General features: G+C 35.3%; 47 protein-coding genes, 1 pseudogene and 1 riboswitch (1 of these 49 running past the window's edge). Of the genes and pseudogenes, 10 read left to right on the forward strand and 38 right to left on the reverse strand.

Annotation, left to right across the window (positions count from 1 at the left end; genetic code table 11):
- The 7 genes from ACTXGU_RS19525 to ACTXGU_RS19555 form a co-directional block, all read right to left on the reverse strand.
- The coding region (locus ACTXGU_RS19525) for an alpha-amylase family glycosyl hydrolase (RefSeq protein ID WP_443483199.1) at positions 1-601 on the reverse strand (601 nt) is incomplete at its 3' end.
- Between the two features lie 26 nt (positions 602-627).
- A complete protein-coding gene (locus ACTXGU_RS19530; protein ID WP_443483200.1) occupies positions 628-1,665 on the reverse strand; it encodes a LacI family DNA-binding transcriptional regulator in 1,038 nt (345 codons plus the stop codon).
- Positions 1,666-1,850: 185 nt separating this feature from the next.
- Entirely contained in the window at positions 1,851-2,684 is an 834-nt protein-coding gene (locus tag ACTXGU_RS19535) for a sugar ABC transporter permease (protein ID WP_443483201.1), read from the reverse strand.
- Positions 2,684-4,045, reverse strand: a complete 1,362-nt coding sequence (locus tag ACTXGU_RS19540) for an ABC transporter permease subunit (protein WP_443483202.1) — start codon at positions 4,043-4,045, stop codon at positions 2,684-2,686. Before ACTXGU_RS19540 ends, ACTXGU_RS19535 begins: the two co-directional genes overlap by 1 nt.
- Positions 4,046-4,128: 83 nt before the next feature.
- The gene (locus ACTXGU_RS19545; protein WP_443483203.1) at positions 4,129-5,397 is read right to left on the reverse strand and encodes a sugar ABC transporter substrate-binding protein; all 1,269 of its coding nucleotides are present in this window, start codon (positions 5,395-5,397) and stop codon (positions 4,129-4,131) included.
- Positions 5,398-5,766: 369 nt separating this feature from the next.
- On the reverse strand, positions 5,767-6,867 hold the full coding sequence (locus tag ACTXGU_RS19550; RefSeq protein ID WP_443483204.1) for an ABC transporter ATP-binding protein: 1,101 nt from the start codon (positions 6,865-6,867) through the stop codon (positions 5,767-5,769).
- A gap of 666 nt (positions 6,868-7,533) precedes the next feature.
- Positions 7,534-7,634: riboswitch (purine riboswitch) on the reverse strand.
- A gap of 212 nt (positions 7,635-7,846) precedes the next feature.
- Positions 7,847-8,668, reverse strand: coding sequence for a TetR/AcrR family transcriptional regulator (locus ACTXGU_RS19555; protein WP_443483205.1), 822 nt, complete (start codon positions 8,666-8,668; stop codon positions 7,847-7,849).
- Between the two features lie 100 nt (positions 8,669-8,768).
- Here ACTXGU_RS19555 and ACTXGU_RS19560 point away from each other — a divergent pair, with 100 nt between their 5' ends.
- On the forward strand, positions 8,769-11,852 hold the full coding sequence (locus ACTXGU_RS19560; protein WP_443483206.1) for an efflux RND transporter permease subunit: 3,084 nt from the start codon (positions 8,769-8,771) through the stop codon (positions 11,850-11,852).
- A gap of 238 nt (positions 11,853-12,090) precedes the next feature.
- Here the strand turns inward: ACTXGU_RS19560 and ACTXGU_RS19565 are convergent, their stop codons facing one another.
- Together ACTXGU_RS19565 and ACTXGU_RS19570 are read right to left on the reverse strand one after the other, a co-directional pair.
- Complete coding sequence (locus tag ACTXGU_RS19565) at positions 12,091-12,759, reverse strand: GntR family transcriptional regulator (RefSeq protein ID WP_443483207.1); 669 nt, start codon at positions 12,757-12,759, stop codon at positions 12,091-12,093.
- A 245-nt stretch (positions 12,760-13,004) separates the two neighbouring features.
- Entirely contained in the window at positions 13,005-14,429 is a 1,425-nt protein-coding gene (locus ACTXGU_RS19570) for an NCS1 family transporter (RefSeq protein ID WP_443483208.1), read from the reverse strand.
- Between the two features lie 738 nt (positions 14,430-15,167).
- Here ACTXGU_RS19570 and ACTXGU_RS19575 point away from each other — a divergent pair.
- On the forward strand, positions 15,168-16,127 hold the full coding sequence (locus ACTXGU_RS19575; protein ID WP_443483209.1) for an L-lactate dehydrogenase: 960 nt from the start codon (positions 15,168-15,170) through the stop codon (positions 16,125-16,127).
- An 88-nt stretch (positions 16,128-16,215) separates the two neighbouring features.
- On the opposite strand, the gene ACTXGU_RS19580 is transcribed toward ACTXGU_RS19575, so the two are convergent.
- From ACTXGU_RS19580 to ACTXGU_RS19590, 3 genes are all read right to left on the reverse strand, one after another.
- The gene (locus tag ACTXGU_RS19580; RefSeq protein ID WP_443483210.1) at positions 16,216-17,610 is read right to left on the reverse strand and encodes an NCS1 family transporter; all 1,395 of its coding nucleotides are present in this window, start codon (positions 17,608-17,610) and stop codon (positions 16,216-16,218) included.
- Between the two features lie 336 nt (positions 17,611-17,946).
- A complete protein-coding gene (gene allB / locus ACTXGU_RS19585; protein ID WP_443483211.1) occupies positions 17,947-19,323 on the reverse strand; it encodes an allantoinase AllB in 1,377 nt (458 codons plus the stop codon).
- 678 nt (positions 19,324-20,001) lie between these two features.
- Entirely contained in the window at positions 20,002-20,892 is an 891-nt protein-coding gene (locus tag ACTXGU_RS19590) for a LysR family transcriptional regulator (RefSeq protein WP_443483212.1), read from the reverse strand.
- 113 nt (positions 20,893-21,005) lie between these two features.
- Here ACTXGU_RS19590 and ACTXGU_RS19595 point away from each other — a divergent pair, with 113 nt between their 5' ends.
- On the forward strand, positions 21,006-21,881 hold the full coding sequence (locus ACTXGU_RS19595; protein WP_443483213.1) for a sulfite exporter TauE/SafE family protein: 876 nt from the start codon (positions 21,006-21,008) through the stop codon (positions 21,879-21,881).
- Between the two features lie 256 nt (positions 21,882-22,137).
- On the opposite strand, the gene ACTXGU_RS19600 is transcribed toward ACTXGU_RS19595, so the two are convergent.
- The 6 genes from ACTXGU_RS19600 to ACTXGU_RS19625 form a co-directional block, all read right to left on the reverse strand.
- Positions 22,138-22,476 carry a YmaF family protein gene (locus ACTXGU_RS19600; RefSeq protein WP_443483214.1) on the reverse strand — a complete coding sequence of 113 codons (339 nt, stop codon included), beginning with the start codon at positions 22,474-22,476 and terminating at the stop codon, positions 22,138-22,140.
- 280 nt (positions 22,477-22,756) lie between these two features.
- The gene (locus tag ACTXGU_RS19605) at positions 22,757-23,758 is read right to left on the reverse strand and encodes a D-cysteine desulfhydrase (protein ID WP_443483215.1); all 1,002 of its coding nucleotides are present in this window, start codon (positions 23,756-23,758) and stop codon (positions 22,757-22,759) included.
- A gap of 102 nt (positions 23,759-23,860) precedes the next feature.
- Positions 23,861-24,850, reverse strand: coding sequence for an anti sigma factor C-terminal domain-containing protein (locus tag ACTXGU_RS19610; protein ID WP_443483216.1), 990 nt, complete (start codon positions 24,848-24,850; stop codon positions 23,861-23,863).
- A complete protein-coding gene (locus tag ACTXGU_RS19615; protein WP_443483217.1) occupies positions 24,843-25,343 on the reverse strand; it encodes an RNA polymerase sigma factor in 501 nt (166 codons plus the stop codon). Before ACTXGU_RS19615 ends, ACTXGU_RS19610 begins: the two co-directional genes overlap by 8 nt.
- A 187-nt stretch (positions 25,344-25,530) precedes the next feature.
- Positions 25,531-25,656, reverse strand: coding sequence for a hypothetical protein (locus ACTXGU_RS19620; RefSeq protein ID WP_443483218.1), 126 nt, complete (start codon positions 25,654-25,656; stop codon positions 25,531-25,533).
- Positions 25,643-26,053, reverse strand: a complete 411-nt coding sequence (locus ACTXGU_RS19625) for a VOC family protein (RefSeq protein ID WP_443483219.1) — start codon at positions 26,051-26,053, stop codon at positions 25,643-25,645. The genes ACTXGU_RS19620 and ACTXGU_RS19625 overlap by 14 nt, the downstream gene beginning before the upstream one ends.
- A gap of 148 nt (positions 26,054-26,201) precedes the next feature.
- Here ACTXGU_RS19625 and ACTXGU_RS19630 point away from each other — a divergent pair, with 148 nt between their 5' ends.
- Positions 26,202-26,696: a L,D-transpeptidase family protein gene (locus ACTXGU_RS19630; RefSeq protein WP_443483243.1), complete on the forward strand. Its 495-nt coding sequence runs from the start codon at positions 26,202-26,204 to the stop codon at positions 26,694-26,696.
- 119 nt (positions 26,697-26,815) lie between these two features.
- Here the strand turns inward: ACTXGU_RS19630 and ACTXGU_RS19635 are convergent, their stop codons facing one another.
- The 11 genes from ACTXGU_RS19635 to ACTXGU_RS19685 all read right to left on the reverse strand — a co-directional run bounded on the left by ACTXGU_RS19635 (position 26,816) and on the right by ACTXGU_RS19685 (position 43,896).
- Positions 26,816-27,466 carry a hypothetical protein gene (locus tag ACTXGU_RS19635; RefSeq protein WP_443483220.1) on the reverse strand — a complete coding sequence of 217 codons (651 nt, stop codon included), beginning with the start codon at positions 27,464-27,466 and terminating at the stop codon, positions 26,816-26,818.
- A gap of 116 nt (positions 27,467-27,582) precedes the next feature.
- Complete coding sequence (locus ACTXGU_RS19640) at positions 27,583-28,587, reverse strand: LacI family DNA-binding transcriptional regulator (RefSeq protein WP_443483221.1); 1,005 nt, start codon at positions 28,585-28,587, stop codon at positions 27,583-27,585.
- 122 nt (positions 28,588-28,709) lie between these two features.
- Positions 28,710-29,396 carry a YesL family protein gene (locus ACTXGU_RS19645; RefSeq protein ID WP_443483222.1) on the reverse strand — a complete coding sequence of 229 codons (687 nt, stop codon included), beginning with the start codon at positions 29,394-29,396 and terminating at the stop codon, positions 28,710-28,712.
- A gap of 33 nt (positions 29,397-29,429) precedes the next feature.
- A complete protein-coding gene (locus ACTXGU_RS19650) occupies positions 29,430-30,308 on the reverse strand; it encodes a carbohydrate ABC transporter permease (RefSeq protein ID WP_443483223.1) in 879 nt (292 codons plus the stop codon).
- Positions 30,309-30,325: 17 nt separating this feature from the next.
- A complete protein-coding gene (locus tag ACTXGU_RS19655) occupies positions 30,326-31,237 on the reverse strand; it encodes an ABC transporter permease (protein ID WP_443483244.1) in 912 nt (303 codons plus the stop codon).
- A gap of 614 nt (positions 31,238-31,851) precedes the next feature.
- The gene (locus ACTXGU_RS19660) at positions 31,852-33,504 is read right to left on the reverse strand and encodes an extracellular solute-binding protein (protein ID WP_443483224.1); all 1,653 of its coding nucleotides are present in this window, start codon (positions 33,502-33,504) and stop codon (positions 31,852-31,854) included.
- 272 nt (positions 33,505-33,776) lie between these two features.
- Positions 33,777-35,402, reverse strand: coding sequence for a glycoside hydrolase family 13 protein (locus tag ACTXGU_RS19665; protein WP_443483225.1), 1,626 nt, complete (start codon positions 35,400-35,402; stop codon positions 33,777-33,779).
- Positions 35,403-35,929: 527 nt separating this feature from the next.
- Entirely contained in the window at positions 35,930-36,652 is a 723-nt protein-coding gene (locus ACTXGU_RS19670; RefSeq protein ID WP_443483226.1) for an amino acid ABC transporter ATP-binding protein, read from the reverse strand.
- Entirely contained in the window at positions 36,649-37,305 is a 657-nt protein-coding gene (locus ACTXGU_RS19675) for an amino acid ABC transporter permease (RefSeq protein WP_443483227.1), read from the reverse strand. The genes ACTXGU_RS19670 and ACTXGU_RS19675 overlap by 4 nt, the downstream gene beginning before the upstream one ends.
- Positions 37,306-37,409: 104 nt before the next feature.
- The gene (locus ACTXGU_RS19680; RefSeq protein WP_443483245.1) at positions 37,410-38,219 is read right to left on the reverse strand and encodes a transporter substrate-binding domain-containing protein; all 810 of its coding nucleotides are present in this window, start codon (positions 38,217-38,219) and stop codon (positions 37,410-37,412) included.
- Positions 38,220-38,742: 523 nt separating this feature from the next.
- Complete coding sequence (locus ACTXGU_RS19685) at positions 38,743-43,896, reverse strand: AAA family ATPase (protein ID WP_443483228.1); 5,154 nt, start codon at positions 43,894-43,896, stop codon at positions 38,743-38,745.
- A 240-nt stretch (positions 43,897-44,136) separates the two neighbouring features.
- Between ACTXGU_RS19685 and ACTXGU_RS19690 the strand changes: the two genes are divergently transcribed.
- The gene (locus ACTXGU_RS19690; RefSeq protein ID WP_443483229.1) at positions 44,137-44,313 is read left to right on the forward strand and encodes an anti-repressor SinI family protein; all 177 of its coding nucleotides are present in this window, start codon (positions 44,137-44,139) and stop codon (positions 44,311-44,313) included.
- Here the strand turns inward: ACTXGU_RS19690 and ACTXGU_RS19695 are convergent.
- Complete coding sequence (locus ACTXGU_RS19695; RefSeq protein ID WP_443483230.1) at positions 44,291-45,016, reverse strand: response regulator; 726 nt, start codon at positions 45,014-45,016, stop codon at positions 44,291-44,293. The two genes, ACTXGU_RS19690 and ACTXGU_RS19695, sit on opposite strands and share 23 nt — an antisense overlap.
- A gap of 829 nt (positions 45,017-45,845) precedes the next feature.
- Here ACTXGU_RS19695 and ACTXGU_RS19700 point away from each other — a divergent pair.
- Positions 45,846-46,670 carry a hypothetical protein gene (locus ACTXGU_RS19700; RefSeq protein ID WP_443483231.1) on the forward strand — a complete coding sequence of 275 codons (825 nt, stop codon included), beginning with the start codon at positions 45,846-45,848 and terminating at the stop codon, positions 46,668-46,670.
- Positions 46,671-46,952: 282 nt separating this feature from the next.
- Here ACTXGU_RS19700 and ACTXGU_RS19705 read toward each other — a convergent pair whose 3' ends face one another.
- A complete protein-coding gene (locus ACTXGU_RS19705; protein ID WP_443483246.1) occupies positions 46,953-47,597 on the reverse strand; it encodes a spore coat protein in 645 nt (214 codons plus the stop codon).
- 170 nt (positions 47,598-47,767) lie between these two features.
- On the reverse strand, positions 47,768-48,187 hold the full coding sequence (locus tag ACTXGU_RS19710; RefSeq protein WP_443483232.1) for a disulfide oxidoreductase: 420 nt from the start codon (positions 48,185-48,187) through the stop codon (positions 47,768-47,770).
- Positions 48,188-48,479: 292 nt separating this feature from the next.
- On the opposite strand from ACTXGU_RS19710, the gene ACTXGU_RS19715 reads away from it, so the two are divergent.
- Both ACTXGU_RS19715 and ACTXGU_RS19720 read left to right on the forward strand, forming a co-directional pair.
- Complete coding sequence (locus ACTXGU_RS19715) at positions 48,480-49,250, forward strand: hypothetical protein (RefSeq protein ID WP_443483233.1); 771 nt, start codon at positions 48,480-48,482, stop codon at positions 49,248-49,250.
- Between the two features lie 339 nt (positions 49,251-49,589).
- Entirely contained in the window at positions 49,590-50,708 is a 1,119-nt protein-coding gene (locus ACTXGU_RS19720; RefSeq protein ID WP_443483234.1) for a S8 family peptidase, read from the forward strand.
- Positions 50,709-50,788: 80 nt separating this feature from the next.
- Here the strand turns inward: ACTXGU_RS19720 and ACTXGU_RS19725 are convergent.
- Positions 50,789-50,971 (reverse strand): annotated as a pseudogene (locus tag ACTXGU_RS19725) (IS4 family transposase); the annotation flags it as partial.
- A gap of 133 nt (positions 50,972-51,104) precedes the next feature.
- On the opposite strand from ACTXGU_RS19725, the gene ACTXGU_RS19730 reads away from it, so the two are divergent.
- Entirely contained in the window at positions 51,105-51,317 is a 213-nt protein-coding gene (locus tag ACTXGU_RS19730; RefSeq protein WP_443483235.1) for a hypothetical protein, read from the forward strand.
- A gap of 352 nt (positions 51,318-51,669) precedes the next feature.
- Here the strand turns inward: ACTXGU_RS19730 and ACTXGU_RS19735 are convergent, their stop codons facing one another.
- From ACTXGU_RS19735 to ACTXGU_RS19745, 3 genes are all read right to left on the reverse strand, one after another.
- Complete coding sequence (locus ACTXGU_RS19735; RefSeq protein WP_443483236.1) at positions 51,670-52,584, reverse strand: nucleoside hydrolase; 915 nt, start codon at positions 52,582-52,584, stop codon at positions 51,670-51,672.
- A gap of 105 nt (positions 52,585-52,689) precedes the next feature.
- Positions 52,690-53,619, reverse strand: a complete 930-nt coding sequence (rbsK, locus tag ACTXGU_RS19740) for a ribokinase (RefSeq protein ID WP_443483247.1) — start codon at positions 53,617-53,619, stop codon at positions 52,690-52,692.
- Positions 53,620-53,638: 19 nt separating this feature from the next.
- Complete coding sequence (locus ACTXGU_RS19745; protein ID WP_443483237.1) at positions 53,639-54,616, reverse strand: LacI family DNA-binding transcriptional regulator; 978 nt, start codon at positions 54,614-54,616, stop codon at positions 53,639-53,641.
- 549 nt (positions 54,617-55,165) lie between these two features.
- On the opposite strand from ACTXGU_RS19745, the gene ACTXGU_RS19750 reads away from it, so the two are divergent.
- The gene (locus ACTXGU_RS19750) at positions 55,166-56,011 is read left to right on the forward strand and encodes a dimethylarginine dimethylaminohydrolase family protein (RefSeq protein WP_443483238.1); all 846 of its coding nucleotides are present in this window, start codon (positions 55,166-55,168) and stop codon (positions 56,009-56,011) included.
- 64 nt (positions 56,012-56,075) lie between these two features.
- Here ACTXGU_RS19750 and ACTXGU_RS19755 read toward each other — a convergent pair whose 3' ends face one another.
- On the reverse strand, positions 56,076-57,041 hold the full coding sequence (locus tag ACTXGU_RS19755; RefSeq protein ID WP_443483239.1) for an NAD-dependent epimerase/dehydratase family protein: 966 nt from the start codon (positions 57,039-57,041) through the stop codon (positions 56,076-56,078).
- Positions 57,038-57,671, reverse strand: the 3' portion of a protein-coding gene (locus ACTXGU_RS19760; protein ID WP_443483240.1) for a phosphotransferase. 320 nt of this gene lie beyond the right edge of the window; only the last 634 of its 954 coding nucleotides appear in the window; its start codon lies beyond the right edge, outside the window; its stop codon occupies positions 57,038-57,040. The genes ACTXGU_RS19755 and ACTXGU_RS19760 overlap by 4 nt, the downstream gene beginning before the upstream one ends.

Here is a 57,671-nt window from a genome sequence, read left to right on the forward strand (position 1 = left end):
TGACATCCATTCGGAATCCATCTATTCCTTTATCAAGCCACCATTTCATCATCGTATATACTTCATTGCGAACATCTGGGTTTTCCCAATTTAAATCAGGCTGCTTTTTTGAGAAAAGGTGAAGAAAATACTCTCCTGAATTTTCATCATATTCCCAAGCAGATCCGCTGAAGAAAGACTGCCAATTATTCGGTTCTTTCCCATCTTTTCCAGGTCTCCAAATATAGTAGTCTCTTTTTGGATTTGTCTTAGATGAACGGGATTCAATAAACCAGTTATGTTCATCCGAGCTGTGGTTAACAACTAAATCCATGATTAGCTTCATCCCACGGTCATGGACATTTTGCAATAACATATCCCAGTCTTCCATCGTTCCGAATTCATCCATAATATCTTGATAATCACTAATATCATAGCCATTATCATCATTGGGAGATTTATAGACAGGAGACAGCCAAATAACGTCAATTCCCAATTCCTTTAGATAATCCAATTTAGAAATAATCCCTTGTAAATCACCGATTCCGTCCCCATTGCTATCCATGAAGCTTCTCGGATAGATTTGATAAACTACACTTTCTTTCCACCATTGCTTATTCATAGCTGCTTCCCTCTTTTCTAATACATTTACAAACTATCAATTAATTTTGCACAACTCTCCCTTTCAATAATTTTATGTGGCACTATTTTCGCTTCATTTACCATATTTTCTTTATCTTTTAATAAGTTTAATAACATTTGCACTGATTGCATGCCCATATCAAATATTGGCTGATGGACGGTCGTGATGGATGGTCGGTAAACTTCGGCAATAGGAACATCATCAAAACCTATAATAGATAAATCCTGTGGTATACGGAAGCCCATCTCTTCTGCTGCTCGAATGGCTCCAATCGCCACCATATCACTTACACAGCAAAGTGCAGTCGGTCTATCCTTCAAACTGAACAGCTTTTTTGCTCTTTCATACCCTGATTGAACGTCGTAGTCGCCTTCCCAAAACCAGTCCGGATTATATTCAATACCTGCATCTGATAATGCTTTCTTGTAGCCTTCATAGCGGATGATTCCTGAATCATAATAATTTAAATCTCCACTGAACATAGCAATTTCACGGTGTCCAAGCCCAATTAAATACTGCACCGCATCATAAAATGCTTGAAACTCATCTATATTAATAGAAGAAAATTTCTCCTCGTCCTGATCGTAATGACTTGCAAATACTACAGGAATAGAATTCACTTCAAAAAACTCCTTGTATTTTTGCTTTTTATTTGGAGAAGAACTTAAAATGATTACTCCATCAACATACTTTTCCTTCATAAGCTGTAAGTAATGCAATTCCGTTTCTAAATTCCCTTGTGTATCGCAAAGAAGCGTTGAGTAATTTGCTTTAAAACATTCATTATTTACCCCTCTTACAAAGTTTGAGAAAAAAGCGTTGGAAATATCGGGGATCAGTACACCGATTAATAAGCTTTCTTTCATTATCAAACTGCGTGCGACTGAATTAGGTTTAAACCCAAGCTCTTCAACTGTCTGTAATACTTTTTCACGTACTGCTGCACTTACCGGTTTACTACGATTTAATACACGAGACACGGTGGCAATTGACACATTAGCTTTTTGCGCCACATCTTTGATTGTAATAGTTATTCCCTTCATCCCCCAATCTCGTATACTATTAACATTTTTTTCTAATGCAATAGATGGAATATTTTAATATTTTATATTAAATGTACCAAAAATCGCTATTATTTAGGAAATGTTTTATTTAAAAAAATTATATTCTTGCATTTATTCCCATATATTATGGATATTTGTATAACCAATCGGTCCGGTTTTAACACTTATCCTTTATCTGCTCCAGCCGTAACCCCTTCGATTAAATATCGCTGCATAAATATAAACAATAACGTAACAGGCAAGGCGATCATGACACATCCAGCTGCAAATACAGTAAACTGACTCGCTACATTCTTCCCGATTAAATCAAACAGTCCGACTGCTAATGTCTTTTGCTCTGGTGAACGAAGAACAAGCTTCGCAAAAATGAAATCAGTAAAGGCACCATTAAAGGTCATTAACGATGTATAGACGATTAATGGTTTGGACAATGGCAAAATGATTTTGGAAAAAATCAACATATGTCCTGCTCCATCGATTCGTGCGGCCTCGATGATTCCATTTGGCAATGTATCAAAAAAGTTTTTCGCAAATAATACATTTATTAATGGTGCACCAGCAACATAAAAGATAATGATTGCTGTATGGGTATTAAGCAAATCCAATTGTGTAAGTAGGATATATACAGCGATCATACTCATATAACCTGGGAATAAACCTAAAATTAGTATGCTGCTGAATAAATGTTTCTTTCCTGTGAAACGAAATGTGGAGAATATATATCCACAAATAAGGGTAGAAATCGTTCCACAAACCATGCTGATAATCGCAATTTTCAATGTATTCATATACCACTCGGCAAATGGCATATTAGTAAATAGATGTTTATAATGCTCCAACGTAAATGTTTGTGGAATTAATGTTTCACTATATAAGGATGTACCAGGACGAAAGGAAGCCAAGATCACCCAAAATGCTGGATAGAGACAAATAATCGCAATGATGATTAAGGCAAGATAGCTTAAAGTCAAACGTATCCGTTTTTTTGTTTTCCCCATTAATGTGAATCCTCCTCTTTAAAAGCTTTTGTCCGACGAAGATTAAAGATGGCAAATATAGAAAGACCAATAAAGATGAATGTACCGATTACGGATGCAAAATTATATTGGCCAACATCCATGGATAAACTAAAGAGCCAAGTGATTAATATATCTGTGTGCCCAGCAAACATATAATCTGCATTTGTCGGCTTACCATTTGTCATTAAGTAAATAACATTGAAATTGTTAATATTAGCGACAAACTGCATAAGAAGAATTGGCGCCATAGTAATCATAACGGATGGATACGTAATTAAACGAAGCTTTTGAAAAGCAGTCGCACCATCTATATCGGCTGCTTCATACATATCCTTGGAAATCGTTGTAAGTATCCCTATAATCATAAGCATCGTAATAGGAAAACCTAACCAAAAATTCACTAAAAGGATCGTTACTTTTGCCCACATTGGATCAGACAGCCAAGGAATTGAAGAAAGTCCCATCAGCTTTAAGTATTGATTAATTGGACCAAACTGCCCGTTGAACATATTTCGTAAAATTAAAGCAGATACGAACATTGGGATAGAAAAAGGCAAAATAAACAGTGTACGCCACAATTTTTTATATTTAATTTCCTTTTGCTGCACAAGCAGAGCTACAGCAAATCCACCGATAAAACAAGTTAATGTTGCTAAAATAGCCCATGTAAACGTCCATAATGTTACTCCATAAAGGGTGGAGCTCCATGCTTTAATCTTAAAAATATTAAAAAATGTTTTAAAGCCATGCCAATCGATTAAATGAGCAGGAGGCATCGTTTCTCTTGTATAATTCGTAAATCCAATTAAGATCATGAATATAATCGGCAGTACGGTAAAAAAGAATATCCCCAACATTGGAATCGATAAGATAATCTGCGGAAATTTATATTCTGATATATATTTAATCGTCTGACGGAAATTATTGATTTTTACTCCGTGTTCTCTAAGACTGCCAATATGATATGCATCTTTAATATTCATTACATAAATGCATACGATAACAATCAGCATAAAAATAGTAATGAGCCCTTCCACCATCAAAAAGATGGAGTGGTCTCCTATCACATTTTGATAGATTTTGCCTACTTTTTTTAATTGCGTCGCCTGTTCCCCCAGCGTAGTCAAGCCCCAAAGTGCATGCGGAAGGCGAAAAATGATTGTATATAAGCTAAAAAGGTGAATGGCAAAAAGAAGAATTCCCTTTATATACTGCTTATTGTAAATTTGGCCTAATCCCATAGCAATGATCGATAAGATTACTGCTTTTTTTCGACGCGGAGAAACGTCAGCTTGTTCATAACCCTTAATGTTTTTCTCCTGAATCATTTTTTCTTGCATCTCCCTTCCATCACACAAAATTGTGACCATCCAGCAAACTTATGCCAGATGGTCCTTTTCTAAATGAACCCTTGTCTCTGTGATTACTTGCTGCCAGCTTCAATACTTTCTTTCATCTTGCTTTGTGCTTGGTCTAAGGTCTTTTTAATATCTGAACCATTCCAAATTCTCTCTAAAGCTGGCTCGACATTTACCCAATAATATTCCATTTCAGGAAGGTTTGGCATCGGTGTTGTATACTGTGATTGTTTAATAAATCCTTGCATTAATTTATTATCTTTAAATTCAGGCAAGTTGCTATCAACACCTTTAAATACTGGAATATTTCCTAATTCCTGTGCACTTTTTATTTGATTTTCTTTTGATGCCATAAAGTGGGCAAAAAGTTTAGATGCATTTGGATACTTCGTATATGCTGAAACATAAATGCCGCTGATTCCAGAGTATGCTAATGGTCGTTTGCCGCCTGGCATTTCTGGAAGAGGTACTACGTCCATATCAAATGATACATCTTTATAAGAAGCTGCATTAAATGTTCCATCAATATTTAATGCTACTTTTCCATCATGGAATAAGCTTGTTTTTACGTCACGTGTAATTTCTGTATTTTTAATTGGAAGAATTTGCTTAAGAGATTTAAAGAATTCCATCCCTTTCACTGAACCCTCGCTGTTAATTCCTAAATCATTTTTATCCGTTCCATTTTTTCCAAAAACATAACCGCCATATCCAGCCATAAAGGAATTCACATCATACAGACTGTTTGTTTCCATCATAAATCCATATTTATTATTCGGAATATCATTGTACTTTTTCGCAATATCCATTACTTCGTCCCAAGTATCAAGCTTCGCATCTCCTACAATATCTCTGTTTACATACATTGCATATGTGTACATATATTGTGGGTAGCCATATAAAATATTATTGTATGTTACAGCATCAATCGCTGATGGAATCGTATTTGCTTTTGTTTCTTCTTCAAAATAGTCATTCGGCAGAATAAGTCCAGATTTTGCTGCATCTCCTACACGGTCATGGCCGAATGCCAGTACATCTGCTCCTAATCCTGCAGGTCCATCTGTTTTTAATCGAGGTAGTGTTTCAGTATAAAACACATCTTCCAGCTCAACTTCTACTTTATATTGCTTTTCAAATTCAGCGATTGCATCTTCTGTGAACTTATTTTTTACAGTCCATAATTTTAGCTTTGCTCCTTCTTCTGGTACTAATTCACCAGAATCTCCTCCAGCATTTGCCTGCTCATCTGTTGATTTTTTTTCTGATTTTCCACTACACGCAGACAGCAGTAACATCATCATTGCAATAAATAAAATCAGCCCTTTTTTCATCTCTAAGTCCCCTCTGCTTTCTTATGAATTATATATATAAAGCACTAATGTATTTACATAAAGCACCTTGCGATTCTCTTAGTAGAGATTAACGCTAAAGTAAATACTCAATGCTACCTCGCTACTTCCATTTTCAAAAGGCTATTTTCGTATAGATTGTTGCTTTTAAACTCGCAGCCTGAATACACTTCGCTTTCCGTGGGCAAGCGCCGAGCCTCCTCGTCGCATACGCTTCTGTGGGGTCTCGTCTTTCTCGCATTCCCACAGGAGTCTACGTGTACTCAGGCTGCTAAGAAATGCTTTTCCAAATGTTTTATGTAAAAACAACAAACTTTGAGAAAACAGCCTTTCAAAAAGATATAATGAAGATTATCGTATTGCCAGCTCTGTCTCTTTATCAAAGAAATGAACTTTGTTTGTATCCATATATAAAGTCAATTGTTGTCCATTTGTGTATTGCTTATTCCCTTTTACCCTTGCTGTCATCTGAATACCATTAACTTGAACATACAAATACATTTCTGACCCCATATTTTCCAGAACTTCCAGCGCTGCTTGCAATGGAGCTAAATTATTTTCATTATTAGCATCATAAAAGTCTTCAGGTCTAATCCCAAGGATGACCTCTTTATTTACATATCCTTTTGTGCGAAGAGCTTTATCGTTATTTTTTGAAACCTTAAACTTTACTCCTGATGCTGTAAAATAAAGATTGCCATCTTCTTCTTTCATTTTTCCATCTATAAAATTCATGGCAGGAGACCCAATAAAGCCTGCAACATACTTATTAACTGGGTAGTTATAAATCTCCGTTGGCGTTGCTGCTTGTTGAATTTCCCCATTATACATAACGACAATTCGGTCTCCCATTGTCATTGCTTCTGTTTGATCATGTGTCACATAAACAAATGTTGTTTCCAAACGCTTATGCAATTTGCTTATTTCTGCCCGCATTTGTACACGGAGCTTGGCATCTAGATTTGATAAAGGCTCGTCCATTAAAAAGACTTGAGGATTCCGAACAATCGCTCGTCCTAACGCAACACGCTGTCTTTGCCCACCTGAAAGAGCTTTGGGCTTTCTTTTCAAGAGATGCTCCAAGTCTAAAATCTTCGCTGCTTCAATGACTTGCTTTTCAATCTCTTTCTTTGGAACTTTTCTCAGTTTTAAGCTAAATGCCATATTGTCAAACACAGTCATATGTGGATATAAAGCATAATTTTGAAATACCATTGCAATATCCCGGTCTTTTGGAGCAACATCATTCACCAGTTTATCGCCAATATAGAATTCACCTTCTGTTATGTCTTCCAATCCAGCAATCATTCGAAGCGTTGTAGACTTGCCACAACCAGAAGGACCGACAAGCACCAAAAACTCTTTATCCTTCACCTCTAAGTGAAAATCTTTGACTGTATAAGCGTCACTTTTATATTTTTTCTTTACATGCTCAAACCGCAAACCTGCCATTTCTTAAACCCCTTTCTTCCAATTCAACTACTTTAAGGTGCAAACCTAAATTTATTTGATGATTTTATTATTCTAAGGAAAAGGTTTTCCTAATCTGATAAAAACACTTAGGAAAACCTTTTCCTAATAAACTAAAAAACTTATCTTTTTTCAAAAACGGTGTCCTCTGCAAAATAATAGAATGATGGTTTTAATATTATCTTTCTTTTTACTTGGAAAAGGTTTTCCTAAAGTCTCTTAAAAAATGATAGGAAAAGGTTTTCCTAATCAGCAAAAATTCCCCATTCATTCTTACACTCGTATATGTATTCTCTCCTTTACCACTTTTATTTCGCCTTTGAAAACGATCATCTTTCGTTTTCTACCTAACTAACATGGTTATAGAAAAAACTAACATCATTGCTTTCCTAAAAACCCCTAAGCAAATTCTATCATCAGATGTTAAGAAAGATAACATCGATTAAGTTAATTCATATTATATAGTGGGAATTTTCTAAAAACAATAGAAAAATCAAAAAAATTAGTATTTTTTTATTATCCGAAATTTGGTATTCCAATGATTCTTCCATAGAAAAAGCTCTGGTCAGATGCTTCTTCCACGCAGAGAGAAAGCATCCAACCAGAGCTTGATTATTCTAGCAAAAATAGAAACTGCTTTTTTCAGCTGGTTTTATTACTTCCCCTCATAGTCCGGCAATTAAGGTTGCCGGGTAGAAACTTATGGGCCATATTCCCATGATTATATGAGGGCTATAAAATTGTTCGTTTATTCATCTATTGCTTTAAAACAATATCATCATACAAGCATTTATATTCATTGTCAATAATAAAATCGAATAATAAAACTCTATGTACATTTATTGTTCGTGATTTAACCTTAATTTTACCAATGTGGCAATATAGCTTCGCTGCCTTATTGGAAAAAGGCTAATATTTCCTGCCCCTCTCCAACAATTCACAGATGATATGCCCTAACCATTTACATCTTAAAATAACTGCGAAGTAAATAACTGATCCATCTGCAATCAGGATGATTTCGAATATTTTCTAACAGTCCTTTTACAATAGCAGGACTAAAAGTAGATTCAAGCATCTGCTGTTTCAACAGAATTAAGGATTCCTTTTCAATCGATTCTTCCATCTCTGCTATTTTATTCTCCATATTTTCAAGGATTTGTTCCTTCGTTGCTTCTTCATTTATCGGCTGCTTTATTTTTTGGTAAAGCTCTTCTGAGAAAAAAGAGACGGCAGCATGTTTTGCCAGTAAATTTGTTTTTTCCACAAGCGATCGTGACAATAAATCTAAATCAAATGGCGCATTGGAAAATAAAAACAAATGGGAGTAAATATTCATAAAGCCTTTAATAGCGTAGATCATATCATATTTTGTTTTTAAATCGCTTCCATATAAACGTTCAATCATAGAAAGAATCGTTTTCTCGATTAAGCTGTCATAATAATGCATTTTTAAGATAAATTCTTGATTAAACGAATTCTCTTTAATAAAAATTTTTGTGAAATCAGAATACTTATAAAAAATCGAAAAAACCGCATAGTAAAATTCAAATAAAAGCGCCTCTTTTTTTTCGTTCCTGACTACATAGTCAATATCGGCGGTTATCTGCATCATAAAATGATCAATCAATGCTAAAATCAATTCGTCCTTTGACTTGAATGATAAGTAAAAAGCACCTTTTGAAATATTGCATTGCTCTGTTATTTGCTGAACAGAGGTAGCTTCAAATCCTTGTTTTGCAAAAAGCTCCAGCGCTTTTTCCATAATTAATTGTTTTTTCATCATTTTATTTTTCCACTCCTAAGGTCATATTGTTGACAAATGACTATGTAGTCACTATTATGAATAAATGAGTTAGACAAGTCAATTAAAGGATGGTGTAGCAGTGAAAGGTATAACAAATTTTGTCTTGAAAAACAAACTGGCAGTATGGCTTTTGACCATTATCATTACTGTCTCTGGCATTTATTCAGGTACCCGTATGAATATGGAGACGATGCCTGATATTTCGATTCCTTACTTAATGGTAATGGACGTATATCCTGGCGCAACTCCTGAAAAAGTAATGGAAGATGTATCCATGCCTTTAGAGAAAGCAGTGGAAAACCTTGAAAATGTCAAAGCTGTCTATTCAAATTCTTATTCTAACATGGCAAACATTCAAGTGGAATACGAATATGGGATCGATATGGACGAAGCAAAACGTGAATTAAAATCTGCATTAGATGCAGTTAAATTGCCTGAAGGAGCACAAGAGCCGACTACTTCCGCAATCAGCATGAACATGATGCCAGTTGTTGCCTTAAGTGTAAGCAGCTCCAAAGAGGATATTGTTGACTTAACCTCAACAGTGGAGGATATTATCCTTCCAAAAATCGAAAAGATCGATGGTGTAGCCTCTGCTACTATTTCAGGCCAGCATGTGGAAGAAGTGGACCTGACTTATAATAAAGAAAAAATGGCTGCACTTGATTTAACAGAAGATAAAGTGAAGCAAATGATCCAAGCAAGTGACCAAGCAGTTTCATTAGGACTTTATGAATTTAAAGAAGGTGAACAAGCTGTAGCAGTAGACGGCAAGTTCATGACAGCTAATGAATTAAAAAATATGCTCATACCTGTAACTCCGTCAGAAAAAAATCCATCCCCTTTTGTGAAGCTCAGCGATATTGCTTCCATCAAAGTGGTTGGTAAAGTAGAATCGGTTTCTCGTACAAATGGTAAAGATGCCATTGCGATTCAAATTGTCAAAGGTCAACAAGCAAACACTGTTGACGTTGTAAATAAGGTAAAAAAACTAGTTAAAGATGAAAAAGCAAATATCGATGGCATTGACATCGATGTAACAGTTGACCAGGGCAAACCAATTGAAGACTCTATTTCAACGATGATTGAAAAAGCGGTATTTGGTGGTTTAATTGCTGTATTAATCATTCTGCTATTCCTGCGTGATTTTAAATCAACGATCATTTCCATTATCTCTATTCCAGTGTCAATTTTTATGGCGTTGCTTTTATTAAACTGGATGGATATTACGCTGAATATTATGACGCTTGGTGCAATTACCGTTGCCATCGGCCGTGTCATCGATGACTCCATCGTCGTAGTAGAAAATATTTATCGTCGTCTTCATTTAAAAGAAGAGAAATTAACAGGACGGGCTCTTGTTCGTGAAGCGACAATTGAAATGTTTAAACCAATCTTGTCATCAACATTAGTAACGGTTGCCGTATTCGCTCCACTTATGTTCGTTGGTGGCATGGTCGGCGAGATGTTTACGCCGTTCGCATTAACGATGACATTTGCACTTGGCGCTTCGTTAATTGTAGCGATTACGATTGTACCTGCTTTATCTCACTTTTTATTTAAGAAAAAGCTATACAGTGAAAAGACAGAAAGCCGCCACAAAGAAACAGGCAAATTATCTATATGGTACAAAGGGGTTCTTGCAAAAGCGCTTAACCATAAAATCATTACTTCTATCATTGCCGTTGTTTTATTAGTAGGAAGTTTAGCCTTGACTCCATTAATCGGCTTTAGCTTTATGGGCAGTGAAGAAGAAAAAGTCATGTACTTAACCTACACCCCGGAAGCAGGCGAGCTAAAAGAAGACACGTTAAAAAATGTTCAAGCAGTAGAAGAGAAAATGCTGCAGCGTAATGATATTGATATCGTTCAATTATCTGTAAATGATGAAGCCGATCAAATGTCCGCAATGATGGGCGGCGGCGCTGGCGGTGCATTAATGTACCTAATATTTGATCCTGATATGGATAATTTCTCTAAAGTTCGTGATGATATTGTAGAATACGTGACCAATCTTAATCAATCTGGTGAATGGAAGAGCCAAAACTTCGCTTCTACGTCAGGATCTACAAATGAAGTCAGCTATTCTTTCTACAGTGAAAATTTAGACAACCTTAATAAAACGGTTAAAATGGCAGAAGAGATTTTACAAAAAAATGACGGCTTAAAAGACGTTACCTCAAGTGCAGAAGATGCATATGTAGAGTATACATTCAAAGTAGCACAAGATGAATTGCTGCAATATGGGTTGACAGCAGGCCAAATTGCTATGATGCTGAGCCCAACAAAAACAAAAGATGTTTTAACAACGGTTGAAAAAGATGGAAACTCTTTAGATGTAATCGTACAGCAAGACGAAGCTGCACAGCCAAAATCAATCGATGATCTTTTAAAAACAAAAGTACCGACAGCACAAGGTACAACAATGCCGCTGTCTGAGCTTGTAACAGTAAAAAAAGGGACAACATTAAATACACTTGCACGCAGCAAAGGCGAATACTTCGCATCAGTTTCTGGAACAATCATTGGTGATGATATTTCGAAAACAACAGCTGAAGTAAAAAAAGAAATAGATAACTTAGATCTTCCTAAAGGTGTTACACAAGACGTTGGTGGTGTATCTGCCGATATGGCGGAAACATTTACACAGCTTGGAGCAGCAATGCTTGCAGCAATCGCAATCGTGTACTTTATCCTAGTTGTGACATTCCGTGAAGGTGTTGCACCATTTGCGATCCTATTCTCGCTTCCTTTTGCGGTAATTGGTTCATTTGTTGGTTTATTAATCGGCGGAGAAACCATTTCAGTTTCTGTAATGATGGGGCTGTTAATGTTAATCGGTATCGTTGTAACAAATGCCATTGTCCTCGTGGACCGTATTATTCATATGGAACGTGATGGCATGACGATGCGTGATGCGGTGCTTGAAGCTGGAGCAACACGCCTGCGTCCAATTCTTATGACTGCCATTGCCACAATCGGTGCCTTAATTCCATTAGCACTCGGATCAGGCGGCGGCGGTTTAATCTCAAAGGGTCTTGGGATTACAGTAATCGGCGGTTTAACAAGCTCGACTTTATTAACGTTAATTGTTGTACCAATCGTTTACGAAGTATTATCTAAGATTTTTAAGAAAAACCGTAAAGTAGTAGAAGAAAACTAGAAAAGCGGAGGTGCCTTGGTCAGCCCCGAAGAAGAATGTTCTCTTAACTCAAAAAGTGCTCTTTCCTTTTAGAGTCAAGAGGTTATCTTTCATAAGGGCTGGCCGCTTGCGCTAGACAGTTAACTAACTTAAAACTTACAAATTCTATAGCAAAAACAGCCCTGCAAGATGAAATACTTCTTGCAGGGCTGTTTTTGCTATAGCGCCTAGTAAATAGGCACCTAAAACATATTCCTTTTTATTTTTGAAAGATGTCAGATAAAGAAGTGGAAATTTGATGTCTTTCGTTGAAATGAAGATTTTTTTCTATTTCTATTAAATGTTCAATCATTAATTTTTCAGCAAGGTCTTCATCCTGCTCCTTAATTGCATGGAAGAGATGGAGATGATGGAGGCAAGTGTCTTTTTCTGCTTGTCCTCTTCCATATATGGAAATAATGACATGAGTTAAGGAAATTAAGTCTTCTAAGTATTGATAAAAATAAGAATTTCCTGCCATTTCAGCTATTTTCAAATGGAAATCTCCCGACAATTGGATCGAATCAATATAGTCTATATGCTCATACATAGTTCGTTCCTCTTCCACCATCTTCTCGAGTTCATTCAGCTGCTCGTCTGTATATAAACGGCATGCTTTTCGAACCGCCTGCGCTTCTAGTACTCGTCTCATTTCAAAAACTTCTTTTGCTTCTTCAATAGATGATGATGTAACAAATGCCCCTTTGTTTTCAATTATTTTTACTAATCGTTCATAGGACAATCTTCGAAGAACGTTGCGGACCGGGGTTCGACTTACTCCAAATGACTCTGCTAGTTCTTTTTCAACCAACTGCATATTTGGCCGAAGCTTTTGAAGGATGATCGCCTGTTTTATTTTTTCGTAAATTTCTACTTCTTTTGAGTTCATCCGGATGTTCCTTCCATCTTTTATCACACCATATAAAAATTCATGATGGTGGTTTTTATATAAATATTAGAATGCATACAACTTTTATATGTAATAATTTACAACATCATTATCTAATTTCCAATCATTTTGGTGATTTTTTTATTTATTATATCACTGATATCATTCAAAGGAGAGAAATCTCATGTTGACTTCCATAAAAAAAAGAATGCCCACATCAATGGACATCCCCTCTTATATTACTACTAACCTATTTTTCTACTTGCAACATCATTATTTTCAAAAATCGTACCTTTTTTAAACTTCGAATCTTTAAATGCAAATTTCATTAGAAGAAGGTAAGCAATTCCTGCTACGACAACGCCGATTATCCACGCTAGTTCTACTACGATAAAGGCTGCAGCTGCACCGATAAGCATCGCTAGTATTGCGGCTGGATTATATCCGGCAAACGGACCGTCTTCTTTGTACAAATCTGCTACATTTACTTTTTGTTTTCTTAACAGGTAATATTCGATTAATAAAATCGAAACAATTGGACCTAAAAATGCTGAATATATTAAGACGAACATACTAAGTCCCTTTGCAGAAGAGTCTTGTACAAGCAACCATGGAAATGATACTAGTCCAAGCAGTCCAGTTACAGTTACAGCTGGTTTGTATTTTAGTTTAGTAATCAATGTGATGACATAAGTTGGCGGAATAATATTGGCAACCATGTTTACAGCAACTGCACCCATTACAATAAATGCTGATACAAAGAATGTAATATAAGAGTTGTCTACTATGATTGCAAATGCTTTTACAGGATTGGAAATACCTGTTGCAGAAGCAAGCATTGCACCAATTGCTAGAACAAATCCATATGCGATTAAGATAGGGAAGAAGTATAAAGCACCGCGTTTTTTGTCGCTAAGACCAGATTTCAGTTCTCGTGAATAATCTGCTGCGCTTAAAAAGATTCCTGCATAATTCCCCAAAAACACCATAATGAATGCAAAGAACGGCAAGCCCCATGATCCTTTTGCATGAACCCATTTTTCTACAATAACTTCGCTGTGGGATTTTAAAAGAACGCCAAATACATACACCAGTGCTAGCATAATTACAATAGACGCAAGGGATTCTACCCATTTAATAGCATGGAAACCGTACAGTGAAAGTACAATTTGAATCACTTGAAGCACGACAAAACAAATAGCAACACTATCAAAGGCACCGCCTGTTACGATTTTAGCAATTTCATTTAATGCCGTTCCACCAATCCAGCTTTGAAAACCATACCAAATGATAGCTGGAATTCCCCGTAAAAGTGAGGAAATGACGGAACCTTTCAGCCCGAAAGACATTCTAAGCTGCACAACATAAGGTATTCCTGTTTTGTATCCAAGTCTGTCGTTTAAAGCAAAAAATCCGGAAATGATGCCAATTGCGATGATAGCTGCAAGAAATGTTTGATAAATGTTCAGCGTTGCTACTCCCGCTGCAATCAAACTAGCTCCAAGCGTCATATTTCCTAAATTAATGCCGTCTCCGATCCACATAAACATATACGATAGCGATCCTACCGTCCGAACCTTTTCAGATTTCGGCAATAGCGATTCATCAACATTTGTACCATGTTGAATATTCGTCTCCTTTGTCACATTACTTCCTAAATTTGCAGCCATAATCCCCACTCCTTTTTTATGTTTAAAGTAATTATTTATGTTCCTGTTGCCCCTACTCTTACACTTACTTCTTTTATAAAAATAAGTACCTGACGGATTGAATATCTGTAATTAAATTCTAAATATTCAGTTATTGTAGGATTCATGATGGTATACAATTTTTATAAGTTTGCATTTCTATATGAATACTAGATTGTATACAACATTTATATGTTATAATTTACAACATCATTTTCTAAATTTCAACAATTTTTTGATAATTTCTTTGTTTTTTTACATCAAGATGGTAGATTTTATTACATCTATTGCATAACTCTGGATTTTTCTGTTTTTTCGTTGTATAGCATCACTCTAATACGTCTAACGAAGCATTTGTAAGTTTGAACATCGCAGCCTATTACTCTATAGAAAAATGGTTACCCTTCTTAGATTTTCTGTTGATCATAAAGTTAGATCGAGTAATTTACTCAATATGTTTTCTGTCTTTTTTCGATCATTAATCTAAACAATATTTGTTACAAACATGTGAACATAACTTTATATAAAAACGCTTTATTTGTTCAATTCACAAATTAGACACATATTTGTGATGTTTTTCACAATTTATCCACTATAATAAAAGTATCAAAAGCAGATGGATTACAGAAACAACGAAATAGAGCTTTTGATTAAATATCTAATCAGATGAACTTAGCTTATTCTAATAAATTAATTTTAATAATAAAGGAGAGAGATACGATGAAAAAACAAAATATTAACCGTGTAGTATTAATTGGTACTGGAGCAGTTGGATGCAGTTATGCTTATTCTTTCATTAACCAAGGAGTAGCAGAAGAATTGGTTTTAATTGATGTAAATGAAAAAAGAGCAGAAGGCGAAGCAATGGATCTTAACCACGGCATGCCATTCGCTCCAAAACCAGTAAAAGTTTGGAATGGTAAATATGAAGATTGCGGACTTGCTGACTTAGTTGTAATCACTGCAGGTTTGCCGCAAAAACCAGGTGAAACTCGTTTAGATTTAGTTGCTAAAAATACTGCCATTTTTAAAGACATTGTGAAAAGTGTTATGGACAGCGGATTTGATGGCATTTTCTTAATCGCAACAAACCCAGTTGATATTTTAACGTATGTGACATGGAAAGAATCTGGCTTACCGAAAGAAAGAGTAATCGGTTCTGGAACAACTTTAGACAGTGCTAGATTCCGGTATATGCTTGGCGAATACTTTAATGTGGATACTAGAAACGTACATGCCGCTATTATTGGCGAACATGGCGACACAGAATTGCCAGTGTGGAGCAAAACAACTATTGGCTTAGAAAGTGTAGAGTCTTTAGTAAGCAGAAATCCACAATACAATTTTGAAGATTTAGATGAAATCTTTGTAAATGTTCGTGATGCTGCATACCATATTATTGAAAGAAAAGGTGCAACCTATTATGGCATTGGTATGTCTCTAGTTCGCATTACAAAAGCAATCTTAAATAATGAAAATGCTATTTTACCTGTATCTGCTTACCTTGATGGACAATATGGTCATAATGATGTGTATATCGGTGTTCCAGCTGTTATCAACCGTGATGGTATTCGTGAAGTAGTTGAGCTTCATTTAAATAAAGAAGAACAAACACAATTTGAGCATTCTGTTAAAGTGTTGAAAGAAACAATGTCTCCTGTACTTTTTGTACAAAATTAAGAAACTTGGCAGTCGATAAATAATATAGTACGAAAACAAACCGGCATGTTGGCATGCCGGTTTTGTTTATTCTATATTCAACTGAATCTTACTCAAATATCGTACCTTTTTTGAATTTTGAACCTTTAAATGCATATTTCATTAGAAGAAGGTAGGCAATTCCTGCTACGACAACGCCGATTATCCATGCTAGTTCTACTACTACAAAGGCAGCAGCTGCACCGACCAGCATCGCTAGTATTGCCGCTGGATTATATCCAGCAAATGGACCGTCTTCTTTGTATAAGTCTGCAACATTTACTTTTTGTTTTCTTAATATATAATACTCGATTAATAAAATCGAAACAATCGGACCTAAGAATGCAGAATAAATTAAAATGAACATACCAAGTCCCTTTGCAGAAGAGTCTTGTACAAGCACCCATGGGAAGGATACTAATCCAAGCAGTCCAGTTACAGTTACAGCTGGTTTGTATTTTAGTTTAGTAATCAATGTGATGACATAAGTCGGCGGAATAATATTGGCAACCATGTTTACAGCAACTGCACCCATCACAATAAATGCTGATACAAAGAATGTAATATAAGAGTTGTCTACTACGATTGCAAATGCTTTTACAGGATTGGAAATGCCTGTTGCAGAAGCAAGCATTGCACCAATTGCTAAAACAAATCCATATGCGATTAATATAGGGAAAAAGTATAAAGCACCGCGTTTTTTGTCGCTAAGACCAGATTTCAACTCTCTTGAATAATCTGCTGCGCTTAAAAAGATTCCTGCATAATTTCCCATAAACACCATGATGAATGCAAAGAACGGCAAGCCCCATGAGCCTTTTGCATGAACCCATTTTTCCACAATAACTTCGCTGTGGGATTTTAAAAGAACACCAAATACATAAACAAGTGCTAGCATAATAACGATTGATGCAAGTGATTCTACCCATTTAATGGCATGGAATCCGTATAACGAAAGCACAATTTGAATCACTTGAAATACAACAAAGCAAATAACAACATTATCGAAAGAGCCGCCTGTAATAATCTTAGCAATTTCATTTAAGGCAGTACCACCAATCCAGCTTTGAAAACCATACCATATTATAGCGGGAATACCACGTAAAAGGGAAGAAATAACAGAACCTTTTATCCCGAAAGACATTCTAAGCTGCACAACATATGGTATACCTGTTTTATATCCAAGTCTGTCGTTTAAGGCAAAAAATGTAGAAATAATAGCAATTGCGATAATAGCTGCAAGAAATGTCTGATAGATGTTCAGCGTTGCTACTCCCGCTGCAATCAAACTAGCTCCAAGCGTCATATTTCCTAAATTAATACCGTCGCCAATCCACATAAACATATACGATAGCGATCCTACCGTTCTTTCCTTTTGTGATTTCGGCTGTAGCGATTCATCCACACTTGCAGCATGTTCAACCTGAGTGTCTTCTGCAACATAATTTTGTAAATTTGTAGACATTGTACTCAACTCCTTATTATTTTAAACATAATGGTTTATGTTACAAGGCCTCTTTATCATTAGTCTGACTTTGTCCCAAGCATTCGGATTCAGTCTACTAATGTAAAGTCCCCGTATATCCAATCAATTATTACTTTTTGTTAAATTCGGAATATTAAGTCTATATTTTCCAGAACATAGCTTACTGTAAAAATATTGTTATTTCGCCAATAATTTCGGTATTTAAAAAACTTAAAACTCTTTTAACTTAGGGGAAATTCGAATCAGCATTAATTTACAGCCAAATCGAATTCCCCAGGTAATGCTTTATCTTTTACTACCTATAGAAATAAGGATTTATTCAGCTTTTTTATTGTAGGTTACGAGTTGTCCCACTGGCTCACCTACAATGCCTTCATTCACATCAAAAACAAGATTTCCGCGGACAAATGTTTTCGTAACGCGGCAATTAATTTTTCTGCCGATGTACGGGCTGTGTTGATGGCGATAATATAGATCCTCTTTTTTTACAACATACGACTGGTTTGGATCTACTAAAATAATATCTGCATCCTTTGCGACCGCAATTTCCCCCTTATTTGGCATATGAAATCGCTGCGCAGGGTTGTAGCTAATCATGCGGACAAAATCAGTTACAGGAAAATTTCTCTTAAGAATCGCTTCATCAAACATCAAGTCGACGTTGTTTTGGCAGCCTGTAATTCCACCCCAAACTTCAAAAATATTATTTGTTTCACTATATTTCATTTCCGGTGGACATGGCGAATGATCCGATGTCAACATATCAATTTTGCCTTCGATTAATTTCTTCCACAGCTTTTCTTGGGCTGCTTCATCACGCAATGGAGGAGAACATTTGGCAACTGGACCAATCTCCTCAAATTGAGCAGTTGTAATCGTGAAATAATGAGGGCAAGATTCAACCGTGACATCTAATCCATTATTTCTTGCTTTTGTAATTTCCTCGACTGCTTCCTCTGAACTGATATGAACAAAATGCAGTTTACAGCCAGTTTCTTCCGCGAAAAATAATGCTCGTTTAACGGCTTCCACTTCTGTAAATACCGGGCGTGTCGCGACATAATCTGTTGCGGTTATTTTACCTTTTTTCACCATTTCCTCTGCCATCCGATCCGTAATCAATGCATTTTCAGCATGGATGGACAACATATGACCAAGTTCAGCTAATTTCTTCATTCCGGTATATAATGTATAATCATCAACATTTGTAAAGTCTTCTGGAATATCAGAACCGCATGTTGACATGAAACATTTATAAGCAACTACCCCTTCATCGGAAAGTTCTTCTAATTGTTCTAAATTACTAGGAACAAGTCCGCCGTATAAGGCATAGTCAACATAGTTTTTTCCTTTTGCTGCATCTAGCTTTAATTGAAGTGATTTGCGGTCAACTGTTGCTGGCAATGCGTTTAATGGCATGTCAACATAGCTTGTCGTACCTCCAGCAGCCAACGCTTTTGTTCCAGTCACAAACCCTTCCCATACCGTCCGGCCTGGTTCACAAATATGGACATGGGTGTCAATCATGCCAGGCATAACATATTGCCCTTTTGCATCCACTATTTTGTCAGCCTCACCATCAATTGTTTCCGCAATTGCAGAGATTTTTCCGTTTTTTACGGCAATGTCTACATTTTTCACTTCGTCCCTGAAGACTACTTGTCCACCTTTAATAATCAGATCATATTCCACGCAAATTTCCTCCTACTGTATATCATGTTTAGCTACAACTTTGGTATACCAACTATTTTTCCATTATTGGAACGGTAATTGTTTCATTCTATTATCTGAAAACTTCTGACAAATTAGCGGGAATCTGAAGTTTCTCATTGAAATAAAGGTAATCTTCTATTCTATTATTTGTTCAATCGCTAAATTTCCCGCTAAATCCTCATTGTTTTTCTTTTTTCCGGAAAATTTTTATATAGAATACATAATTGTATACAATTATTTCCGAGCTGTACTTTTTATTGAATACTAGATTGCATACAATTTCTTATACGTTATAATTTACAACACATTTTTTAAATTTTCAATTACTTTCCGAAAAAATGTTTTATTTTTTGACATATATGTGGCACGTTTTCTTACACACCTAATATATTCTGTATTTTCTTTTGTTCTTTTAGCGTGACAGTTCTTTTAAATAGTAATTATTTGACATTGAAATCGCTTTCTTTTATACTGTAAACAGGTTGGATGGCATAAGTGGTCATCATGGTATTCAGCGTAGGATGGAGCTGGTACTAAAATTGCTGCAAGTTAATACTTCTTAGAAAAGATAAAAAAGACAATCCATGCAGGTTGTCTTTTTATCTTTCTTAAGAAAAATATACATTTATGTTGAATTAAAAAATTTCAAATAAGTTATTAGAAAGAACAACCTTTTATTAAACTAAGAAAATAATTGATGGCAAGGGATCGTTCTTTATCTCTTTTACGCATACAAAGATAAACAGGGCGTTTTATTTTAATACCTTTAACCTTAACTCTACCTACTTCTTTTCGTTCTATATGTTCTTTTACAGCAAGTGAAGGTGCTAGCATTATACCGTACCCAGAGATAATAGCGCGAATGGATTCATTTAAACCATGAAATTGCAGCCCTATATGTGGGGCTGGAACCCCATGAATCTTGCATAAAGAAAAAAGGATATCTCTTGTGGAACTTCCTTCTTCCCTTAATAAAAATGGTTCCTTGATCAAATCAGATAATAATACCTCTTTCCCATCATATTTATGACCTCTAGGGACAATAAACCAATAATCTATGTCTATTATTTGATATAGGTTTAAATCTGTATTTCTCCACTCTTCTTTTACTACAATAGCGATGTCGGTTTTATAGTGAATTAATTTTTTCATTACTTGATTTGAATTCCCACTATATAATTCTACATTTACTAAAGGGTATTCTTTTTTAAACTTTGCCAGCCATGAAGGCAGTAAAAAATTAGCTGGTAAATAAGTTGAAGCTATTCGTAGTTTTTCAAATTCTCCTTTTTTTAAATGTTCTAATTTATTTTCAATCTCTTTTTCCATATCAAATAAACTCTCTGCTTGTTTAAATAAAAAGTCACCTGCATCGGTTAACTTTATCCCTCTTCCATCTGTTTCAATCAACTTTAAATCAATTTCATTTTCTAATTTTCGTATTTGAATAGTCACAGCAGGCTGGCTAATTAAAAGAGCCTCTGCGGCTTTAGTAACACTCTTTAGGGAGGCTACAGTGGTAAATATACGTAAGGAGTGAAGGTTCATTTATACAAACTCCTATCATTAGTTTTATTTATGAATATATTTAAAACATATATTAGATTTATCAATTTTTATTATATACCCTATAGATAAAAATTGGTAAAGGAGATAAATCAATGAAAGCCTCTATCATTAAAAAGAAAGTCAAAAAGAACAAAAAACAGAAAATATATATAATCTTCTTTCTTACCGTTATGTTATCAATAGGAGCTGGAACAGGAGTTTATGTAGTAAAAGCAGAAAATTCCCATCATTTTATTTTAGTTTCTATTGGGCTAGGAGCCTCACTTTTAGGAACATTAGCAGGAGGAGCGGGTTTGATTACAGTACCAAGCATGATGTTGGCTGGTATTCCAATTCAAACAAGTATTGCTACGAACAAATTTTCTTCTGGCATAGCTGCATTTTCAAGTGTATTTTATCTTATCCGTCATAAACAGCTTACTATAAAATCTATCATCAACAATTTATTAATAGCATTTTTGGGAGGTATTGGTGGGGCTTTATTAACATCACATATTCATGAAGAAACAATGAATATTACTGCCCTCATTTTACTTTGTTTTGCATTGATTGTTACGATTAAAAATAAGAAAAGGAAAGAAAATATACATGTTCCCAAAAAACATTCGAGTAACAAGATAAAGCTATATATTCCTTTTTTTGTCGCCGCTTATGACGGAGGGTTTGGTCCAGGTTCTTCTACATTTAGTATTTTGTATTATATGAAAAACAATCATAACTATATGAAAGCTGTCCAAATGACGAGGGTTCTAATCTTAGGAAGTTGTGCAGGAGGATTTATTATTTTTTATCAAAGTGGATTTATTCATTGGTCCTATTCGATTGCTATGGCTATCGGTTCTATTATTGGCTCTCAAATAGGTCTTATACTTTTACCTAAGGTGCATAAAAAAATTGCAAACACTTTATTGCTTACGATTATCTGCCTTTTAATCGTACAAATGATTTACAAATTATTTTGTCATTAACTAACTGTTAAAAAACACTAGAAAAATCTTTTTATAGCCTTCAATAACGATACAATTTACACGTAAATTATTTTTAAATTATTCATTAAAAAATAACTTGGGGCTTCCGAGAAATCCCTAAAAAGTAAAAACAGCTAAAGAAAAACGATCCATTTTCTTTAGCTGTTTTTTCGTTTGCAGTTTTTTCATTAAAGTAACGAGTGGGGTACCTGTTACCTATTAGAGTGTGTCCTAATGCTACAAACCCTTTGTTTTTCTATCTATTTCCTGGAGCTGGCTGATCCACCCCTTTTATACGATGTCGATGTCCATCATCTTCTGTTGTGTAGAAATCATAATAGTGGACATGCATTCCATTTCCTACAGGAATCGCTGGTCCAGAATAAGCCTTATAATAATGGTTATGCCCATCTTCAAATACAACATACCCCTCCGTTAAATGGATATGGTTGTTATCCTCAGTCTGTATAGGAGGCGAAGTAACATCTAAACATTGATGAACGTGACCATCCACAACCGAAGTGTAATCAACTGAACCATGATTATGGTGCGGTACAAATCCTTTTACAAAATCATTTTTTCTTATTGTAGCCATATAATCACCCCTATAAAGTTATCCAGTAATTTATGGGAGACGAACATCTTATTCCCCTAATTCATAACGAAGCTGCAGATGATTTTGCCTATTCTCCCTTAAAAAATCTCTTTATTACCAATGATATTTATAGGAAAATGAGAATATGTATTATTTCAAAAAAATTTTCCAAGATTTATGTGCTATAAAAAATTGCTTAAAAATAATAAATCCTAAAGGGTAGTAACTGTGTTTACTGACTACTTTGATTTATCGATACAGTCACCTACTACTTTATATATTATTCTATATTCTCATTAAAAATAGATGTGTAAGCATATAGAGCAGGCGCCCCACCGGAATGAATAAATACGATATTATCTTCTTTTTTAAAAGTACCTTTTCGAATCAAATCAATAAGCCCTGCCATTGCTTTCCCCGTATATACAGGATCTAGTAAAATACCTTCCGTACTTGCTGTCAGCCGAACGGCCTCCATCATTTCTTTTGTTGGGATGGCATATCCATCGCCTACATACTCATCAAAGCATTGGATATCTTTACGAGATAAATTATCAATATGTAAGTGATTTCCTATTTCAGAAAGCAAATTATATACTTTATTCTCTTGTTCTTCTTTATCGCGACTTACATTCATTCCAATAACCGGAACATTACTATTTAAACCTTGAAATCCTGCTACTAATCCAGCATGCATTCCTCCACTCCCACTTGTGCATACTACATAGTCCATTTGTATTTGCTGTTCAAATGCTTGAGCAAGAAGCTCCTGAGCACAAGCTGCATATCCAGTTGCTCCAATTGGATTTGAACCTCCAACTGGAATTAAATAAGGGGTATGTCCTTTTTCAACAAGCTCTTTTTCCACCTTTTTCATCTCTTGCATGAGATCTGTGCCTTCAGGAACAAATTTCATGTCTGCAGCACCAAGAAGATGATATAGAAAATAATTTCCTGTTGGCATATCACTCGCTTTATTCTCCCCTTCTTCAAGTACAAGCACACATTTCATTTTTTCTTTTACAGCAGCAGCTAGAGTTAAGCGACAATGGTTCGATTGAACAGCTCCACAAGTAACTAGAACATCTGCACCATGCATTTGAGCATCTGCTATTAAGTACTCTAGTTTTCTAGTTTTATTTCCTCCGGCAGTTAGACCTAGTAAATCATCACGTTTCATATAAATAGTTGGTCCCCCAAGTACTTCTGACAGTGACTCCAATTTTTCCAAAGGTGTATAAGAGTTTGTATATTTTTTGCGTGGTAAGTGGGATAAATTCATTTACTTTATTCGCTCCTTATTCATCCTATATTTTCATTCCAACTATTTTGAAAAATAGTAAATTAGAATCCTAAAAGGTTTCCTATTCATTTAGAAATTACATTAATACTTATCAATCGTTGCTCCAAGAACAGAAGCACGAATGAAATCTAATTTTTGAAATCGTTGGAGTTCCTTTTTAGTACCAGTTACTACTGCTCCATTGTATTTTAATTCTTTGCTATTTGATTTTGTAGCCTCTTTAATTCCTTTAAGAGCCTCTCTAACCTCACCTTTGTGCTGATTTGTTTCGTCTAGTTCATATAATTTATTAATAAAAATCTGATTTATCTCCTCAGAGTAAGGAGTTTCAGACTGAACATCTATTCCAAAGGCTCCTCCTCCGCCTTTTGTTTTTAAACTATCATGATCCAATTCCTTTTCCATTCTTTCCATTTGAGCTGAAGTTGTTGTATCAGCCCATAGCCAATTAACATTTTTATATCCAAGTCGGCTGCCTAATTCATCTATGGTCATTGGTTCTTTAAATGATAATGCAATCTCGATTATTACATGTTCATGTAATGAATCTACGATATCTATTTCGTCTGGTAAAAAATCGTACGATAATTTAGGATAATAAAAATCTATTTTGCGTTCATTATTAAAGTCATTATAACGAACTTCCCGTTTATCCTTATCATTTAGTGCATACATTTCCATCATTCCGCTTCCTCTTTCAATCAGTTTTTTTCTGCCAAATAAAGGTATTTCCTCTGTTTTTTTATCCCAAAGTATGGAGCGGTCACCCATATTTTTACGGTATGTTGTCTCTGCAGTTACACTAAATATATCATGGTTATACCATGTATTTCCGTAAGAAATATTAGCTCCATGAATACTGTCATAAAGAGATTCATTATTGTCCAGTTTTTTATTTAGAATATACTGGCTGCCATTAAAGACAATAAACAATAAGATAATCGTGGTAATAGATGCAATAAGTATGTATTTAATCATTTGTTTTCTTTTTGCCTTTTTTATAGCCACCTGTAATGATGGTTTGCTTAAAAAATCAATTTCTTTCTCTGTTTTGGAATTTTTATCATCCATGACTTTCCTCCTTATATACTTTTGCCAATTGTTTTCTCGCCCTATATAAATTCGTTTTTACTGAGCCAATACTCATATTTAATAATGCTGAAATGGAATCATAAGATAAACCAGAATAATACTTTAATAACAAGAGCTCTTGATATTTTGGTTTTAATTTAAAAATTGCCTGTTTAAGTCCCATGTTCCGTTCCTTATCAAGAAATATGGTTTCAGGAAGCTTATTGAAATCGATTTTTACTGTTTCCATGTTTTCATTTAGATCATACCTTTGTTGTTTTCGATATTGGTCATAGTGAGAATTTAAGGCAACACGGAATAGCCAACTGCGTACCTTGGACGTTTTTATTGAATCATAATGCTGTAGATATTTAACCGCTGCATCTTGAACAGCATCTTCTGCATCTGTCTGAGATATACCTATTTTACATAAGTATCGATATACGATATTAAGCTCTGAATTTAGTTGATTATTTTTATTTATGTCATCCATCTTCATCCTCCTGCTTACTAGACGTTTATCAAAAAGAAAAGTTTACATTCGAATACCATAAACATCGAAAAAATTTTTTATACTTACTCTAATAAAAAGAACGTTCCTGTATCGTACAGAAACGCACCTGTTCATTGAAAAGATTCATTAACATTCACTTTTGAAAAATATAAGGTGATTAAGATTTTTATAAGCTCTCTATTTCACCTGAATGGTAAGGCATTACATTATTAGCAGTACCAACATCCTCCCATTTTATTTCTGCAATTTCGTTCTTTTCTCCATCTATAACTTTTGCTTTATATTTTTCCATCTAAATTCGCGAAAATACTTAGAAGGTTGCCATCTGGATCTTTAATAATGGCATAGCGTTGACCCCAAAATGCATCCCATGGTTCACAATAAATTTCATACCCTTGCTCTTTTAATTCCTGACATTTTTTATCCACACTTTTCACTTCATCCATAATAAAAGCCAGCTCCACTTTTGGAATTACAGTTCCAATTGGTTCTTGAACATCTGCTAAAGACACTTGATAAACCTCTGTCAGCATATCCAGCAAATTTAAAGAAATACGCACTCCATCATTTTTTAACTCTGCATAAGGTTCATCAGGACCTCCTGCTAAAATGTCAAAACCTAATGCCTGGTAAAACATCAAAGACCTTGCCATATTTTTTACCTTAAGACCTACCATATCTAATCTCATAATGTTCGTGCTCCTCTTTTTAGATTCAATATATCCTTTGGAATTTTCTTAGGAAGCTATCACTTTAAAAGCGAATTCCTATAGGAATCAATTTTTATCATCTACATAGAATGTAGTGTGAACCTTATAACCTATGGAGGTGTTTAGACTGATTCATACCGTTAAACCAGGTGAAACACTGACTCAGATTTCAAAAGACTATCGTACACCACTGTCGGCAATCATTCGTGCTAACCCTGTTATAAATCCAAATGTTATTTATCCTGGTCAATCCATTGTAATACCGGGTTTTCCTCTAACTGAAACCATTCCATATCAGATTGATGTATCTGTTAATAATCGTTGGCTGAAACTGCTAAAAGACGGTGTATTGCAAAAACAATATCCGATTGCTGTTGGAAGAATATTATTCGGGACACCAGTTGGAAAGTTTATCATTATCAATAAAGCTCCAAATCCTGGAGGTCCATTCGGTACCATGTGGATGAGTTTATCTAAAGAACACTATGGTATTCATGGAACGAATGATCCTAGTTCGATTGGCAAAGCCGTATCAAAAGGCTGTATTCGAATGTTTAATAAAGATGTAGAGGAATTATCAAGGATTGTTCCAATAGGAACAGCAGTGTCCATTCATCCGTAATTTTTTAAGTGTGTAGGGAAAAAACAATAAAATTTGAGAAAACAGCCAAGATAAACAACGAAGAAATCGAGCGTTTGTCGACAGCCTGAGACACTCCCCTTATTTGGAAAGTGCCTAACCTAAGCTTTATTACGATCATTTCCAATCATCAAATGACCTTTCTCCTTTTTTTCTACATAAGGGATCCCCTGCTCTTCAAGCAATAATATAATTTTTTCAAGATGAATACGGTCTTCAACGACGATCATATTTGATGGAGAAAACTTCTTTTTCACATTAATAGTCAATTTATAGGCATTATTCAAGCGAGAATGTAAACCATAAAGCTCATGCCATCTGATAATTTGTTCTGTTTCGTACGACTTTATTTCATTTGTCAAATAGTACTTTCCATTTATTATTAGTCCATCTTTTAAAATGAATAGATTTCCACGATGCCTAATCGAGATTATAATGTAAAACCACCAGTAGGCAGCACTTAAATACATTGACTCTAACCAGTCTGTTGCAAGTAAAATGATTAATATGCCGGATAAAAATACTAGTGCTGCAACAGTCCCCCATTTAACAAACTGGTAGGATCTCGTACTTTTTGAGAGGCATTCCATCTCTTTCCATTCATTTGGGATTAGAATACTGCAAAATTCGTCTTCTTGTTGAGGATAAATAGCATCTGTTGAAATTTCCACTGCTTTTTTTATATTTAATCGATACTTAAGTAGATAATAGACGCTGCTAATGAAAATCAGAATAAAAAAGATATTTAGCATTTTCCAACCCCTTCCTTTTCCCCTGCCATTCTAATAGGGAAATAGGCAGCTATGATTCGTTAAGTTAAATGAATATACGATCATACGATGGAAAAAGTTTCATTATTGCTAAATAACTAATTTATTTTTTTTACAGATTTTCGTACTACTAATCGGTAAGGTATAATTTCAGATGGAATTTCTTTCTTACTTTGAATTGCTTCTATCACTATTTTACATCCTTCATTCCCCATCTCCCAAAAGGGCTGCCCAATAGAAGTTAATGGTGGAATAGACATTTCTGCAACTCTCGTATTATCATAGCCAATAATAGATAAATCATCAGGAACCTTTATACCATAATCATATGCTACAGAAATAATTCCTAATGCCACATCATCACTAACACAAAAAACGGCAGATAAATCTGCTTTTTCTTGCAGATAAGATTCCATTGCTTCTTTGCCTGAGTAGAAACTAAAATCTCCATGTTTTACTAATTTTGCATCAAAAGATAAACTATTGTCTTCTAATGCTTTTTTATAACCTTCTATCCTAGGTATCCCGGCTACCCTGTCCTTAGGGTTTACACCCGCTAACCCGATTATTTCATGTCCATTTTCAATTAGGTATTGAGTTGCAGAATACGCTGCGTCAAAGTCATTCACTTTAATATAAGGAACATCTTTATCTGGTGTATCAGTAGATAATAATATAAGGGGAATATTCAGTGATTTCACCAACTTTATTTGGTCCTTGCTTAACTCGACTGTAACAATCACTAATCCATCAACTTTTCTTTCTGCCATTAATTTGACACACTCTACTAACCTATCTCCATTAACACCAGAATGCGAAATGATCACACTATAACCGTTCTTATAGGCAACACTCTCTATTCCACTTACAATATCTCCATAGAAAATCGTTGCAACATTCGGCATAATAACCCCAATGATATTGCTGGAGTTTTTAACAAGACTCCGTGCATTTTCATTTCTTCTATACCCTAGTTCGTTTGCTACGTTCATTATTTTTTTTTTCGTTTCTTCGTTGTAGCCCCCAACCCCATTAAGAACTCTTGAAACTGTTGCTGTCGATACTTTCGCTATACGTGCAATATCCTTTATCGTTACATTCATGTTCTCAGCCCTTTTACGTAAACGTTTAATAAATATATATATCACCTTACTTTTTTAAAGTCAATGAGAAGCTAGCCTGCGTATTGACGCACCCCGATATGGATTACTGATTTGCATAAAGTTTATAATCTGATTTCTTGTTTTTTTATTTCAAGACCCATACTCTTTTGATAAAAATAAGTCACAATTAGTACTGACAATCCTGGTAAAATAAAGATTAATAATGGCGGTAATACCACCCACAAAATGTAAGCTGCAACCAGGACATTCAAAATCATGAGAATAGTATTCAAAGGATGCATAAGCAATAGAAATATCGTATTGTACAGGTACGCCTTCAATGGCAGCTCCTGATCTACTAGAAAACTGTAAACGTACAAAAAGAAAAATGGTGTCAAGATGACCAACACGTAAAAGACGATTGCCAATGGTGAAGACAGCGCGGCATAATACCTTAGTGCCAGGTAAAAGACAATCAAAACTATGGCATTTAGACAGCCTAAGACCATACTTTTTACATACTCTCTTTTATAATAATTCCAGAATGCTTTAAAAAATGGAAACGAATCATCACCCTTTACATATCTTCTTGCAATTGCCAAGGCAGCTACCGTCGCTGGTATTGCCACAAACGGCAATAAGACAATACCGATGATGACTATCGTGTGTACGCTTGCTACATCTGGAGCAGCCAAAAGATTTACTCCTAAAAATACATACGGTGCATTAAATAGCCACCAAATACCCGTCAGTTTTAGAATTATATAGAGCCTCTTGATCATATTATTACTGAGATGGGACCTGTTCATTTTGCACCTCCCTATAAAACAAATAAACTTGTGTTATTCTTTGACAGACCCAATGACTAACCCGCTTACAAAATATTTTTGCAGCAGCGGATAAATTAACAGCACCGGAATAATAGAGACCACAATCTTAGCCGCATTCAGAGTTTTGTTTGAAACCGATGCTAAAGCCTTTAATTGTGACGGATCCGTAACTTTAGTAACGTCAACGGTTAATTGTTGAATATAAGTTTGCAGTGGATAGTTAGCAGAACTGTTCATATAAAGCAAACCACTGAAGTAATCATTCCAATGCCCCACCATGGAAAAAAGTCCAATCGTTGCTAATGCAGGCAGTGAAATTGGCAAGTAGATCTTGAACAAAATTTTTAATTTTGACGCACCGTCCATAATGGCAGCTTCTTCCAACGTATTTGGAATACTCTTGAAAAAGTTCATTAACAAGATAACGTTAAAGATCGGCACCGCTCCTGGTAAAATAAGCGACCAAATGGTATCAATCAAACCTAAGCTCTTAACAACGATGAAAATTGGAATCATCCCACCTGAGAAAAGCATCGCAAAAATCATAAGATTCATATAAATATTGCGTGCACCAAATTCCCTTTTACTTTTCGACAGTGGATAGGCCATCAGAACCGATAACAGCAAATTCAACGCGGTCCCTAACACAACTCTTTCCACAGAAATCATAAATGAACGCCAAAACTGTGTATCTTCTAGCAACAGCTGATACGCACTAAAATTAAAATGAACTGGCAATAAACCAACAAGATTCGCTTGAGCCGCAGATTTGTCGCTAAATGAGATAGACACCATATTAAGCAGCGGTAAAAAACACAGCGCCGTCAACAGCAATAACACAGCCCAAATACATATATCTGCTGATCGACTTCCAAACGTTTTTGATCTCATCCACTTTCACTCCCCTTTTAAAAGATCCGCATGTTTACTAGTTTCATAGATAATCTGTTAGCTGCTATAAGCAGCGTAAAGGATACTACAGATTTCAATAGGCCAATTGCTGTCGCAAAACTATATTGTTGTCCCAACAGACCGACGCGGTACACATAAGTATCAATAACATCCCCAGTTTCATACACAATCGGGTTATATAAGGCAAAGATTTGGTCAAAACCAGCATTCAGAATGTTCCCTAGATTAAGTGCTGAAATCAGCATAATGGTCGGCAAAATTCCAGGTATGGTAATATGCAGCAATTGTTTAAAGCGATTAGCCCCGTCAATCGAAGATGCCTCATAAAGACCAGGGTCAATCCCTGTCAATGCGGCCAAATACACGATTGCACCATATCCAAAACCTTTCCAAACGTCTGATACAACCATAATTTCTCTAAACCAATCATTGCTCGCTAAGAACAAAACTGGTTTAAATCCTAGTGCTTGTAAGAAATCATTCACTGGTCCATGATAGTCAAATACGTTAATTACTACCGCTGCCACGACTGCCCAAGATAAGAAGTTTGGCAAATAGACAATGGTTTGAATGGATTTTTTAGCCCATTTCAATCTAATTTCGTTTAACAATAATGCAAAGATAATAGGTACTAAAGTTCCGAGAATAATTTTACCAACTGCAATAATCACTGTATTCCTTAGAATCTTCATGCTATCCGGAATTTGCAGCATGTATTTAAAGTTGTCCAAACCAACCCAGTTAGACCCTAAAATACCTTTAGCAGGTACATAGTCTTGGAATGCCATGATAATCCCAAACATCGGCACAAAACTGAAAATAATCAAAAAAATCATGCCCGGTGCCATCATTAAATGATACTCCAGCTGACCTTTACGTTTTTTCTTTTTTTTCCTTCCCGGTGTCATCTTTAGAGGATATTGCAACTGGTCTACATGTTTATTTTTTATTTCCATTTCCCACGGTACCCTCTTTCAACAAAATATTTTATAGAAAGGCTCTTTTCGTATAGACTGTTGTTATTTAACCCGCGGACGAGTGCCGAGCCTCCTCGTCGCTTTTGCTGAGGCCACTGAAAAAGTGAATGCTTTAAAATATAGGTAGTGACAATCCAAGCAACGAAGAAGTTTCGTTCGGTTTTCCGAGGCTTACCACACGCTTTCCGCGGGGCGAGCGCCGAGCCGCTTCGTCGCTACGCTCCTGCAGGGTCTCGCCTGTCTCGCTAATCCCGCAGGAGTCGTGCGGGCGCCTCTCCTAACCAACATGATGGTCGTTTTCAAACTCTCTATACCATTTTTATCCTAATAAATTAAGTGTTTCACCTATAATTTATCTAATTAAACACTTTTTCAGTGCCGTCGCTTTTGCTCCTGCTCAAGTCTCGTCTTTCTCGCTTTTCCCGCAGGAGTCTACGTGTATTCAGGCTGCTCAGTGCTTTAGCTATGTTTATTATTTTAATCAAAAACAACAAACTTTTAGAAAAAATGCCTATATACAATTATTAACTTGTACCCACCTCTTATTATTTTTCTTTAATAGCTTCAGATACTTCTTTGGTAATATCGCTGCCGCCTGTTTTCTTCCATGTATTAACAAACTTATCGAAGTAATCTAAATCTTCTTCACCAGTTACAATCTTCAAGAACGCCTCATCTTCTAATTTAACTAAGTTAGCCCATTTTAGTTTCATACTTTGTGTTTGGCCAAAGAAAACAGGGTTTATTTCGTTAACCTTTGTATCAGCCATTAACTTGCCAGCTACCATTCTAGACATATAGCCGCTCCATTGGTTAGCATCTGCTTTTGCTGGATCTTTTAAATAACCTTCAATCTTTTGATAGGACGTGCGATCATCAAGCGTTAATGTCTCAAAATCTTTTTCACCATCAACAACTGCTTTAAGATCCTTATACATCTGTGCCGTTGCATCATTAAAGTTAACAGCAATATTTAATGGCTTCCCACCATCAAAACCTCCTTTGTTAAAATCAATAACTGGCTGGTAGTTAAGATCTTCCCGAACTAACTTATCGTTTAACGCGCTTGCTATTTTAGGCAGTAATTCTGGATGTTCAAAGCCTTTTCTTACCACATAAAATTCACTGGCTGGGTTCTGTGTGTAGGCTGTGATTTCACCACTGCCATCTTGAGAAATGATGTATGGCTGCCAATCGGCATCTTCATTATTCTTTCTTGCATCGTTCAACGGATAGTCAGGTGAGAACCAAGGGCCAAAGAACGCACCAGCTTCACCACTTGCAATCAATGATTCAATGCTATCACGTACAGCAAGCTGTGGATCAATCAAACCTTTTTTGTACCAATCTGCTAATATGCCTAATCCTTGTTTCGTTTCATCCGTAATAGACCCATAAACTACTTTCCCATCTTGTTCAATCCATTGACGTGGGAAAGAATGATGAATTGCAAAGATATTATCAGCTTGGAACAATGATCCGTATAACCCACCAACTGATTTAGAAAGGGCTAAACCGACCGTTTTTCCTTTACCGTTGCCGCCTGGATCTTTTTGGACAAATTGTGTTAAAATTTTCTCCATATCATCAATGGTCTTCGGTTCATCTAATCTAAGCTTATCTAACCAATCTTTACGCAGCCATAGCATTGTTGGGATGTTTGCATTTTGTGTTGATGGCAAGGCCATTAGTTTACCATCAAATGTCGCTGCCTCTAATGCTCGCCCTTCGTAAGAATTATATTTATCTTTCACATAATCAGAAGCACTCGTTTCATAAACATCTGTCAAATCAGCAATCATGTCATTTTCGACCAATTCCCGTAATGTATCTGCATTAACTGACATAATATCAGGTAAATCACCTGATACTACTGCCATAGAAACTTTCTGATCGTAGTTCTCCCCATTTTGCGCTTCAAACATATTTTTATTTTGAATATTCAGCTTTTCTTTTAAGTAACGTGTGTAAGCATTGTCTTCGTATGTTTGCCCATTAGGTAGTTTAGGAATACCTGGTGTTGCCTTCCCAACAGTATAAGTAACGGTTTTTTCATATTTCCCGAAAGGTTTTAATTCTTCTGTCGATGCAACCGTTTTTGTTTCCGCATCTTCAGAGCTGGAGCCCATTTTAACACATCCTGCCAAAACACCAAGTAACAGCAGCAATACAGCACTTAATGAGAAAAATTTCTTCATGAATGTTTCCTCCTGATTATTAGGTTTTCATACGATTTAAATCATTGGCTGTTTTCATATAGATTGTTGCTTTTAAACTCGCAGCCTGAATACACTTCGCTTTCCGGTGGGCGAGCGTCGAGCCTCCTCGTCGCATACGCTCCTGCGGGGTCTCGTCTTTCTCGCATTCCCACAGGAGTCTACGTGTATTCAGGCTGCTGAGTACTTCTTCTTCCATTTTTTACGTAAAAAACAACAAACTTTGAGAAATCAGCCAAATCATTTAACCAACGTCATAGTTTTACTGCGAATGCTTCATATGGTCTTAAATCCAAGTGATTAAAGTCAGCCGATAATTTTTCATAATTGCTGATAATTACCTCATCACTTTGTCCCAAATCTGGTAGTTGAAGAGTTGTATTTTCTTCCCCAAAATTGGCAATTACAGCCCAAGTTTGGCCTTCATAACGACGCAGATACATAAAGACTTGCTCAGGTACATCCGTCACTAATTCAAACTCTCCCCAAACAACAATTGGATTCTTGCTTCTTAATTGAATTAATTTTTGATAGCAGTAAAAAATAGAATTCGAATCTGCTAGATTTGCAGCTACATTTATCTCATGATAATTTGGATTGATATGCAGCCAAGGTGTTCTAGTTGTAAAGCCTGCATTTTCTGTATCGTCCCATTGCATCGGTGTCCGAGCGTTATCTCGCCCTTTAGAATTAATAGAAGCAATAATTTCTTCTTTTTTATAGCCATTCGCTAAACGTTCATGGTACATGTTTATGCTTTCAATGTCCTCAACTTCACTTATATCATTGACAGGGTAATTGGTCATGCCAATTTCTTCCCCTTGATAAATGTAAGGTGTTCCTTTCATCAGATGCAGTAAAATCGCAAACATTTTTGCACTTTCCACACGATAGGCTGTATCATTTCCCCAACGAGATACAATCCTTGGCAGATCATGGTTATTCCAAAACAAACTGTTCCAACCCTCATTGCCTAATGCTGTTTGCCACTTGCTAAGGACCTGCTTTAACTCATTCACCTCAAGCGGTTTATGGTCCCATTTTTCTTTGCCAGGCTGTTGGTCTAAACCAATATGCTCAAACTGGAAGACCATGGATAACTCATTGCGTTTTGGATTAGAATAAAGCTTAGCAATTTCTGGTGTAGCTCCCCATGTTTCTCCTACTGTCAACACATCGTATTTGCCAAAGGTTTCCCTATTCATCTCTTGTAAATAATCATGCAATTTGGGGCCATTTCCTGTTATTTCTTTGTCTGGAATTTTTCCAACTAAATCAATTACGTCCATTCGAAATCCGCCAACACCTTTTTCGAGCCAAAAATTCATCATATCCCAGACTTCTTGTCTAACTTTCTCATTTTCCCAGTTTAAATCTGGTTGTTTTTTGCTGAATAGATGTAAGTAATATTGACCACTTTCTTCATCATATTCCCATGCTGAACCACTAAAAGTTGATTTCAGTGAATTAGGTGCCTCGCCGTTTACAGGATCTCGCCAGACGTAGTAGTCACGATATGGATTGTCTTTGCTTTTACGAGATTCTATAAACCACTTATGCTCATCTGATGTATGATTAACAACCAAATCCATAATGATTTTGATGTTTCGCTGGTCAGCCTGTTTAATCAACTCATCCATATCATCCATCGTGCCAAATTCCGTCATAATAGCTTCATAATCACTAATATCGTAGCCATTATCATCATTCGGTGATTGGTATACTGGACTTAGCCAAATAGCGGTAATCCCCAATTTTTCTAAATACTCTAATCGACGGATAATACCCTTTAAATCACCAATTCCATCACCGTCGCTGTCTTGAAAACTTCGCGGGTAAATCTGATAAACCACTGCAGTCTGCCACCATTTCATTTTCATTGAACACACTCCTCATGCTTACTTAATTAGCAACCCTTTACCTAAGTAAACGTTTACGTCATTAGCAAATTCGAACTTGCGTAAACGTTTACGTTTACGGTAAACCTAAACCATTTTAATACAATTAAACAAAACTCAACGAAAGTAGCGTTTACCTTTAAGCAAACTCCACATTAATGTAAACGTTTACTTTTCTTAAATTTACCATGTCACTTCATAACAGTCAACAATTTAATAGTAAACGTTTACGTTTTTTATTTAATCCACTATATTTATCAGTGAATGAAGCAAATTAAAAATTGGGTTTATCATAACGAATAAAATCTATCCTATTCATTTGCCTAACTAAAGAAATCGTTTCTTTTCTACATTTTTAAAGATATGCATCGACAACATGATTCATACATCAAGATTAAACGCAAAGAATAATAGCTTCTTTGCGTTTAGATATACCTATTTAATTGGCTGTTTTCGTATAGAATTTTATAGGGTTAATACTTGTTTCTGAACTTTTTAAAAAACCTATTCTAGAGTACTTTGCTCAAAAAAGATTTTGTCCTGCTCTCACGGGGATTGGCAAATAATTCACTTGGAATATTTTCCTCCACCACATATCCACCGTCCATAAATATGACGCGATCGCCTACTTCTTTTGCAAAACCCATTTCATGAGTCACGACTACCATCGTCATTCCTTCTTTTGCTAACTGCTTCATCACCTCTAGCACATCACCAACCATTTCTGGATCTAATGCTGAAGTTGGTTCGTCAAACAGCATGATTTTCGGTTCCATTGCAAGTGCTCTTGCGATAGCAACACGCTGTTTTTGTCCACCAGATAATGAATCTGGATATACATTGGCTTTCACTTCCAGCCCAACTTTTTTCAGCAGCTCCAACCCTCTTTGCCGAGCACTTTCTTTTTCCATTTTTCTTACCTTTATAGGAGAAAGCATAATATTTTCAAGTACCGTCATATGAGGGAATAAATTAAATTGCTGAAATACCATTCCTACTTCTGTTCGAATATTATTTATATCTGTTTTTTTATCTGAAATATCAATACCTTCTATGTATATATGTCCCTCTGTAATGCTTTCTAACAGATTGATACATCTTAAAAATGTTGATTTTCCAGATCCTGAAGGTCCTATAACAACGACAACCTCTTGTGGTTTTATTTCTATGTTAATATTCTTTAAAACCTCATGTTCACCATATGACTTTTTTAATTTTTCCACTTTAATCATTTCACTGCCAACCTTCTTTCAAGTCGATTTAACAAGAAGCTTAATATCAACGTTAATAATAAATAGATAAATGCAGCAGAAAGGTATGGCTCCCATACGCGGAAATATTCGGCACCCATCGCTCTTCCCCAGTACATAAGCTCTGGTGCTGCAATCACTGAAACTAAGGAAGAATCTTTTATTAATACAATAAATTCATTTCCAAGGGGTGGAATCATTCTTTTAAATGCTTGAGGCAAAATAATATATCTCATGGCTTGAACATGATTCATCCCAAGTGAACGAGCTGCTTCCATTTGTCCTTTATCGATGGATTGAATTCCAGCTCGAAATATTTCAGCAATATAGGCTGAGGCATTTAATGAAAGCGCGATAACCCCTGCAGCAATCGCATTCGTCTCCCCTATAAACAATGGAACTACACCAAAATGAACAATTAAAATCTGTACTAGTAATGGGGTGCCTCGAAAAAATGTAATAAAACAGACAAAAGGAAAAGCAATTATTTTATTTCTGCTTATTTTTCCTAAGCCAACTATTAATCCTAAAGCTGTTCCAATTAAAATTCCTGCAATGGTTAAAGCAACCGTAAGCAATGTTCCTCGCAATAAAAGTGGAGCATATTCTATAATAATATCCGTTCGAAAGTCCATATTTTTCCCCCTATAAATTCCTCTCTAAACCGAAAAGTTGCGTAACACTTTTGCATTAGAGCTACGCAACTTTGTTTATATCCTTTTCATTTCATTGTAAAAGACTATTTTTTCTGCTGTGTTTTTAAATCCTCCGTATCTGGTTCTGATTTAAACCATTCTTGATAAATTTTTGCATAAGTTCCATTATCGTATAATGTATTAATCGCTTTATCAAAGTCTGCCTTTAATTTGCTGTCTTTTGGAAAAGCCAGCCCATAATATTCAGGTTCAAAGCTGCCTTTATCTTCAATAACGATTAATTTTTTATCTGGATTATTTTTTGCATATTCTTCAACAACCGTATTATCCGCAACAACAGCATCTGCCCCGTTGCTTGTTAATTCCATAATCGCCAAGTTCGTATTTTCAAACTTTTTAATATTTTTATTGTTTTTCCCAAGAAGTTTTTCAACTGCTTCCTGTCCAGTTGTTGAACTTTGAACGGCAACAACCTTATCTTTTAGATCAGCTGCATTTTTAATGTCACTGCCTTCTGGAACTAAGATTTTGTTTGTTGATAAAAAATAAGGCACTGAAAAATCATATGTTTGTTTTCTTTCATCATTAATTGTAATAGCAGAAATCCCTATATCAGCTGTCTTATCTTTTACTTCTAATAACAGCGGTTCAAACGCAACATGAACAAGCTCATATTCGTAGCCTGCTTCTTTTGCTACAGCTTTAAGAAAATCTACATCAAAGCCAACAATTTCCCCTTTATCCATATATTCAAATGGTGCGTAGGCTGCATCGGTCACCACTCTCAACTTTTTAGATTCTGTATCACCTTCACTTTTATCTGTGCTTGTCCCACATGCAGATAGGAATAAAGCAAAACTGAGTGCTAAAATAAAAATAGAAAATTTCTTCATCTTCATTTAATACCTCCTGAATTTTAGAAAAATTATGACATTTATTAATTTAATCATGGAAATACAAATACCTCAAGTGCTTTAAATAAACAGCACAAACCTTTTTATTATACCTCCTTTTTCTAACTATTCAATATCGAAAAATGCATATTGTATATTGTATTTTTTAAAAATATAACAGTTTTTCGATATATATACAACGACATTGTTAGAAAATCTAACAATTATTTTCACTACTTGGCAATAGTGACTCCCCCAAGTGCAATAAAGTGCTGTTTCACTAGGGGCAGGTACTTAAACTTAAAGGCTGTTTTCGTATAGATTGTTGTTTTTAAACTCGCAGCCTGAATACACTTCGCTTTCCGTGGGCGAGCGTCGAGCCTCCTCGTCGCATACGCTCCTGTGGGGTCTCGTCTTTCTCGCATTCCCACAGGAGTCTACGTGTATTCAGTCTGCTGAGTACTTCTCCCATTTTTCAAAAACTTTGAGAAAACAGCCAACTTAACAATAATCTTCAAGGCACCTAGTCAATCATTTCAACAATTGGAAGCTCAATATATACGGTGGTTCCTCTGCCGACTTCACTTATCGCTTCGATATTTCCTTGATGGGCGGTGATGATTTCTTTACAAATCGCAAGACCTAATCCGTTCCCTTCCTGTTTTGATTTTCCTTTTTTAGTAAAAGACCTTACAAAAATATGCGGTAAATCGTCTTGATCAATTCCTGATCCAGTATCTGTGACAAACATGGAAACTGTTTGTTGTTCGTTATTGATTTCTAGGCGAACTTCAATGTAGCCGGATTGGATGAATTTTAATGCATTGGAAATCAAATTTGCCAAAACTTGTTCGATTCTCCCAGGGTCGACATAAACAATTGGGAAGTCCAGCTCATTTAGATTAGGCATTATCACTTTATATTCTATCCCTTCAGCCTGTACATCTAATTCAAATAAGCTTGTAATATATACAAAAAGATTGCGAATCGATACAGCTTCAAAAGAATAGGAAATACTGCCGATTTCAAGCTGGGATAAATCAAATAAATCAAGAATAAGTCGATTTAAGGATTTAATCCGAACTAGGCTTCGTTCTAAATAAAAAGTTTGCTGTCTTGGAGTATCGACAATTCCATCTAAAATGGCTTCAATATAACCTTGAATTGATGTAATCGGTGTTCTTAAATCATGTGATATATCAGAAAGAAGCTCTCTTCTTTTTTTCTTTTCTTCTTCAAGGTGTTGATTTGCTTTTTCTAATTCAACATTTGCGTTTTCTAAATCGATTGTTCTTTCTTTTACCTTCTCTTCAAGAATCGAATATATTTGTGCGTTCTGAATAGAAATCGCTGCTTGAGAAGCTAGTAAGGAGAGAATTTCAATTCTTTCTTGTGTAAAAGCATGCGTAATTAAATTGTTTTCTAAGTACAATACGCCAATTAAACGATTTTGATGCAAAATGGGAAAAGCAAGAATTGATTTAGGTTTAAAAGCTTTAATATAGCGCTCATTGGTGAACAGTCCATTATTTGCGGCATCTTCCAACACAATCGGCTCTAATGTTGTATGTACGTAATGGATTAATTCCACAGCCAATTCCTTTTTCAGCGCATCGAGTTCCATATTCCCAAGCAGATTTACGCCGTTTTGATTACTCCCTTTGATTACTTTTTGCAAATCATTTTTTTCATTTAATAATAAATACCCTTTTTCTGCCCCTGCAATCTCTATCAAGGTGTGCATCATTTTTATAACAAGCTGCTCTAGTTTAATTTCACTTGATAAAGCTTGCGAAACTTTGATAATTGCGTTTACATCCATTCCTGTTTGAAGATCCTTTTTTTTATCATCTTCAGAAAGTTCTTTTTTAATAACGGGATATGCTGCTAAAACTTTTTCAGCAATCCTTACAGCACCCCAAGTTTGAAAAAGATCATATGCATCTTTCATAAATAAGCTTCCTAATTTCAAAAGTCCTTTTTCATTATAATATTTCCCTGCACATTGACTAATAATAGCTGCATCTTGTACAAATCCATTTTCCATCGCCACTTGGATTGCGTGATCGTACATTCCTTCACTATTTTTATTAAAAAAAACAATCGAATCGATTTCCGCTTTCATCGCTGCGTATTTATGTTGATAATTTTGCGGCGAGTGTTCCGCCCATTTTTTCATTGTTTTTAAATCATGCATAAGTGCTTTTTTATATTTTCCCTGCTTTGATCTTGGAGCTTCTCGATATAAACGACATAACCACAAGGTATGATAAAAGTAGTATTCTGGAGCATTTACTAAAATGAATGTTTTATTGATCAAAGGTTCTAAATTTTCGATTATTTTGATCCCTTGATCCTTTTCATTTAGTAAATACGCCATTTGCAATCGTAATGTATAATGCATGATTTCATTTGAAGAACTGTCCTGCAAAAAAGGAATATTATAGTTAGGCTGAATATCTTTCTCCATTATAACTTGAAGCCAATGCTCCAATTCACGTAGAAAATTTATCGATAATTCATGGTTCATTTGTTTGACAAATTGAAACTGCTTATTTACTTCTTCAACTACTTTTTCAAGTGAATCTCCATTAATCAATTTGATTAATGAAATAAAGGAACTTACTGCACTAGCTAGAAACATATTACCTGACTCGATACTATATTTTTGCGAATTTTGTAAGTAGGTTATATTATGTGAGATGTGACTCTTCCATTGATTTATAAATATTCCATACACTAAATATACTTGTGCTAAAATGCTCTTTTTCCCTTCTTTTTGTGCATGTTTAATCGATAATTCTCCAAATTCATAGCTTTTATCTATGTTTCCAAAAGCAGCACTTTGAATTAAAGCATAGTTATTATATACAATCGCTGAAATATCTGTATCTCCGTATTTTAATGTGTACGATAACGCTTTAAGCATTAATAGAGCCGATAAATTTTGATTATCATGGTAAGCAGAACCATTCACATTATTAATGACTTGTACTATTAACCTTTTCTGCTTTTCCTTCATTTTTGGCAATTCTAAGAGGTTGTTAAGTTTCTTTTTCGTTAATCTGCTTTTTACTATTAAAAGCTCTTGTAAAATGGCAAGCTTATGTGGATTTTTGGATATTTTCCAACCACAAAGATTTAGTACCTCCATGCCAGTACGAACGGCATCTTCGACTCGAAACAAATAATTGTATAAAATAATTTTTAAGTTATACACTTCCAACTTTTCTTCGATTGTCTTTCCATACGTTAATAAGTCATTAAATGCCTGTTCCGATATTGCAAACTGTCTATTTAAATAAGCTGCTTCCCCATACCCTATATAAATTTGAAATGTTAATGGATAGTGATCAATCCAAGCATCTTTTGGAAGAAGCTCCTTTGCCTTTTGAAAATATTGCAACGCGGATTCAAAAGCAGATGTTAGGATTGCTTTTTCACCAGCCTCTTTATTCCATACAGCTAGTTGGAAACGGTCGTTTTCATCTAAAACTTCTTTACTCCTATTCAAATGCTCGACAGCATTGAAAAGATCCTGTTTGTCTATTTGACTCGGAAGCTTTTTAGCATAATACTGACCGATTTCTTTGTGCATTTTTACTTTTTCAGAAGTGGACAACATTTGATAAAGCGCTTGCTGGACTCTATCATGGATGAACATAAAATGTGGATTTTCTTTTTCATCATGCTCGATAATAGAGGAAAGTTTAGGAATCATAAATCCCTCTTCCACAGCTTGTAAAAGTTGTTTTCTTACATTTTCCCTCTTTTGGCCATAAAAAAGTGAAAGATCCTCTACGTTTAGTTCATTCCCAAAACAAGAGGCTGTTTTTAAAAGGGTTATTAAATCATCTGGCAGTTTATTAATAAGGAAAACTAAATAATCAATTACATTATCATGTAATTTCAGCTGAGGAGGTTCTATACTTGGCTTATTCTCCTTTTCTGTTATGTACGTTTCCATCAATTTTTGAAATTCAACAGTTTGCAATAGCTGCTGAATATAAAATGGATTCCCTAATGTAACACGATACATGTAAGAGGACAGCTCCCTCAATGAAGCTGAAGCTAATTCATAATAATCGGAAATCCATGCTTGCACCTCTTCTCTTTTTAAAAAGGTTAAAGGCATAGAAAGGTGGGATCTTCCAATTGCTTGTATCTCTGTTTGAAGCTTATCCATATACTCGCTATTTCCCATCTCTTCCTCATTTCTGAAAGCGAAAATAAACAGAATATTTTTTAGTTCAGGTGATTTGATTACATAATTAAGTATGTCAAAAGTAGCAGCATCCCCCCATTGAATATCATCAATAAATAGGACAATGGGAGCTTTGCCTGCAATGGTCTGAATAAAAGCTTGAAAAGTGAATAAAAATCTTGTGTGGCTTTCCATAGAGGATACATTTTCTGGATGTGGTTTTTCCCCCACAATCCACTCTAGTTCAGGAAGAAAGGAAGTCATAACATTCATTTGCTCCCCTAACTTGCTCATTAACAAGTCGTTCCATTCTTGAATCGTTTTTTTGCCTGAAGATACAATTTTTCTCGCAAACATTTGAAAAGCTTGTGTGATTGGAACAAATGGTTTATTGTTTGATAATTGATCAAATTTACCAGAAAGAAAAAAGCCTTCATTTTCTTCTGCTGCCGCTTTTAATTGGTTGACAAGCGTCGTTTTCCCGCTCCCAGACGGACCAGAAACAAATAACGTTTCAACCTGTCCAGCCATTACTTTCTCATATGTTTCAAGAAGGAGATGAAGCTCTTCACTACGTCCATACATGGCCTGCTCTTTTGGCTTCTTTCGATCATAGGTTCCGAGAATAAAATCTTGAATGACTCCTGTTTCTTTATATTCTATAAAGCATTTTTTCAAATCAAATAATAGACTATCAGCGGATTGGTATCTGTCTTCCGGCATTTTCGATAATAATTTTAAAATAAGTTTGGACAAACTTTCAGGGATTTGAGAGTCGATTTGTTTCGGTGATAAAGGAATCTTTGTAAAATGAGCGTAAATCAGGTCACCTAGGTCTGTATTAGCAAAAGGCAACGTTTTCGTAAGCATTTCATAAAAAATAACTCCCAGAGCATATAGATCTGTCCGATTATCAGCCTCTCGATCCATTCTTCCCGTCATTTCTGGAGCAGAATAGGCCATGTGGTTGATATCATTTATTCCTTTTACCTTTTCAAAAGGTGTCTTTCCCTTTCGATAGTTAATAGCTTCTTGCAATCCAATTAAATCAACTTGGTTATTTATTAAGTCAATGAGGATATTAGCTGGGTGTAAATTCCGAATCAAAATATTCTCTGCATGGATGCTTGCAATAATCTCTGTCAGTTCGAGAGCAATGGTGAAAAATTCCGTTAAAGATACAGATCTTAAGGATAAAAATACTTCTAAAGACTTTACACGAAAAGGTGTATAAACAAAAATTCCGCTTTCACCCTTTTTTTCGTATTTTAATAGAGATAGGTTGGGAGAAAACGGGATGCTGAAATGATATTCCTTTTGTAAATCATCTGCATCATACATATCTTGATAACGCTTATTTACCATTCTAATGATGACTTCTTTTTTATCAACCGCGGAATAAGCGGAATAATAATTCCAAAATGTATTTGACTCTAATAATTTATCGACTTTATAACCAATTAACTGCATCATTTATCATCACCCTTGCTTTAAGGTTAGTTTGACAAAAAAAGTAGATTCTCACACATGATGGCTAAATATTAATATAGAAGAAAAAAGAAACAGCAGCGTATTTCTTTCATTAGTTTTGTAAGTAAGCGCAGCGCAGCCCTTTTTCCATAAAACTTTAGCAAAACTTAAGGTAGATTTATACTGAAATTATAATATTTTTATTATTCTGTTAGTAGAAATATTATTAAGTGGGGGGTAAAAATGAAAAGTCCGGTTGAAAATACTCATTTCGAAACGCCTAACCTTTACCATTTAGAACGAAAAATTGATCAGGAATGGTACCTTCTTATCATGCAAGCAAAAAAATTAGGTTTATCAACTACAGAGGTGAGAAATTTTTTACAAAAGAGATGCGTTACAGATCCCGAAAGCCATTGAATTTATATCCAATCCCTCTTACCGTTAAAATATACATAGGTTTTGAAGGATCTATTTCTATTTTCTTTCGTAAATTGCTAATATGAACCATAACCGTTCGATTATCTCCTAGGCTGTCTTCTCCCCATATGTTCTGAAATAATTGCTCAATAGGATAAACACGATCAGGATTTTTAGCTAATAAGCATAGTAACTGAAATTCTTTTGTCGAGAGAGAAATGGTCGTATTATTCCTCTTCACTACACAGCTTTCTAAATCAATGGAAAGTTCAGGAAATGATAATACACTTTCTCTCGTTTCATTTTTTTTATTGTCATTTAGCTTGGAGCGGTGTTGACGACTTCTCCTTAAATGTGATTTAATTCTTGCAATTAAAACACCTGGACTAAATGGCTTTGTAATATAATCATCCCCCCCAATTCTTAACCCTAATATTTTATCTATATCCTCTTCTTTAGAGCTTAAAAATACGATTGGAACATCCGTTTTCTTTCTTATTAATTGACAAATTTCAAAGCCATCGAGATCAGGAAGAACAATATCAAGGAAAATTAAATCAGGTTCTTGCATGTCCATTATCGTTAATGCCTCATAACCATTGTGTGCACAAAAAATTTGAAATCCTTCTTTATGTAAATACAACCTCAACACTTCTTTAATGTCATCATCATCATCGACAATCAAGATTTTTTCTCCATCCATCCCTATTCCTCCTACAATTGCTCCTGTCTATGGAAGACATTTTATAAATTCAACTACTCATCCTTAGCTATTCCATTCATTATTATAGCTGTTCTTTTTTGAAAATTATAACATTTTCAAGGGAACAAAGTCGATTTAATTGATAGGCTGTTTTCGTATAGATTGTTGCTTTTAAACCCGCAGCCTGAATACACTTCGTCCGTTTAGCGAGCTCGAGCCTCCTCACTCGTACCTCGAGGCCACTGAAAAAGTGAATGCTATAAAATATAGGTAGTGACAATCTAAGCAACGAAGAGGTTTTCGTTTGGTTTTCCGAGGCTTACCACACGCTTTCCGCGGGGCGAGCGCCGAGCCGCTTCGTCGCTACGCTCCTGCAGGGTCTCGCCTGTCTCGCTAATCCCGCAGGAGTCGTGCGGACGCCTCTCCTAACCAACATGATGGTCGTTTTCAAACTCTCTATACCATTTTTACCCTAATATATTTAAGTGTTTCACCTATAATTTATCTAATAAAACACTTTTTCAGTGCCGTCGCATACGCTCCTGTGGCGCCCGAGTCTTTCTCGCATTCCCACAGGAGTCTACGTGTATTCAGTCTGCTGAGTACTTCTTCTTCCAATATTTTACGTAAAAAACAACAAACTTTGAGAAAACAGCCAATTGATAGAAATAGTAACAAAGATATACAATGGAAATATATACAATTTACTAAGAGTTCATGCATAAAAAATGACACTGAGGTAATATCTATTGTTCGAAAAATAATAGTTGGCTTATATCTAATGAAGGTTAGATGAAAGAAGATGCCTTATTCTATTAAAGGAGGAGCTATGGATTCATTTGAAAAAATATACTCGGAAAGTCGAACGACTAGAATAAGTACTACACCGGAATATATAAACGATTTAAATAAACTAGATTTCAAAACAAATGAAAATGGCATTTTTGAAGGTACTCATATATTAAAACATAATACATCAAAGGACGAAAAAGTCGTTTTTTATGCAGTAATGGAGAATGGTGCATCCCCTCTTTTAATCACTTTAAATGGAAAAAAAGGATATTTTCATATGATAGATGTACCTAAATGTGGAGAAGTCCAATTAAACTACTCCTTATCGAATATACCAGCCGGCAAACAAATGATTTACTTATTTACAGAAAAATATTTTGACGATTATAAGCATTCAGATGAATGGGAGAAACGTCATTCTAACTGGTATATCACACATCTTTATTTTTCCCTTGATGTAAAAGGTGCAAATCCAGCACCAGTTGCCAATCATCTATACGTCGTGCCAAAACGAATAGAGAAACCAACACAAAAAGGTCTTCCTATCACCATATATAAGGATAAAAACTTATTTAAGGAAGCAGACGAATTAAAAGAAGGAACTTATTACTTGAGCATAAACAATAAATATGATCGAGAAATGCAAGGACAATTAATGATGATGACAGATTATACAGTAGGGAATTCTCAAAAACTGTTCATCCCTGCCTTTTCCAAAATAATCATCCCCTTTGAACTAAAAAAAGAGAGCTTAATTGAAAGTATCCGTTTTATTCTACTTGGAATACCAACAAAAGATTATTTTGAGGCTCCACGTCCAATCAGAATAGTTCAAGGAAGCCATCGTTTGCCGGTTGAATGATTTTTCAGTAAGAGTGAAAAAGCTAACATCAAAAGACGTTTTTCAACGACCTTTTGAGTTAGCTTTTTTTCATCTGGCTGTGTTAAAGCTAATTGTTGATTTTGATACTTTGTTGATTGGAGCGGAAGGTGTGAGACTCCTGCGGGAAAAGAGAGTCAAAGGGAGACCCCACAGGCGCAAAGTGCCGAGGAGGCTCCCGGACCGCCCGCGGAAAGCGAATGCCTGGAGCGGAAATCAACAAGCAAGTTTAACAGAGCCTTTCATTTAGTGACTGTGCACCTATTAATGCATGTTAGGATTCGTCATTTGCTGCTGCATTTGGGTTGGTGTGGCTGGCGCATAAGCATTTAAAAGCTGCTGCATATCTTGCGCTGCAAGCTGTGGCACTTGATAGTAATGATGTTTGTTTTGATATAATGAGATTTCGTATGCCATTTCAATACAGTTTGGAATGGATGCAGCAATCACTCTGCGAACAACTGGGTTGGTTGTTTCTGTTGCTGCCATCGTTTTCATTGCTGCAGAAGCTTTCATCGCATTAAGCATAGCAACAGAAACTTGTTGATCAGTTATTTCTGATATGTTTTGAATTGGTTTTGCAGGCGTTGTTGGCACTAACCCAAAGGTGAAATCATTGCCCTCTTTCATCATATATGGTTCTGTTCTTTTAACAGGATCTTGACCTGTTTGAAAGCTTTGCAATGTTAGATTGTACTCTTCTTGAATAAATTGATATTGTCTATTGAGCATATCACGCAATTCAGGATCTTGTACATGCTGCTCTAAAAGCTTATAAGTGTCTAACGCATTAATAGTACCAGTTAATACCTCATGCACGTCGAATACTTCATGCCCACCATGATTCATGTATTGAGGAACTTGCCCTGTTTGTACATTTTGGTGCATTTGATTTTGTCCATTTTGCATCAAGAAAATCTCCTCCTGTTTAAAAAATTAACAACAGGAATAGTATGGAATAACAAAAGCAAATTATTCATGTAATGAAGAAATGAAAATGCACAACAAAATTCCCACTCCTTTGGTCATAATTTTCTCCTTTTCTTTATTTCGCTACTAACAATGATAGGAATCTTTATTTATCCCTTAGTTCTTTTCAAAATAAGTAGACTAGCAATCAATATAATAATAAAAGCAATAAGTGCTAGGAAAGGAATAGTTATAAACCCAAACCAATTTATATACTTATCTGTACACGAAACTCTACCGCAAGCAAGAGAACTTTCTTGAAACAAAGTAAATTGCTGTGTTAAATAATGATAAGTAGAAAAGATAATACCGATAGATGATAAAATACTCGTATAGAGTGCAATGCTTGTTTCTTTTCTAACTATCGCTACACCTAATATTAAAACTTGTGGATACATCATAATTCTTTGAAACCAGCATAATTTACAAGGTTCATATTTTAAAACTTCCGAAAGATATAAGCTACCAAACATAGCAATTAACGCTACACAAAATGCAGTTAAGAGCAGGTTTTCAACATTTTTTTGCATCAAAATAAACTTCCTTTCTCCTTTTCATTTATTTATTTTCTACATAGTTTAATCACACCATTCTTTTCTAATGATGATCCAATCTCTTCAGTGAAGTGACCAAATTCGCCTTTTATGAAAAGTTCTCCCTATTTTTTAACATTATATTGGTATTTATATTTAGTCAATTAAAAAGCTAATTTATCATCTAAATCCCAAAAAATATGTAAAAAAAAATTACGACAATATTTTTTACAAAATTGTTAAAATTGGTTCAGATATACTCATTTACTAAAAAAAGGGGGAATTTTTCATGAAATTATTTAAAGCAATTATTATTTCTGGACTAGCTTTAGCAACATTCTTTGGTACAGAAATCATTGGTGTAAGTCCCAATGAAATCGCATTAGCAGCTGAAAAAAATCAAGATCAAACTCAAAAAACTGGTCTAGTATTTAAACAAAAGGACTTAGTCAAAGTAAAAGAAGAGTTACAAAAATATAATGTAGACAATGAAACTATTAATAAACTAATTTCCAAATTAAAAAATCAAGAACCACTTGATTCTATGCTATATGATACAGATCAAGCTGTTAATGTAGATAAAATTGATACTTCAACTGGTTATGAAGAAGTTTTTACATTTGCAGATGGTTCCATTACTGTTACAGGTGTAGAATTAGCTGATAAGATAAGCTCACCTGGTACTATTACTACAAAAGGAACTGGAATTGAAGGAGGAAGTTGTTCAGGTGGAAGTGGTTATGTAAATTGTAACTATAGAAAAGTTTATTATTTAAATCCTGGGGTTTGGGAAATTAGTTTTAGAGCTAATTATACATATGTTAACGGCGGTTATGATTATATATCATGGGCTGGTGACCAGAGTGTTTGGGAAATATATGGGTCAATTGGAAGCCCATCTTGTAGAATAATTAGATCTAAAGAAACCTCATTTAATAAAGCAGAAGCAAGATTCTCTGTTTATTTATATATAGGTGGATCGTATGGTACACTAACAAGAAGTGTTTCATTAATTGTAGGCGGAGATTCAGCTTATGCTCGTGGAAACACTTATTATTAAATAATTCACAGTGGAGGGAGGAAGAAAATTTATGTATTTTGGTGATACATTATTTCAACTAATTGTTTACGGAGTCCCATTACTACTATTAATTTTATTAATGTTTGCTTTTAAAAATAAAAAATCAAAAAAACAGAATTAATCAAACTTCCTTTTTCAAAAGAAATGCCCTCCATAAACAGACGATCACTTATTAAAGCAAGTGGTCGTCTGTTTTTCTTAATACCTTCAAATATTGTAAATATTACAAAATATAATCTACACTGTAACTATTTTATATTTTTAATAAAAATAGTTAGTAATTCCCATAAAGAAAAAATAAAGGAGTTTAATTATTTTATGAAAAAAATATTGTCGATAGTAATTGCTGTAATTCTATTATTTATTTTTATTAATCCAGAAAATAGTAAAGCACAAACTAAGAAATCTTTTTTAATAGGTTTTAATAATCATGTTAATGAGAAACTAGTAAATGAATATGGCGGCAAAATAGAAAAGAAATATAGATTTATGCCAGTCGTATATGTTAATTTAACTGATAAAGCAGCACAGGCTTTATCAACAAACCCGAATATTTCTTATGTAGAAGAAAATGGACTAGTACATATAACGGGTCAAGAAATTTCTTGGGGAGTACCACATATCAATGCTGATGATGTTAACAACCTTGGCGGGACTGGTAAGGGTGTTAAAGTAGGTGTGATGGATACAGGTATTGATTATACTCATGAAGATCTTAGAGTAGACGGAGGAGAAACATTTGTTGACGGAACCTCTGATTATATGGATGATAATGGCCACGGATCTCATGTAGCAGGGATTATTTCAGCGTTAAATAATGACGTAGGAGTCTTAGGTGTAGCATCAGAAGCAAACCTCTATTCAATTAAAGTTTTGGATAGCAATGGTAATGGAAATTATAGTGATGTAATCGAAGGTATTGAATGGGCTATTTTAAATAATATTGACATTATCAATATGAGTTTTGGTACTAATACTAGTTCACGTTCGTTACAAAATGCCCTAGATGAAGCATATAAAGCAGGTATTCTTATAGTTGCTTCTGCAGGGAATAGTGGTTACAGTAAAAAAGGTACTATTGAATATCCAGCTAAATATAGTTCAGTTATATCAGTAGGAGCAATTGATCAATATGACCATAGGGCTGAATTCTCCAGTGTAGGGAAAGAATTAGAGTTAGTTGCTCCCGGTGTACAAATAAATAGTACAATACCTAAAGGCTATGCAGTTTATAATGGAACTTCTATGTCAGCTCCATATGTATCTGGTGTTGCAACCTTATTAATGCAATTAAGTCCAGAGATTTCTAATGTTAAGGTTAGAGAAATTTTAAATGATACTGCAAAACCTTTAGGTAATTCATCTTTATATGGACATGGGTTAGTAGATGCTTTAAACGCTGTTAACTATATAAATACAAATAAAACAATTAGATAATACTACTTAAAAAATATAAAATTAATCTTGCAAAAGAATTAGAGAAATGAACAGTCTACTACAAATTAAAAATGATTAACTCAACTTTCGCAGACCAAATTAGGCAGGTAAGCCCTGATGTAACTAGGTAAACCTGCAATCCATTGTGATAGTTGATTTTTAAGTAATTGTTGTGTTTGTTTGTTCGTTTTCTTCAAGACATCTCGTAGAAACTCGATTAATTGCTGCAATGCGACAGCCCAATCGAGTTCAATCACTTCGTTATTAGCACTTATATATCAGAAATACAAGTCTATTTCTCTATTTTTTAAAGGACAATGTTTCCCAAATTTCCCACGAAATTTTTGGTGGATGTTGTCTTTTTTAGTTCCAAAAGGAGCGAATAGAGGAATTTTAATGGCATACAACGCTGATGTACAGGCATACATACAGTATGCGAGACTATCGAAAATTAGAAAAGATACTATACTAGCCTCAAAAAAAGTAACAATCTATAAAGCTGGCTTATGTTTTTCTAAACTATTTCCAGCAAAACAAAGATTAATTTTGGATGAAATTGTATATTTCTTAGCGGGAAAGGTATTTGGAAAATTGGAGCAGATAAATTAGCAGAAAGAGTCGGCTACAGCGTAAGAACAGTTTACAATGCTGTTAGATCATGGAAGAAAAGAGGAGATATCTTAGTATGCCGTTTACGGACAATATTATTTTTAAAACAGAAATGGGAAAACTACACTATAATGAATCAGTGGCTTTGTATAATTGATAAGAACATAAAATTTTGTTGTGCCAGCGAATTTCATGATAAACTTCAAAAGGCAGGCTTATTTTAAAAGATAAGAAAATTTTTCCTTAGATGAGTGTCTAGCTCTGACTTATAAGATGTACTAGTACCGGCGTTGCCAAAGACTCGCAGGATGCGAGTCAATCGACGTTGCCACAGGACGTGCGCTTTTCTTAATCAAATTACTCTGCTAAGAAAGTGAGCTAAAAATCGAGCCGCTTCTACTTTTGTACAAACGTGAATCTTAGGCTCACCCTCAAAGCTGCCTACTGTTCTTCCTAACTCTTCCCCTTCTAGGACAACCTTTACATTCATCGCTTCAGTTGTAACAAAATTGGCATCTATTGCAACACCTACTGCAAGCGGATCATGAAGAGCACAACCGCCAATACCTGGATAAAAAGATTCATATTTTTCCATATAAAACTCGGTTATATCTGCTAAAAAGCGAGCCGATTCCTGCTCAGCAGCACGCCATTCATTTAGTGTAGATTTTGGCAATAATGTCTTCATTGTTACATCGAGTCCCACAATTGTGACTGGTAAACCTGAAGAGAAAACATAATCGGCTGCTTCAGGATCAGAGAAAATATTTGCTTCACTATATGGAGTTACGTTCCCACGTACATTTACAGCACCGCCCATAATCACAACTTCTTTAACAAACGGTATTATTTCCGGTGCTTTTTCTATTGCTAGAGCAAGGTTAGTCAGCGGACCAACTGAAATGATTGTTATTTCTTGAGGACGTTTTTTTACTTGTTCAATGATAAAGTCCGGTGCAAATCCAATTTCAGCTTGTGCAATTGGATCACTCTTCAAGGCATTGCCTAAACCATCTTCTCCATGAACGTGTTTCGCCGAATGTTTTTTCTCCCCACGCCTGAATGTTTGTGCTGCTCCTTGGTAAACAGGAATCCGTTTCCCTACTTTTTCTAAAACTACCAGTGTATTGCGTGTCGCTTCTGCTGCTGATACGTTTCCAAAACAAGTCGTAAAACCAAGCAGCTCTAATTCTGGAGAGTTTAGAGCATATGCCATCGCTAAAGCATCATCAATCCCAGTATCAACATCGAATATAATTGGCTTCAAATATAATCACTCCATTTAATAGTTTAAATTAACTTTATTAGAAAATAAGAAAACATAATATTTTTGAACTTAGATCAGTGTCTAGCTCCGGAGCCTGCGCTTTTCTTATAACTTTGAAACACGTTTCATAAATTGATGTGTTTCTTCCATATCAGGCATTGAGCTTTGAGCTCCTGATCGTGTAACGGTTATTGCTCCTACTGCATTTGCGAATTGAGTCGCTGACCATATATCTTTACCGCTGACAAGTGCTGTTGCGAGCGCACCTGCAAATGCGTCTCCTGCAGCAGTCGTATCAACAACTTGTATGTCATATCCGTCCATTGTAAAAGTTCTATTTCCGTTTGTGACCACAACACCTTGTCCCCCAAGCTTTGAAAATACAGTATTGACGCCTTTTCTTAACAGTTCTACACTGGCTATTCTTGCTGATCGAATATCAGAAACATCAATGTTAGTAATTACAGATATTTCACTTTCGTTTGGAGTAATATAATTGACCATTTTGTATAATTCGTCTGGTAAAACTCTAGCTGGAGCAGGATCAAGCATGAGTGGAATGTTTTTTGCTTTTGCTATTTTAGCCACTTCTATCACTGATTCTAAGGGTATTTCAAGTTGAACGATGACAAGCTTTGCTTGACATATTACTTGCTTATGTTCTCTTATATACTCAGGAGTTACTAGATTATTGGCCCCCGGAGCTACAATAATGCTATTATCGGCATCTTCATTAAGATTAATGAAGGCCACTCCAGTGGACTCATTTTCAACTCGTCCAATAGAAGAGGTATCTACACCAACTTCGTTTAAATTTTGCAAGAGTTGATTGCCAAATACATCATTTCCAACCCGACCGATCATCGCGACAGATGCCCCAAGTTTACCTGCAGCATATGCTTGGTTTCCACCTTTTCCGCCAGGACTCATAAAAAAGTCACTGCCAAGTATGGTTTCTCCCCATTCAGGTTTTCGCTTCACTTTAACTACCATGTCCATGTTTAAACTACCTACAACAACAATGTCTGAACTCATCACTTTTGGTCCTCCCGATTTATGTTTCTCTTTGGACAAATTTATGCTCTAGCACCAGGCTCTTGGCTGTGGACCTTACCCCCTTTATACGTTCAACAAGCATCTCAACAGCTGTTACACCAATTTGATATGCAGGAACCGAAATAGTACTTAACTTTGGAGTACTCATTTGTGCAAATAAAATATCATCACAGCCTATGACCGAAATATCTTGTGGAATCCTTAATCTCTTTTCTTGAATGGCATGCATAGCTCCCAATGCAATTAAATCATTTGCTGCAAATACTGCAGTTGGAGTTGATTCTTCTAAAATTGATTTCATGAGCTCATAACCAGACTCATAACTAAAGTTTCCAATCCTAATGGAAGGATTAAGATTATGTTCATGCATCGCGTCTCTGTACGCATTCCTTCGCATTTCAGCCGACTGAACGAGGCTAGGTCCTGATATATGACATATATCTTGATGCCCTTTCCGAATCAAATTGAGAACTGCTTCGTATGAAGCTTTGTAATGATCAATCGATACGGTATCAAATGTCGTTTTTGTTAATAATCTATCGCACAAGACAAATGGGGTTTTTAAATCACTCAATTTGTTTACTTTATGCTCGTCCAATATGGAAGAAATTAAAATAATTCCTGCTACTTGCTGGCACATCATTTTCTCGATATATTCTTGTTCGATATTAGGATTATTGTCTGTATTACTAATAAACAGTGAAAATCCTTCTCGATGTGCTGCATCCTCAACCCCTCTTGCAATGATTGGAAAGTATGGATTCGTAATATCAGGCAAAATCAAACCAATTACATTGGAAGTATTGTTAGCCAAATTTCTGGCAAAGGCATTGGGGTGATACCCTAATTCCTCAATGGATTGGAGAACCCGCTGTCTAATTTGATCATTAACTTTTGGATTATGATTAAGAACTCGAGATACAGTTGCTTTGGAAACATTAGCATAGTTAGCTACATCCATTATCGTTACCTTCATGTTTTCCTACCCCTTTTATATAAGGAACCGGTTTCTCTTAGAAGTAAAAACCCAGAAACCGGTTTCTTAAATAAGTGTAAATATACAACTGTTTTTTCACTATGCATATAATACAATCAATAAAAAAAGATATCTACTTTTATGTAAGAATATATTACAAGATATTTTTTATTAATTCCTCAAACTTCGCACCTTTAAATTCGTTTGCAAATCTTGATATGACTCGGTTTAGAACAATAAAAAGGGAGGCTTGTTTTTTATTGTTGAGGTTGCTTTCCACTACGGGTTGCGAGTATCCTGAAACGGAAAGCAAGCCCCTATTTGTAAGGAATAATGTTTGCAAAAAAACACCCTAAAAGACTAATCAATCACCCTTTTCTAATTGCCCTAAACCAAGTTATAGCAATACATGAAGAGGAATTTATAATTGCGAAGTTTGAGTTAATTCTAATCCTTCATTTATTTTAAGAAAAATCTTATTTTAAAAAAGAAATTGGAAAAACTAATGTATAAGTTTATATTCAAAAATAAATGAACGAGAGGTTTATTATGATAGATGAAAGCATGAAAATCTGTTGCGCCAGCGAATATCATCCACTAAAAAAGGTAGTCTTAACATCTCCAACCTATATGACGATTAAAGAACCGATAAATGCGATACAAGAACAATATTTCCAAGAAAATATCAACACACAAAAAGCGGAACAACAGCATGGAATATTTGTAGAAAAATTAAAAGAGCATGGAGTCGAAGTTACTCTTCTTCCCCCATTTAAAAAGTATCCAGAACAAGTTTTTACTAGGGATATTGGATTTATATTAGGCATGCATGTATTTGTTTCTGAAATGGGACATGATGTAAGGAAAGGAGAAGAGAATACCTTTTTAAGATGGTTAGAGAAAGAAAACATAACGTACACCAATTTAAAAGGCGATAAAATGGAAGGCGGCGATGTGTTAATTGACCAAAATACCATTTATGTTGGAGTAAGCAACCGGACAAATAAGAAAGCGATTGAGCATTTACAAACTTTATTGCCGACTTATGAGGTAATTGCGGTCCCTTTCACCGATACATTTTTGCATTTGGATTGTGTGTTTAATATTCTCTCCCCGACAGAAGCTCTTATATACCGTGGTGAAATCGATAAGGAGGTAGAGAAACTGTTAGCGGAACGTTATGAATTAATTGAAGTATCAAAAGAAGAACAAGCAACATTAGGAACAAACGTATTATCAATTGGAGATAAAAAAGTATTCAGCCTTCCAATTAATAAAGGAGTAAATAAAGAGCTTAAAAAGCGAGATTACACTATAATCGAAGTAGATATTTCAGAAATCATCAAATCTGGTGGAGCTTTTCGCTGCTGTACGCTTCCCCTTAAAAGATTATAGTTTGTTGTGGTGCACTGGCACCGCCCAGATTTACGACAGCTAATCTTTGGATAGTGACATGCATCTAAAAATACTCTTTATACCACTGAACTGTTTTTTCTATTCCTTTTTCAAAGCTGTAGACTGGTTGCCACGTCAGTACTTCCTTTGCTTTTTTAGCGGATAGATAATGGCCAGCAATTTTTTTGCTATTTTGCTTTAAAATTACTGGCTTCAGATTACTATTCATGATTGCTATTATTCTTTGAACGACCTCTAACACTGTTAATGCGTTTTCATTGCCGAAATTAAAAGCTTCTCCAGCAAGCTTATATTCTTCCATTTTTTCTGCAACAAGCAAATGAGCATGTACTGCATCTTTCACATAAAAAAAATCGTGAATTTGTGTACCATCACCTCTTATGATTGGTGCTTCGTTATGAAGAATGGAGCGAATTGTTCCTGGAATGATTCTGCTAAAATTAACATCTCCGCCTCCATACAAATTTCCACATCTTATTATGCAAACTGGGAGTTGATAAGTCTCATAATACGTATGTGCAATTAAATCAGCGCAGCTTTTTGACACATCATAAGGCTTTCGTCCATTTAATGAAAAGGACTCTTCAAGAGGCAAGAGCAGGGACTCCCCATATGCTTTTTCACTCGATGTGATGATCACTCTTTTCACTGAATGCTGCCTGCAAGCATCTAACATATTCCATGTTCCTCTAATATTTGTCTCAAAAGTGGAAAGTGGATTTAAAATGGCTTCCCCAGTAACTGCTTGGGCTGCCATATGAAATACTGTATCAATGTTATGTTCTGCTATTGCACATTTTATCGAATCTAAATCTTCTAAATCCCCTTGTAAAAAATTCACTTTTTGAAAAGAAGGATTTAGACAAAAGGGTGATGTTGGATTTCTTACTAACGCTGTAATATTTGCATTTAGCTGAACCAATTCTTTCAACAAATATCGCCCAACAAAACCGGTGGAGCCAGTAATTAAAACGTTTTTATTCTTCCAAAAATATTTCCGATCACTCATTTATGATCATGCCTTCCATTTTGAAAATTGCATAAATGATAGATTCTCTTCTGACCATCATCTGATAATACCCATTCCAACTGATTTTTGTTTTTTTCTAAATCAAAATCGCCAACACCAGCAAAAATTCCAAAAAACAACCCAATTTTCGCTATTAACACGGGCAGAATTAATATTTCTTGTTCTGTTAATTCTCCATAACCATGCAAAAATTCCTTGCCTAAAGAGTCCATCATTTGATGAGTTAAAATAAAATAAAGGGCATAGGCAACATCAAATACTCTTTCTCCAATTTGCAAAGAGTCAAAGTCCATCACACAGCTCACCAGATCGTTTTTATGATAAAGCTGATTCCACGGATTCCAATCGCCGTGAATAACAGTCTTTGGAAGATCTTTAGCCGAGGTTTGCTGTTGATTTATTAGATCGAAAAGATGATCAACATCTTTTTGGTTATTTTTTGGCAGTTTATGTCCTTCTTCCTTAAGCAGCTTCACGATCGTTTTAGGGGGAAGATTATAATAGGAGTAAACCCCGGTAGGTTCAGGACTTTCCTTCACGGAATGCAGTGCATCATGTATTTTTCTAAGTGTTTTTCCACTATGATAAGCTTGCCCAGGCACCCATTGA

Source organism: Niallia sp. 01092, assembly GCF_052318935.1.
In the GTDB taxonomy this organism is placed as follows: domain Bacteria; phylum Bacillota; class Bacilli; order Bacillales; family Cytobacillaceae; genus Niallia.

What these genes read in the sequence shown, in the direction of transcription:
- ACTXGU_RS19530 (WP_443483200.1), bottom strand. Translation starts at nt 1,665, where the DNA reads ATGAAGGGAATAACTATTACAATCAAAGATGTGGCGCAAAAAGCTAAT.
- ACTXGU_RS19535 (WP_443483201.1), bottom strand. Translation starts at nt 2,684, where the DNA reads ATGGGGAAAACAAAAAAACGGATACGTTTGACTTTAAGCTATCTTGCC.
- ACTXGU_RS19540 (WP_443483202.1), bottom strand. Translation starts at nt 4,045, where the DNA reads ATGCAAGAAAAAATGATTCAGGAGAAAAACATTAAGGGTTATGAACAA.
- ACTXGU_RS19545 (WP_443483203.1), bottom strand. Translation starts at nt 5,397, where the DNA reads ATGAAAAAAGGGCTGATTTTATTTATTGCAATGATGATGTTACTGCTG.
- ACTXGU_RS19550 (WP_443483204.1), bottom strand. Translation starts at nt 6,867, where the DNA reads ATGGCAGGTTTGCGGTTTGAGCATGTAAAGAAAAAATATAAAAGTGAC.
- ACTXGU_RS19555 (WP_443483205.1), bottom strand. Translation starts at nt 8,668, where the DNA reads ATGATGAAAAAACAATTAATTATGGAAAAAGCGCTGGAGCTTTTTGCA.
- ACTXGU_RS19565 (WP_443483207.1), bottom strand. Translation starts at nt 12,759, where the DNA reads ATGAACTCAAAAGAAGTAGAAATTTACGAAAAAATAAAACAGGCGATC.
- ACTXGU_RS19570 (WP_443483208.1), bottom strand. Translation starts at nt 14,429, where the DNA reads ATGGCTGCAAATTTAGGAAGTAATGTGACAAAGGAGACGAATATTCAA.
- ACTXGU_RS19575 (WP_443483209.1), top strand. Translation starts at nt 15,168, where the DNA reads ATGAAAAAACAAAATATTAACCGTGTAGTATTAATTGGTACTGGAGCA.
- ACTXGU_RS19580 (WP_443483210.1), bottom strand. Translation starts at nt 17,610, where the DNA reads ATGTCTACAAATTTACAAAATTATGTTGCAGAAGACACTCAGGTTGAA.
- ACTXGU_RS19590 (WP_443483212.1), bottom strand. Translation starts at nt 20,892, where the DNA reads ATGAACCTTCACTCCTTACGTATATTTACCACTGTAGCCTCCCTAAAG.
- ACTXGU_RS19595 (WP_443483213.1), top strand. Translation starts at nt 21,006, where the DNA reads ATGAAAGCCTCTATCATTAAAAAGAAAGTCAAAAAGAACAAAAAACAG.
- ACTXGU_RS19600 (WP_443483214.1), bottom strand. Translation starts at nt 22,476, where the DNA reads ATGGCTACAATAAGAAAAAATGATTTTGTAAAAGGATTTGTACCGCAC.
- ACTXGU_RS19605 (WP_443483215.1), bottom strand. Translation starts at nt 23,758, where the DNA reads ATGAATTTATCCCACTTACCACGCAAAAAATATACAAACTCTTATACA.
- ACTXGU_RS19610 (WP_443483216.1), bottom strand. Translation starts at nt 24,850, where the DNA reads ATGGATGATAAAAATTCCAAAACAGAGAAAGAAATTGATTTTTTAAGC.
- ACTXGU_RS19615 (WP_443483217.1), bottom strand. Translation starts at nt 25,343, where the DNA reads ATGGATGACATAAATAAAAATAATCAACTAAATTCAGAGCTTAATATC.
- ACTXGU_RS19620 (WP_443483218.1), bottom strand. Translation starts at nt 25,656, where the DNA reads ATGGAAAAATATAAAGCAAAAGTTATAGATGGAGAAAAGAACGAAATT.
- ACTXGU_RS19625 (WP_443483219.1), bottom strand. Translation starts at nt 26,053, where the DNA reads ATGAGATTAGATATGGTAGGTCTTAAGGTAAAAAATATGGCAAGGTCT.
- ACTXGU_RS19635 (WP_443483220.1), bottom strand. Translation starts at nt 27,466, where the DNA reads ATGCTAAATATCTTTTTTATTCTGATTTTCATTAGCAGCGTCTATTAT.
- ACTXGU_RS19640 (WP_443483221.1), bottom strand. Translation starts at nt 28,587, where the DNA reads ATGAATGTAACGATAAAGGATATTGCACGTATAGCGAAAGTATCGACA.
- ACTXGU_RS19645 (WP_443483222.1), bottom strand. Translation starts at nt 29,396, where the DNA reads ATGAACAGGTCCCATCTCAGTAATAATATGATCAAGAGGCTCTATATA.
- ACTXGU_RS19650 (WP_443483223.1), bottom strand. Translation starts at nt 30,308, where the DNA reads ATGAGATCAAAAACGTTTGGAAGTCGATCAGCAGATATATGTATTTGG.
- ACTXGU_RS19655 (WP_443483244.1), bottom strand. Translation starts at nt 31,237, where the DNA reads ATGACACCGGGAAGGAAAAAAAAGAAAAAACGTAAAGGTCAGCTGGAG.
- ACTXGU_RS19660 (WP_443483224.1), bottom strand. Translation starts at nt 33,504, where the DNA reads ATGAAGAAATTTTTCTCATTAAGTGCTGTATTGCTGCTGTTACTTGGT.
- ACTXGU_RS19665 (WP_443483225.1), bottom strand. Translation starts at nt 35,402, where the DNA reads ATGAAAATGAAATGGTGGCAGACTGCAGTGGTTTATCAGATTTACCCG.
- ACTXGU_RS19670 (WP_443483226.1), bottom strand. Translation starts at nt 36,652, where the DNA reads ATGATTAAAGTGGAAAAATTAAAAAAGTCATATGGTGAACATGAGGTT.
- ACTXGU_RS19675 (WP_443483227.1), bottom strand. Translation starts at nt 37,305, where the DNA reads ATGGACTTTCGAACGGATATTATTATAGAATATGCTCCACTTTTATTG.
- ACTXGU_RS19680 (WP_443483245.1), bottom strand. Translation starts at nt 38,219, where the DNA reads ATGAAGAAATTTTCTATTTTTATTTTAGCACTCAGTTTTGCTTTATTC.
- ACTXGU_RS19685 (WP_443483228.1), bottom strand. Translation starts at nt 43,896, where the DNA reads ATGATGCAGTTAATTGGTTATAAAGTCGATAAATTATTAGAGTCAAAT.
- ACTXGU_RS19690 (WP_443483229.1), top strand. Translation starts at nt 44,137, where the DNA reads ATGAAAAGTCCGGTTGAAAATACTCATTTCGAAACGCCTAACCTTTAC.
- ACTXGU_RS19695 (WP_443483230.1), bottom strand. Translation starts at nt 45,016, where the DNA reads ATGGATGGAGAAAAAATCTTGATTGTCGATGATGATGATGACATTAAA.
- ACTXGU_RS19700 (WP_443483231.1), top strand. Translation starts at nt 45,846, where the DNA reads ATGGATTCATTTGAAAAAATATACTCGGAAAGTCGAACGACTAGAATA.
- ACTXGU_RS19705 (WP_443483246.1), bottom strand. Translation starts at nt 47,597, where the DNA reads ATGCAAAATGGACAAAATCAAATGCACCAAAATGTACAAACAGGGCAA.
- ACTXGU_RS19710 (WP_443483232.1), bottom strand. Translation starts at nt 48,187, where the DNA reads ATGCAAAAAAATGTTGAAAACCTGCTCTTAACTGCATTTTGTGTAGCG.
- ACTXGU_RS19715 (WP_443483233.1), top strand. Translation starts at nt 48,480, where the DNA reads ATGAAATTATTTAAAGCAATTATTATTTCTGGACTAGCTTTAGCAACA.
- ACTXGU_RS19720 (WP_443483234.1), top strand. Translation starts at nt 49,590, where the DNA reads ATGAAAAAAATATTGTCGATAGTAATTGCTGTAATTCTATTATTTATT.
- ACTXGU_RS19730 (WP_443483235.1), top strand. Translation starts at nt 51,105, where the DNA reads ATGGCATACAACGCTGATGTACAGGCATACATACAGTATGCGAGACTA.
- rbsK (WP_443483247.1), bottom strand. Translation starts at nt 53,619, where the DNA reads ATGAGTTCAGACATTGTTGTTGTAGGTAGTTTAAACATGGACATGGTA.
- ACTXGU_RS19745 (WP_443483237.1), bottom strand. Translation starts at nt 54,616, where the DNA reads ATGAAGGTAACGATAATGGATGTAGCTAACTATGCTAATGTTTCCAAA.
- ACTXGU_RS19750 (WP_443483238.1), top strand. Translation starts at nt 55,166, where the DNA reads ATGATAGATGAAAGCATGAAAATCTGTTGCGCCAGCGAATATCATCCA.
- ACTXGU_RS19755 (WP_443483239.1), bottom strand. Translation starts at nt 57,041, where the DNA reads ATGAGTGATCGGAAATATTTTTGGAAGAATAAAAACGTTTTAATTACT.